General features: G+C 70.0%; 53 protein-coding genes and 1 riboswitch (2 of these 54 cut by a window edge). Of the genes, 20 read left to right on the top strand and 33 right to left on the bottom strand.

Annotation, left to right across the window (positions count from 1 at the left end):
• The 6 genes in view from ACEN9J_RS23940 to ACEN9J_RS23915 are tightly spaced (at most 55 nt apart) and all read right to left on the bottom strand, a layout consistent with a single transcriptional unit that may run on beyond the window.
• A protein-coding gene (locus ACEN9J_RS23940) for an acetyl/propionyl/methylcrotonyl-CoA carboxylase subunit alpha (RefSeq protein ID WP_413762238.1) crosses the window boundary here: on the bottom strand, positions 1–274 show its 5' end (the start). It extends 1,727 nt beyond the left edge of the window; the window shows 274 of its 2,001 coding nt (coding positions 1–274); it begins with the start codon at positions 272–274; the stop codon falls past the left edge of the window.
• On the bottom strand, positions 267–938 hold the full coding sequence (locus tag ACEN9J_RS23935) for a DUF4126 domain-containing protein (RefSeq protein ID WP_208510927.1): 672 nt from the start codon (positions 936–938) through the stop codon (positions 267–269). The genes ACEN9J_RS23940 and ACEN9J_RS23935 overlap by 8 nt, the downstream gene beginning before the upstream one ends.
• A 16-nt stretch (positions 939–954) precedes the next feature.
• Entirely contained in the window at positions 955–1,755 is an 801-nt protein-coding gene (locus ACEN9J_RS23930; RefSeq protein ID WP_413762237.1) for an enoyl-CoA hydratase/isomerase family protein, read from the bottom strand.
• A 13-nt stretch (positions 1,756–1,768) separates the two neighbouring features.
• Positions 1,769–3,376 carry a carboxyl transferase domain-containing protein gene (locus tag ACEN9J_RS23925; RefSeq protein WP_057590701.1) on the bottom strand — a complete coding sequence of 536 codons (1,608 nt, stop codon included), beginning with the start codon at positions 3,374–3,376 and terminating at the stop codon, positions 1,769–1,771.
• A 42-nt stretch (positions 3,377–3,418) separates the two neighbouring features.
• A complete protein-coding gene (locus ACEN9J_RS23920) occupies positions 3,419–5,092 on the bottom strand; it encodes an AMP-binding protein (RefSeq protein ID WP_413762236.1) in 1,674 nt (557 codons plus the stop codon).
• 55 nt (positions 5,093–5,147) lie between these two features.
• Positions 5,148–6,320: an isovaleryl-CoA dehydrogenase gene (locus ACEN9J_RS23915; protein WP_413762235.1), complete on the bottom strand. Its 1,173-nt coding sequence runs from the start codon at positions 6,318–6,320 to the stop codon at positions 5,148–5,150.
• Between the two features lie 141 nt (positions 6,321–6,461).
• Here ACEN9J_RS23915 and ACEN9J_RS23910 point away from each other — a divergent pair, with 141 nt between their 5' ends.
• On the top strand, positions 6,462–7,538 hold the full coding sequence (locus tag ACEN9J_RS23910; RefSeq protein ID WP_057590698.1) for an AraC family transcriptional regulator: 1,077 nt from the start codon (positions 6,462–6,464) through the stop codon (positions 7,536–7,538).
• Positions 7,539–7,559: 21 nt separating this feature from the next.
• Here ACEN9J_RS23910 and ACEN9J_RS23905 read toward each other — a convergent pair whose 3' ends face one another.
• From ACEN9J_RS23905 to ACEN9J_RS23885, 5 genes are all read right to left on the bottom strand, one after another.
• The gene (locus tag ACEN9J_RS23905) at positions 7,560–8,531 is read right to left on the bottom strand and encodes a tripartite tricarboxylate transporter substrate-binding protein (RefSeq protein WP_413762234.1); all 972 of its coding nucleotides are present in this window, start codon (positions 8,529–8,531) and stop codon (positions 7,560–7,562) included.
• Between the two features lie 44 nt (positions 8,532–8,575).
• Entirely contained in the window at positions 8,576–9,646 is a 1,071-nt protein-coding gene (locus ACEN9J_RS23900) for a Rieske 2Fe-2S domain-containing protein (protein ID WP_413762233.1), read from the bottom strand.
• A 97-nt stretch (positions 9,647–9,743) separates the two neighbouring features.
• On the bottom strand, positions 9,744–10,550 hold the full coding sequence (locus tag ACEN9J_RS23895; protein WP_413762232.1) for a helix-turn-helix transcriptional regulator: 807 nt from the start codon (positions 10,548–10,550) through the stop codon (positions 9,744–9,746).
• A 69-nt stretch (positions 10,551–10,619) separates the two neighbouring features.
• Positions 10,620–11,081: a hypothetical protein gene (locus ACEN9J_RS23890; protein WP_057590694.1), complete on the bottom strand. Its 462-nt coding sequence runs from the start codon at positions 11,079–11,081 to the stop codon at positions 10,620–10,622.
• Positions 11,078–12,076 (bottom strand): D-2-hydroxyacid dehydrogenase family protein, encoded by a 999-nt coding sequence (locus ACEN9J_RS23885; RefSeq protein ID WP_261211660.1) that lies wholly within the window; start codon positions 12,074–12,076, stop codon positions 11,078–11,080. Before ACEN9J_RS23885 ends, ACEN9J_RS23890 begins: the two co-directional genes overlap by 4 nt.
• A gap of 70 nt (positions 12,077–12,146) precedes the next feature.
• On the opposite strand from ACEN9J_RS23885, the gene ACEN9J_RS23880 reads away from it, so the two are divergent.
• Positions 12,147–13,064, top strand: coding sequence for a LysR family transcriptional regulator (locus ACEN9J_RS23880; protein WP_413762231.1), 918 nt, complete (start codon positions 12,147–12,149; stop codon positions 13,062–13,064).
• Here the strand turns inward: ACEN9J_RS23880 and ACEN9J_RS23875 are convergent.
• From ACEN9J_RS23875 to ACEN9J_RS23860, 4 genes are all read right to left on the bottom strand, one after another.
• Positions 13,052–13,378, bottom strand: coding sequence for a thioredoxin family protein (locus ACEN9J_RS23875; RefSeq protein ID WP_093348235.1), 327 nt, complete (start codon positions 13,376–13,378; stop codon positions 13,052–13,054). The genes ACEN9J_RS23880 and ACEN9J_RS23875 overlap by 13 nt on opposite strands.
• A gap of 109 nt (positions 13,379–13,487) precedes the next feature.
• The gene (locus ACEN9J_RS23870) at positions 13,488–14,177 is read right to left on the bottom strand and encodes an HAD family hydrolase (RefSeq protein ID WP_413762230.1); all 690 of its coding nucleotides are present in this window, start codon (positions 14,175–14,177) and stop codon (positions 13,488–13,490) included.
• Positions 14,178–14,495: 318 nt separating this feature from the next.
• A complete protein-coding gene (thiC, locus tag ACEN9J_RS23865) occupies positions 14,496–16,376 on the bottom strand; it encodes a phosphomethylpyrimidine synthase ThiC (protein ID WP_261217217.1) in 1,881 nt (626 codons plus the stop codon).
• A gap of 91 nt (positions 16,377–16,467) precedes the next feature.
• Positions 16,468–16,573, bottom strand: a riboswitch (TPP riboswitch).
• 52 nt (positions 16,574–16,625) lie between these two features.
• Positions 16,626–17,072, bottom strand: coding sequence for a YchJ family protein (locus ACEN9J_RS23860; protein ID WP_261217220.1), 447 nt, complete (start codon positions 17,070–17,072; stop codon positions 16,626–16,628).
• A 164-nt stretch (positions 17,073–17,236) separates the two neighbouring features.
• Here ACEN9J_RS23860 and ACEN9J_RS23855 point away from each other — a divergent pair, with 164 nt between their 5' ends.
• Both ACEN9J_RS23855 and ACEN9J_RS23850 read left to right on the top strand, forming a co-directional pair.
• Positions 17,237–17,629, top strand: a complete 393-nt coding sequence (locus ACEN9J_RS23855) for a hypothetical protein (RefSeq protein ID WP_413762229.1) — start codon at positions 17,237–17,239, stop codon at positions 17,627–17,629.
• Positions 17,630–17,646: 17 nt separating this feature from the next.
• Entirely contained in the window at positions 17,647–18,252 is a 606-nt protein-coding gene (locus ACEN9J_RS23850) for a response regulator transcription factor (RefSeq protein ID WP_413762228.1), read from the top strand.
• 1 nt (position 18,253) lies between these two features.
• On the opposite strand, the gene iaaH is transcribed toward ACEN9J_RS23850, so the two are convergent.
• From iaaH to ACEN9J_RS23810, 8 genes are all read right to left on the bottom strand, one after another.
• Entirely contained in the window at positions 18,254–19,708 is a 1,455-nt protein-coding gene (iaaH, locus tag ACEN9J_RS23845; RefSeq protein ID WP_413764610.1) for an indoleacetamide hydrolase, read from the bottom strand.
• A gap of 179 nt (positions 19,709–19,887) precedes the next feature.
• On the bottom strand, positions 19,888–20,721 hold the full coding sequence (locus ACEN9J_RS23840) for a metallophosphoesterase (protein WP_413762227.1): 834 nt from the start codon (positions 20,719–20,721) through the stop codon (positions 19,888–19,890).
• A 13-nt stretch (positions 20,722–20,734) separates the two neighbouring features.
• Complete coding sequence (locus tag ACEN9J_RS23835) at positions 20,735–21,862, bottom strand: acyl-CoA dehydrogenase family protein (RefSeq protein ID WP_057596576.1); 1,128 nt, start codon at positions 21,860–21,862, stop codon at positions 20,735–20,737.
• 31 nt (positions 21,863–21,893) lie between these two features.
• Positions 21,894–23,141 carry a glutamate carboxypeptidase gene (locus ACEN9J_RS23830; RefSeq protein WP_057596577.1) on the bottom strand — a complete coding sequence of 416 codons (1,248 nt, stop codon included), beginning with the start codon at positions 23,139–23,141 and terminating at the stop codon, positions 21,894–21,896.
• A gap of 86 nt (positions 23,142–23,227) precedes the next feature.
• Entirely contained in the window at positions 23,228–24,412 is a 1,185-nt protein-coding gene (locus ACEN9J_RS23825) for an acetyl-CoA C-acyltransferase (protein WP_057596578.1), read from the bottom strand.
• 148 nt (positions 24,413–24,560) lie between these two features.
• Complete coding sequence (aceK, locus tag ACEN9J_RS23820; protein ID WP_057596579.1) at positions 24,561–26,381, bottom strand: bifunctional isocitrate dehydrogenase kinase/phosphatase; 1,821 nt, start codon at positions 26,379–26,381, stop codon at positions 24,561–24,563.
• Positions 26,382–26,403: 22 nt separating this feature from the next.
• Positions 26,404–27,126 (bottom strand): carbonate dehydratase, encoded by a 723-nt coding sequence (gene can / locus ACEN9J_RS23815; protein WP_413762226.1) that lies wholly within the window; start codon positions 27,124–27,126, stop codon positions 26,404–26,406.
• Between the two features lie 65 nt (positions 27,127–27,191).
• Positions 27,192–27,632 (bottom strand): MerR family transcriptional regulator, encoded by a 441-nt coding sequence (locus ACEN9J_RS23810; protein ID WP_208510941.1) that lies wholly within the window; start codon positions 27,630–27,632, stop codon positions 27,192–27,194.
• 126 nt (positions 27,633–27,758) lie between these two features.
• Here ACEN9J_RS23810 and ACEN9J_RS23805 point away from each other — a divergent pair, with 126 nt between their 5' ends.
• The 5 genes from ACEN9J_RS23805 (at position 27,759) to ACEN9J_RS23785 (ending at position 33,761) form a co-directional block, all read left to right on the top strand.
• Positions 27,759–28,820 (top strand): MBL fold metallo-hydrolase, encoded by a 1,062-nt coding sequence (locus tag ACEN9J_RS23805; protein ID WP_057596582.1) that lies wholly within the window; start codon positions 27,759–27,761, stop codon positions 28,818–28,820.
• A 50-nt stretch (positions 28,821–28,870) separates the two neighbouring features.
• Positions 28,871–30,172 (top strand): leucine-rich repeat-containing protein kinase family protein, encoded by a 1,302-nt coding sequence (locus tag ACEN9J_RS23800; protein WP_413764608.1) that lies wholly within the window; start codon positions 28,871–28,873, stop codon positions 30,170–30,172.
• Positions 30,169–31,101, top strand: a complete 933-nt coding sequence (locus tag ACEN9J_RS23795; protein WP_413762225.1) for a pseudouridine synthase — start codon at positions 30,169–30,171, stop codon at positions 31,099–31,101. The genes ACEN9J_RS23800 and ACEN9J_RS23795 overlap by 4 nt, the downstream gene beginning before the upstream one ends.
• Positions 31,102–31,196: 95 nt before the next feature.
• Positions 31,197–31,973, top strand: coding sequence for an SDR family oxidoreductase (locus ACEN9J_RS23790; protein WP_057596584.1), 777 nt, complete (start codon positions 31,197–31,199; stop codon positions 31,971–31,973).
• A gap of 657 nt (positions 31,974–32,630) precedes the next feature.
• A complete protein-coding gene (locus ACEN9J_RS23785; protein ID WP_413762117.1) occupies positions 32,631–33,761 on the top strand; it encodes an IS481 family transposase in 1,131 nt (376 codons plus the stop codon).
• 129 nt (positions 33,762–33,890) lie between these two features.
• On the opposite strand, the gene ACEN9J_RS23780 is transcribed toward ACEN9J_RS23785, so the two are convergent.
• The 7 genes from ACEN9J_RS23780 to glyQ are packed head-to-tail and all read right to left on the bottom strand — an operon-like array spanning position 33,891 to position 40,267.
• A complete protein-coding gene (locus tag ACEN9J_RS23780; protein WP_413764606.1) occupies positions 33,891–34,895 on the bottom strand; it encodes a M48 family metallopeptidase in 1,005 nt (334 codons plus the stop codon).
• Positions 34,896–34,950: 55 nt separating this feature from the next.
• On the bottom strand, positions 34,951–35,742 hold the full coding sequence (locus tag ACEN9J_RS23775) for a lysophospholipid acyltransferase family protein (RefSeq protein ID WP_057596586.1): 792 nt from the start codon (positions 35,740–35,742) through the stop codon (positions 34,951–34,953).
• The gene (gene gmhB / locus ACEN9J_RS23770) at positions 35,742–36,323 is read right to left on the bottom strand and encodes a D-glycero-beta-D-manno-heptose 1,7-bisphosphate 7-phosphatase (RefSeq protein WP_172705816.1); all 582 of its coding nucleotides are present in this window, start codon (positions 36,321–36,323) and stop codon (positions 35,742–35,744) included. The genes ACEN9J_RS23775 and gmhB overlap by 1 nt, the downstream gene beginning before the upstream one ends.
• A complete protein-coding gene (locus tag ACEN9J_RS23765; RefSeq protein ID WP_093348278.1) occupies positions 36,320–36,856 on the bottom strand; it encodes a DUF6036 family nucleotidyltransferase in 537 nt (178 codons plus the stop codon). The genes gmhB and ACEN9J_RS23765 overlap by 4 nt, the downstream gene beginning before the upstream one ends.
• Positions 36,853–37,182, bottom strand: a complete 330-nt coding sequence (locus ACEN9J_RS23760; protein ID WP_261217264.1) for a hypothetical protein — start codon at positions 37,180–37,182, stop codon at positions 36,853–36,855. Before ACEN9J_RS23760 ends, ACEN9J_RS23765 begins: the two co-directional genes overlap by 4 nt.
• A 28-nt stretch (positions 37,183–37,210) precedes the next feature.
• Positions 37,211–39,343 carry a glycine--tRNA ligase subunit beta gene (glyS, locus tag ACEN9J_RS23755; protein ID WP_413762224.1) on the bottom strand — a complete coding sequence of 711 codons (2,133 nt, stop codon included), beginning with the start codon at positions 39,341–39,343 and terminating at the stop codon, positions 37,211–37,213.
• A 15-nt stretch (positions 39,344–39,358) separates the two neighbouring features.
• Complete coding sequence (gene glyQ / locus ACEN9J_RS23750) at positions 39,359–40,267, bottom strand: glycine--tRNA ligase subunit alpha (protein WP_057596589.1); 909 nt, start codon at positions 40,265–40,267, stop codon at positions 39,359–39,361.
• 271 nt (positions 40,268–40,538) lie between these two features.
• On the opposite strand from glyQ, the gene ACEN9J_RS23745 reads away from it, so the two are divergent.
• From ACEN9J_RS23745 to ACEN9J_RS23735, 3 genes are read left to right on the top strand one after another with little or no spacing between them, the layout of a single operon-like run.
• Positions 40,539–41,528 carry a diacylglycerol/lipid kinase family protein gene (locus ACEN9J_RS23745; RefSeq protein ID WP_057597928.1) on the top strand — a complete coding sequence of 330 codons (990 nt, stop codon included), beginning with the start codon at positions 40,539–40,541 and terminating at the stop codon, positions 41,526–41,528.
• A complete protein-coding gene (locus ACEN9J_RS23740) occupies positions 41,525–42,343 on the top strand; it encodes a metallophosphoesterase family protein (protein ID WP_413762223.1) in 819 nt (272 codons plus the stop codon). The genes ACEN9J_RS23745 and ACEN9J_RS23740 overlap by 4 nt, the downstream gene beginning before the upstream one ends.
• Before the next feature lie 10 nt (positions 42,344–42,353).
• Positions 42,354–43,214 carry a phosphatase PAP2 family protein gene (locus ACEN9J_RS23735; protein WP_261217271.1) on the top strand — a complete coding sequence of 287 codons (861 nt, stop codon included), beginning with the start codon at positions 42,354–42,356 and terminating at the stop codon, positions 43,212–43,214.
• 79 nt (positions 43,215–43,293) lie between these two features.
• Here ACEN9J_RS23735 and ACEN9J_RS23730 read toward each other — a convergent pair whose 3' ends face one another.
• On the bottom strand, positions 43,294–44,364 hold the full coding sequence (locus ACEN9J_RS23730) for an asparaginase (protein ID WP_057596982.1): 1,071 nt from the start codon (positions 44,362–44,364) through the stop codon (positions 43,294–43,296).
• Between the two features lie 161 nt (positions 44,365–44,525).
• Between ACEN9J_RS23730 and ACEN9J_RS23725 the strand changes: the two genes are divergently transcribed.
• From ACEN9J_RS23725 to ACEN9J_RS23690, 8 genes are all read left to right on the top strand, one after another.
• Positions 44,526–45,206, top strand: a complete 681-nt coding sequence (locus ACEN9J_RS23725; protein ID WP_172705738.1) for a TetR/AcrR family transcriptional regulator — start codon at positions 44,526–44,528, stop codon at positions 45,204–45,206.
• Between the two features lie 124 nt (positions 45,207–45,330).
• Positions 45,331–45,918, top strand: coding sequence for an NAD(P)H-dependent oxidoreductase (locus tag ACEN9J_RS23720; protein WP_057596983.1), 588 nt, complete (start codon positions 45,331–45,333; stop codon positions 45,916–45,918).
• The gene (locus ACEN9J_RS23715) at positions 45,915–47,186 is read left to right on the top strand and encodes an amidohydrolase family protein (RefSeq protein WP_413762222.1); all 1,272 of its coding nucleotides are present in this window, start codon (positions 45,915–45,917) and stop codon (positions 47,184–47,186) included. The genes ACEN9J_RS23720 and ACEN9J_RS23715 overlap by 4 nt, the downstream gene beginning before the upstream one ends.
• Before the next feature lie 40 nt (positions 47,187–47,226).
• Positions 47,227–48,090, top strand: a complete 864-nt coding sequence (locus ACEN9J_RS23710) for a creatininase family protein (RefSeq protein WP_209543882.1) — start codon at positions 47,227–47,229, stop codon at positions 48,088–48,090.
• A 64-nt stretch (positions 48,091–48,154) separates the two neighbouring features.
• Complete coding sequence (locus ACEN9J_RS23705) at positions 48,155–49,135, top strand: ABC transporter substrate-binding protein (RefSeq protein ID WP_203203049.1); 981 nt, start codon at positions 48,155–48,157, stop codon at positions 49,133–49,135.
• 13 nt (positions 49,136–49,148) lie between these two features.
• Positions 49,149–49,979: an ABC transporter ATP-binding protein gene (locus ACEN9J_RS23700; RefSeq protein ID WP_413762221.1), complete on the top strand. Its 831-nt coding sequence runs from the start codon at positions 49,149–49,151 to the stop codon at positions 49,977–49,979.
• Positions 49,976–50,779, top strand: coding sequence for an ABC transporter permease (locus tag ACEN9J_RS23695; RefSeq protein ID WP_413762220.1), 804 nt, complete (start codon positions 49,976–49,978; stop codon positions 50,777–50,779). Before ACEN9J_RS23700 ends, ACEN9J_RS23695 begins: the two co-directional genes overlap by 4 nt.
• Before the next feature lie 7 nt (positions 50,780–50,786).
• Positions 50,787–52,166 (top strand): FAD-binding oxidoreductase, encoded by a 1,380-nt coding sequence (locus tag ACEN9J_RS23690; RefSeq protein WP_413762219.1) that lies wholly within the window; start codon positions 50,787–50,789, stop codon positions 52,164–52,166.
• Between the two features lies 1 nt (position 52,167).
• Here the strand turns inward: ACEN9J_RS23690 and lnt are convergent, their stop codons facing one another.
• Together lnt and ACEN9J_RS23680 are read right to left on the bottom strand one after the other, a co-directional pair.
• Entirely contained in the window at positions 52,168–53,691 is a 1,524-nt protein-coding gene (gene lnt / locus ACEN9J_RS23685) for an apolipoprotein N-acyltransferase (RefSeq protein ID WP_413762218.1), read from the bottom strand.
• Positions 53,691–54,167, bottom strand: the 3' portion of a protein-coding gene (locus ACEN9J_RS23680; RefSeq protein ID WP_057596996.1) for an HlyC/CorC family transporter. It continues 402 nt past the right edge of the window; 477 of the gene's 879 nt are visible here — the last part of the coding sequence; the start codon falls outside the window, past its right edge — the gene reads right to left on this strand; its stop codon occupies positions 53,691–53,693. Before ACEN9J_RS23680 ends, lnt begins: the two co-directional genes overlap by 1 nt.

Here is a 54,167-nt window from a genome sequence, read left to right as displayed (position 1 = left end):
CGAACTCCTCGTTCTCGCTGAGGAAGCCGTAGCCCGGATGCACCGCCTCGGCGCCCGTGGCCTTGGCGGCCTCGAGGATCTTCTCCCAGCGCAGGTAGCTGTCCTTCGGCGCGCTGCCGCCCAGGTGCACCGACTCGTCGCAGGCGCGCACGTGGTTGGCATGCGCGTCGGCATCGGAGTACACGGCGACCGTGCGGATCGCCATGCGGCGCGCGGTGGCGGCGACGCGGCAGGCGATCTCGCCACGGTTCGCAATCAGGATCTTCTTAAACATTGGACGAGTCTCCCGGAGGATTCTTTTTCAGTTGAAACGCGGGCACGACGCCCGGATCGGGCCGGCCGCTGAAGATGCGGGCGACGCGGGAGAACAGCGCCCTGAGGAAGCGCCAGCTCTTGCGGATCAGCCACACGCTCGCGACCAGCACGAGCACGAACAGCACGAGGAAGACGAAGGGATGCGCCACGGCCAGCCACAGGCCCGCGGGCACCATGGTGTCCTCCACCAGCGAGGCGCCCACGTTCGAGAACGGCTCGGGCGAGGTGTTGATGGCCGCGCGCGTGGTGGCCTTGGCCGCATGCGCGGTGGCCGCGAAGCCGCCGCCGAGCAGCGCCGCCACCAGCGCCATCGCGCCATGGTCGACGCCGAACACGCTGGCCGCGAGCGCCGCGCCCGCGGGGATGCGGATCGCGGTGTGGACCACGTCCCAGAGCGAATCGAGCCCCGGGATCTTGTCGGCGAAGAACTCGACGAACACCATGAAGCCGCTGGCCGCGATCACCACCGGGTGCGCGAGCAGCTGCAGCCCGCCCGGCAGCGGCACCCAGCCGAGGTAGCCGACCAGGCCCGTGAGCAACACCACCAGGTACAGCCGCACGCCGCTGGCCCAGCCGATGGCGGCGGCCAGGGCGAGCAGCTGGGGCATGTCGAGCGCGGTCATGGGATGAAGGAGCCGGTCAGGACGACGCGCCCGCGAGCCAGGACGGCTTGCGCTTCTGCAGGAAGGCCTGCACGCCCTCGCGGCCCTCGTCGCTGGCGCGGATGTCGGCGATGCCCTCGACCGTCTTCGCGATCAGCGCGTCGTCGATCTCGCGGCCCGCCACGTCGGCCACCAGCTGCTTGCAGGCGCGCACGGCGGCCGGGCTCGCGCCGGTCAGCGCCTTCAGCAGCTCGTCGACCTTGGCATCGAGCGCATCGGCCGCCACCACCTCGTGCACGAAGCCGATGCGGTGCGCCTCGGCGGCGCCGAAGCGCTCGGCCGTGAGGAAGTAGCGCTGCGAGGCGCGCGTGCCCATGGCGCGCAGCACGTAGGGGCTGATGGTGGCGGGCACCAGGCCGATCTTGACCTCGCTCAGGCAGTACCAGGCGCTGTCCACGCTCACGGCCATGTCGCAGGCCGCGACCAGCCCCATGCCACCCGCGTAGACGTCGCCCTGCACGCGCGCGATGGTCGGCTTCGGGCACTCGGCGATGGTGCGCAGCATGGCGGCGAGCTTGCCGGCGTCGGCGATGTTCTCGTCGCGGCTGTAGTCGGCCATGCGGCGCATCCAGTTGAGGTTGGCGCCGGCGCAGAAGGCCGGGCCGTTGGCGCCCAGCACGATGGCCTTGACCTGCGCCGCCGCGCCGGCCTCGGTGAAGGCCCGCGTCAGCTCGGCGATGACCACGTCGTCGAAGGCGTTGCGTGCCTCGGGCTGGTCGAGCCAGATGCGCGCGACGGTGCCGTCGATCGTGAGTTGCAGCTTGGTGAAGTCGCTCATGCCGCGTTCCTCCTCACATGCGGAAGATGCCGAACTTCGGCTCGGGGATCGGCGCGTTGCGCGCGGCCGCCAGGCCCAGCGCGAGCACGCGGCGCGTGTCGGCCGGATCGATGATGCCGTCGTCCCACAGCCGCGCGGTGGCGTAGTAGGGATGGCCCTGGTCCTCGTACTGCTGGCGGATCGGCGCCTTGAAGGCCTCTTCCTCGTCGGCGCTCCACTGGCCGCCCTTGGCCTCGATGCCGTCGCGCCGCACGGTCGCGAGCACGCTCGCGGCCTGCTCGCCGCCCATCACGCTGATGCGCGCGTTGGGCCACATCCAGAGGAAGCGCGGGCTGTAGGCCCGGCCGCACATGCCGTAGTTGCCGGCACCGAAGCTGCCGCCGATGATGATGGTGAACTTCGGCACGTTGGCGGTGGCCACGGCCGTCACCATCTTGGCGCCGTGGCGCGCGATGCCTTCGTTCTCGTACTTGCGGCCCACCATGAAGCCCGTGATGTTCTGCAGGAACACCAGCGGCGTCTTGCGCTGGCAGCACAGCTCGATGAAGTGCGCGCCCTTCTGCGCCGATTCGGAGAACAGGATGCCGTTGTTGGCGACGATGCCCACCGGCATGCCCTCGATCTCGGCGAAGCCGCAGACCAGGGTGGCGCCGAAGCGGGCCTTGAACTCGTGGAACTCGCTGCCGTCGACCACGCGCGCGATGATCTCGCGCACGTCGAAGGGCTTGCGCGTGTCGGTGGGGATCACGCCGTAGAGCTCCTCGCGCGGGAACGCGGGCTCGCGCACCGCGGCCTTGGCCGGGCCCTCGGCCGCCTTCGCGTTGAGGTTGGCCACCGCCGAGCGCGCGAGCGCCAGCGCATGCAGGTCGTTCTGCGCCAGGTGGTCGGCCACGCCCGACAGCCGCGTGTGCACGTCGCCGCCGCCCAGGTCCTCGGCCGTCACCACCTCGCCGGTGGCCGCCTTCACCAGCGGCGGGCCGCCCAGGAAGATGGTGCCCTGGTTCTTCACGATGATCGATTCGTCGCTCATCGCCGGCACGTAGGCGCCGCCCGCGGTGCACGAGCCCATGACCACGGCGATCTGGCCGATGCCCTGGGCGCTCATGTTGGCCTGGTTGTAGAAGATGCGGCCGAAGTGCTCGCGATCGGGGAACACCTCGTCCTGGTTCGGCAGGTTGGCGCCGCCCGAGTCGACCAGGTAGATGCAGGGCAGGCGGTTCTGCTCGGCGATCTCCTGCGCGCGCAGGTGTTTCTTCACCGTCATCGGGTAGTAGGTGCCGCCCTTCACGGTGGCGTCGTTGCACACCACCATGCAGTCGACGCCGTTGACCCGGCCGATGCCCGCGATGATGCCGGCGCCGGGCGCGTCGCCCTTGTACATGCCGTGCGCGGCCAGCGGCGACAGCTCGAGGAAGGGCGTGCCCGGATCGAGCAGCTCGGCCACGCGTTCGCGCGGCAGCAGCTTGCCGCGCGCCGTGTGCTTGGCGCGCGCGGCCTCGCCGCCGCCTTGCGCAACCGCGGCGAACTGCGACTGCAGGTCGTCGACCAGCGCGCGCATGGCGGCGGCATTGGCCTGGAAGTCGGCCGAGCGGGCGTTGAGTTTGGTTTCGAGTTGGGTCATGGTGCAGTCAATGTCGGGAACGGGGCGCGCGGGGCCCCGTGTTCAGGCGGTGCGCGCTTCGTCGAGGCCGAGCTCGGCCTTCATCTCGTCGCGGATCTTGAACTTCTGGATCTTGCCGGTCACGGTCATCGGGAAGGCCGGCACGAAGCGGATGTACTTCGGCACCTTGTAGTGCGCGATCTGGCCCTTGCAGAAGTCGCGCACCTCTTCCTCGGTGACGCTCTGGCCGGGCTTGGCGATGATCCAGGCGCAGAGCTCCTCGCCGTACTTGCGGTCGGGCAGGCCCACCACCTGCACGTCCTGCACCTTGGGGTGGCGGTAGAGGAACTCCTCGATCTCGCGCGGATAGATGTTCTCGCCGCCGCGGATCACCATGTCCTTGATGCGGCCCACGATGTTGACGTAGCCCTCGGCGTCCATGGTCGCGAGGTCGCCGGTGTGCATCCAGTGCTCGGCATCGATGGCCTCGCGCGTCTTGGGCTCGTCGTCCCAGTAACCGTGCATCACCGAATAGCCGCGCGTGCAGAGCTCGCCCGACTGGCCCGGCGGCATGGTCCGGCCGGTCTCGGGGTCGACGATCTTCACCTCGAGGTGCGGCTGCACCGTGCCCACGGTCGACACGCGGCGGTCGAGCGGCGTGTCGGTGCTGCTCTGGCAGCTCACGGGGCTGGTCTCGGTCATGCCGTAGGCGATGGTGATCTGCTCGAGGTGCATCTCGCTGACCACGCGCTTCATCACCTCGATCGGGCACGGCGAGCCGGCCATGATGCCGGTGCGCAGGGTCGAGAGGTCGAACTCCTTGAAGCGCGGATGGTCGAGCTCGGCGATGAACATCGTGGGCACGCCATGCAGGCCGGTGCATTTCTCGGCCTGCACCGTCTCGAGCACGGTCAGCGGATCGAAGCCGTCGTTCGGATAGACGATGGCCGAGCCGTGCGTGAGGCAGGCCAGGTTGCCGAGCACCATGCCGAAGCAGTGGTAGAGCGGCACCGGGATGCACAGCCGGTCGTCCGGCCCGAGCTTCATGCACTCGCCGATGAAGAAGCCGTTGTTGAGGATGTTGCGGTGCGTCAGCGTCGCGCCCTTGGGAAAGCCCGTGGTGCCGCTGGTGAACTGGATGTTGATCGGGTCGGTGGCCTTCAGCGTCTTCTGCACCGCGGCCACCTTCGGGTCAGCCGCGTCGCCGCCGGCCAGCAGCGCCGAGAAGCGCCGCATGCCGGGCACCTCGGCGCCCTCGCCGGCCTTGTCGATCCAGAAGGTGTGGGCCAGCTGCGGCAGCCGCTTCGGGCCGAGCTCCTGCAGCATGCCGAGGTAGTCGCTGGTCTTGAACTGCGCCATCGTCACCAGCGCCTTGCAGCCGACCTTGTTGAGCGCGTACTCGAGCTCGGCGGTGCGGTAGGCGGGATTGATGTTGACGAGGATCAGGCCGACCTTGGCGGTGGCGATCTGCATCAGCACCCACGGCGCGTTGTTGTGCGACCAGATGCCCACGCGGTCGCCCGGCGCGAGCCCCAGCTTCAGCAGCGCGCTGGCGAGCCGGTCCGACTCGGCCTGCAGCTCGCGGTAGCTGAAGCGCAGGCCTTCGTGGCGGCTCACGAGCGCCTCGCGATCGGGTTGCCGCTCGACCATGTCGTCGAAGAAGTCGCCGATGGTCTGTTCGATGAGGGGGACGTCGGTGGCGCCCTTGCCGTAGCTCTCGGTCAGTGCTGCAGTCATGTTGATGTCCTTGTCTCCTGGTCTGCGCCCTCCCGCGGGGAGGGGGAACGACGGCTTATGCGGTCTCGGCGAACAGCTCGCGCCCGATCAGCATGCGCCGGATTTCGCTGGTGCCCGCGCCGATCTCGTAGAGCTTGGCGTCGCGCCACAGCCGTTCGACCGGGAATTCCTTGGTGTAGCCCACGCCACCGAGCGCCTGGATCGCCTCGCCGGCCATCCAGGTCGCCTTCTCGGCCGAGTAGAGGATCGCGCCGGCCGCGTCCTTGCGGAAGGTGCGCGCATGGTCGTTGCGGTCGCAGGCCTTGCCCACGGCGTAGACGTAGGCACGCGTGGCCTGCCAGGTCGAGTACATGTCGGCGATCTTGCCCTGCATGAGCTGGAACTCGCCGATGCTCTGGCCGAACTGCTTGCGCTCGTGGATGAAGGGCAGCACCGCATCCATGCAGGCGGCCATGATGCCCAGCGGGCCGCCCGAGAGCACGGCGCGCTCGTAATCGAGGCCGCTCATCAGCACCTTCGCGCCCTGGCCCTCGCCGCCGAGCACGTTCTCCTCGGGCACCTCGCAGTTGTCGAAGAACAGCGGGAAGGTGTTGGAGCCGCGCATGCCGAGCTTGTCGAGCTTGGTGCCGGCCGAGAAGCCCTTGAAGCCCTTCTCGACGATGAAGGCGGTCATGCCGCGCGCGCCCATCTCGGGCTCGGTCTTGCCGTAGATCACCAGCGTGTCGGCGTCGCCGCCGTTGGTGATCCACATCTTGCCGCCGTTGAGCACGTAGCAGCCGTCCTTCTTCTCGGCCTTGAGCTTCATGCTCACCACGTCGGAGCCGGCATTGGGCTCGCTCATGGCCAGCGCGCCCACGTGCTCGCCGCTCACCAGCTTGGGCAGGTACTTCTTCTTCTGCGCCTCGCTGCCGTTGCGGTGGATCTGGTTCACGCACAGGTTCGAGTGCGCGCCGTACGACAGGCCGACCGAGGCCGAGGCGCGCGACACCTCTTCCATCGCCACGATGTGCGCGAGGTAGCCGAGCTCGGTGCCGCCGTACTCCTCCTTCACGGTCATGCCGTGCAGGCCGAGGTCGCCGAGCTTCTTCCAGAGGTCGTGCGGGAACAGGTTCTCGCGGTCGATGTCGGCGGCGCGGGGCGCGATTTCATTCGCGGCGAAGTCCTGGATCGCGCTGCGCAGCGAGTCGATGGTCTCGCCCAGGTCGAAGTTCAGGCCGGGATCGTGCATGGGTGTTGTCTCCTCTGAAGGGGGCCGGCGCGTGGGGCTGCCCGCGCCACGACGCGCTGGAAAGGTCGCAGCTTACGCCTCGTCGCGCCGCAATTGGCGCCACAATGGTTGCAATTTGCGCCACGCCGGCACCGCCTCGCCATGTCCTCCCCCTCCTTCCTCCGACCTGCCCGCGCCGTCACGCCGATGGCCTTCGTGCGAGCCATCGTCAAGGGCTACGAGCGCTACGGCCAGGACCCGTCCGAGGCGCTGAAGGCGGCACAGATCACGCCGCGCGAGCTCGCGCGGCCCGGCGCGCGCGTGACGGCGGCGCAGTTCGAGGCGCTGTCGGGCCATGCGATGCAGGAGCTCGACGACGAGGCGCTGGGCTGGTTCTCGCGCCGCCTGCCCTGGGGCAGCTACGGCATGCTGTGCCGCGCCTCGCTGACCTCGCCCGACCTCGGCGTGGCGATCAAGCGCTGGTGCCGCCACCACCGGCTGCTGACCGAGGACATCGGCCTCGCGCTTGAGGTGGCGGGCGGCGTGGCCACGCTGCGCATCGCCGAGAACCGGCCGCTGGCCCCGGCCTTCCGCGAGTTCTGCCTCGTGACCAGCCTGCGCTTCATGCACGGCTACATGTGCTGGGCCATCGATTCGCGCATCTCGCTGCGGCAGGCCGGCTTTCCCTTTCCGGCGCCGGCGCACCGCGACGCCTACGCGGCGATGTTCACGCCCGAGGTGCGCTTCGACGCGGCGCGCGCGAGCATCGCCTTCGACGAGCGCTACCTCGCGCTGCCGCTGCAGCGCGACGAGCGCGCGCTGCGCACCATGCTCAAGCGCGCGCTGCCGCTCACGATCCTGCAGTACCGGCGCGACCGGCTGCTGGGCCAGCGCGTGCGCGAGCTGCTGCGCTCGCGCGCCGCCGAGACCACCACCGCCGAGGCGCTGGCCACGCTGCTCAACGTGTCGAGCCGCACCCTGCACCGCCAGTTGCAGGAGGAAGGCAGCTCGCTGCAGGCGCTCAAGAACGAGGTGCGGCACGAGCTCGCGGTCGACCTGCTGCGGCGCACCCACCGGCCGATCAAGCAGGTCGCGCTGGCGGCGGGCTTTCGCAACGAGAAGAGCTTCTCGCGCGCCTTCCTGCAATGGACGGGACTCGCGCCCAGGGACTTCCGGCAGCAGGCGGCCACGCCCGCGCCCGGACCCGGGCCGTCGCGAAGCCGGGATGCCTCCACGTGAACGCCGCGGCGGCCGCGGCGCTCACTGCGCCTCGATGCTCAGTTCGCGCATGCGCCGCGTGATGACGTCGAACTCGGCGCGGTAGGCGCTGGCGAACTGCTCGGGCGTGCTGTTCATGATCTCGAAGCCGCGGGCGACGAACTGCTGGCCGACCTCGGGCGCGCCCACCACCTCGCGCACCTCCTTCGCGAGCCGCTCCACGATGGCCTTCGGCGTGGCCGCGGGCGCCAGCAGGCCGATCCAGACGTTGCTGTCGTAGAGCGGGTCGTCGAAGCCCAGCTCGTGCATCGTCGGCACCTGCGGCAGCGTGCTCGAGCGCTGGCGCCCGAGCACGGCCAGCGGCACGATCTTGCCGCCCGGCACGTGCTGCATAGCGCTCGCCACCGACGACAGCCCGATGTCGACCGTGCCCGACAGCAGGTCGGTGACCACCAGCCCCTCGCCGCGCTGCGGCACGTGCACCATGCCGCCGCCCAGGCCGCGGTTGAGGCTCTCGCCGGCCAGGTGGCCCAGGCCGCCGATGCCCCAGGAGGCATAGCTGAGCTTGGCGCCGCCGGAGCCGGCCTTGGCCTTGAGGTCGGCGAGGCTGCGCAGGCCCGAGCCCGAATGGGTCGAGATCAGCGCCGGGCTGCGCACGATCTGCGTGATCGGCGCGAAGTCCTTGCGCGGGTCGTAGGCCAGCGTGCGGTAGAGCGCGGTGTTGTTGATCTGCGAGTCGGTGATCGTCATCAGCAGCGTGTAGCCGTCGGCCTTGGCACGCGCCACCTCGGCGGCACCGATGGCACCGGCCGCGCCCGCCTTGTTGTCGACCACCACCGGCTGGCCCAGCGCCTTCGACAGGCGTTCGCCGACGGTGCGCGCTACGTAGTCGGTGGCGCCGCCGGCCGGATAGGGGACGACGATGCGGATCGGCCGCGACGGGTAGGCCTCCTGGGCGGCGGCGGGAACGGCGAAGGCCAGCGCGGTGCAGGCGATCGAAAGCAGCTTGAACATGGTCTTGTCTCCTCGTGGGTTCTTGTGTTGTCTGGCGGCGCGTGTCAGCAGCTCGCGGCACGCTCGGGCTGCGCGCGCTGCGAGGGCGCATCGCTGCGCCGCTCGTCCTCGAGCGCCTGCGCCACCAGCCGGCGGAACTGCACCAGCGCCGAGTCCATGGCCAGCGGCAGCATCGGCAGCAAGGGCGCGTGCTCGATGTTGCGGGCCTGCGCGGTGATCATGTCGCGGTCCTCGTTGAAGGCCACGATCAGGCTGTCGTAGAGCGTGCGCGTGAGCTGCTCGCCGCCCAGCGAGGGCCGGTGCGCCTGCTGGAAGAAGTAGTGGGTGCTGGTCTCGGTCTCGGGCGTCAGGGTCTGGCAGCTGTGCAGCTCGACGGCATGGCGCATGTCGCCCTCGGCGTCCTCCACCGGCCGGCCACCCGACTGCATCAGCAGCGTGCCCGGCAGCACGAAGTCGTAGACGAACCAGCGGTCGAAGCGCGCACCGGGCGCGAAGGGCCGCGCGCCGGCCCAGTGCGCGGGCGGCGGCACGTTCTCCACCCGGCGCGTCACGCGCAGGCCGCGCTCGATCTTCTCGATCTCGGGCCGCGCCTGCGCGATCGCGGTCGAGCCGCCGAGCGTCTTCTCGTGCACGTAGCTCAGGTGCGAGAAGTCCAGCAGGTTGTCGCAGATCAGCAGGTAGGGCGTGTCGTAGTGCAGGTAGCCCGGGATGTGGCGCCACTCGGGGTGGTCGCACGAGAAGTTGTCGGGCAGCAGTGCCGTGTCGGCGCGCTCGGCCTCGCCCATCCACACGAACACCCAGCGGCTGCGCACCGCCACCGGGTAGCTGCGCACCCGTGCGCGCGGCGGCACCGTCGCCATGCCCGGCACCTCGACGCAGAGGCCGCGCGCATCGAACTTGAGCCCGTGGTAGCCGCAGCGCACGCAGTCGCCCTCGCGCCGGCCCTTGGACAGCGGCGCGTGGCGATGGCAGCAGCGGTCCTCGAGCGCCACCACCTCGCCCTGCGCGGTGCGGTACAGCAGCAGCGGCTCGCCGATGACGGTGCGGTTGAACAGGCCCTCGGCGGGAATCTCGTGGTCCCAGGCGACCACGTACCAGCAGTTGCGGATGAACATGCGCTTCTCGTCTCCATCGAATGATCTGTCTTCGATGGTGGTCGCATGCGCCGCGGCGCGCGTCCCCCGCGCAGGGGACGTTGGTGGGTATGCGGCCTCAGCCGGCCAGCCGCACCAGCGCTGCGCGGTCGTGGATGCCGAGCTTGCCGTAGGCGCGCTTGCGCAGCGTGTGCACGCTCGACAGCGCGATGTCGAGGTCGGCCGCGATGCCGTCGGCCGTGAGCCCGCAGGCGATGCGCGCGCAGACCTCGCGCTCGCGGCGGCTCAGCGGCGTGTCGGCGAGCCGGGCCTGCGCGAGCGCGATGCGGCTGTCCATGTCGAGCGCGCCCGCGCCGGTGCCCAGCGCATGCCGGTGCACCTGCCGCAGCAGCGGCGCGACCGCGAGCACGCGCTCGATCTCGCCGGGCGCGAAGCGGCCCATCGAGTCGCGCCGGTAGAGGTTGACCGAGAAGGCGCGGCCGCGGGCCACCGGCAGGTAGAGCAGCGCGAGCCGGTCGCTCAGGTGCTCGCGCTCGTAGATCTGGCGCCGCCAGCCGGGGTCGGGGATCTGCTCGGCATGCATGTGCAGCGCCGTCACCTCGTCGACCTCGCCGCCCGTGCCCGCCATGCGCTGCGCGATGCCCGTCGCATCGTCGAAACCGTAGAAATGGCGCCGGTACTGCGCGAAGCAGTCGCGCGTGACGTTACGCACCCCCGCGCCATGGGAGTGGCCCTCGATCTGCACCGGTGCATCGGGCGCATGCTGCACCAGCGAGATGTACTCCACCGGCAGCAGCGCATTGAGGAAGTGCAGCATCGCGCGCGCGGGCGCCAGGTCGCGCGGCACGTCGAGCAGCAGCGACACGGCCCGCAGGTCGAGCGACTGCTGGCTGGCGAGGGCCGGAACGCGCCACATGGCTTGCATGCGGAAATTGTCCCCCCGCGGGCGCGCCGCACGAAGCGGCGGCGGATCGGGATTAACCCGCGGCGGCCTTCAGGCGGCCGCCGCGTGGCCGCGGCTCAACGCGGCGAAGGTCCGGGCCTGCCACGCGAACTCCTCGGCGAAGGCCTCGGGGTCCGCGATCGCGTAGGCGCCATAGGCATAGACGGTGGCGTAGGCCGCGTACTCCGCGGCCTGCAGCGCGCGCCCGGCCACGGCCTGGAACACCGCGTAGGTCGCGGACACCGCCGCATGGGCCGACGCATCGATCGAGCCGGAGCCCGGATGGCTGGCGGCGATGCGCGCCATGCGCTGTGCCGCCTGCGCGAGTTCGACGCGGCTGCCGCGGCCTTCGAGGTACGCGCCGAGCACGTCGAGGCCCCGCAGCGCCTCGGGCGCCTCGAGCAGATGCCGCACGCGCTGCACGCAGGCGAAGCCGAAGCGCAGCCGCAGCGGCTCCTGCGCCGCATCCTCCAGCCGGGCCGCGGCGGCGAGCCGCTGCAGCGCCTCGTTCATGCCGGGGTGGACGCGGCGCGCAGGCGGCCGAGCACCTCGGGATTGACGACGTTGCTCGGCTGCCCGCCGGCAAAGGCCACGATCTGGTCGAACACGTCGGAGAACTGAAGCTCGTACTCCTCGCGCGTCACGTAGCCGATGTGCGGCGTGCAGACCAGGTTCGGCAACCGCAGCAGCGGATCGGCGGGATCGAGCAGCGGCTCGGTCTCGTAGACGTCGACCGCGCCCATGCCGGGCCGGCCGGCCCGCAGCGCCGCCACCAGCGCACCGGGCTCGATCAGGCCGGCGCGGCTGGTGTTCACGAGGATCGCATCGGGCTTCATGCGCGCGAGGTCCTCGCGCCGCACGATGCCGCGCGTGGCCGGCACCAGCCGCATGTGGAGCGAGACCGCGTCGCAGTCGCCGAAGAAGCTCTCGCGGTCGGGCGCGCATTCGCGGCCGTCCGCGCGCGCCCGGGCCATCGATTCGGGCCGCGCCCACACGCGCACCTTCATGCCGAAGGCCTCGGCATAACCCGCCACCGCCTGCCCGATGCGGCCGTAGCCGTAGATCCCGAGCGTCCTGCCGCGCAGCGTGCCGCCCACGCCGGTCTGCCAGCCGCCGCGCTGCAGCGACGCCATCTGCTGCGGAATCCGCCGTGCCGCACACAGCAGCAGCGCCCATGTGAGTTCGGCCGCCGCGTACGAAGGCGTGCCCGCGTGCTGGTCCGACGACAGCACGATGCCCAGCCGCGTGCAGGCCTCGACGTCGATGTGCGGATAGACGCTGCGCTGGCTGATCAGCCGCAGCCGCGGCAGCCGCTCGAGCACCGGCGCGCGCAGCGCGGTGCGTTCGCGGATCAGCACCACCGCGTCGGCCTGCGACAGCCGGCGCACCAGTTCGTCGGGCTCGTCCACGTGGTCGTTCCACACCGTCACCTCGTGCCCCTTGAGCTTGGCGAAGCAGGGCAGCGTGCGCAGCGTGTCGAAGTAGTCGTCCAGCACCGTGATGTTCATGCGGCGGATTCTGTGCCCGCAACCCGGCTGCGTAAAATGAATTTATCTGGACCATTGCTGCAATCGCCTCATGAAAGTGGACATGCTCGGCCTGCAGGCATTCCTCGCCGTGGCGGAGCACGGCAGCTTCCATGCCGGTGCCGATTCGCTGCACATCAGCTCCACGGCGCTGACGCGTCGGCTGCAGAACCTCGAGGCGGTGCTCGGCGTACGGCTGGTGGAACGCACCACGCGCTCGCTGGCACTCACCGCGATCGGCCAGAGCTTCCTGCCGCAGGCGCGGCGGCTGCTCGCCGACATCTCCTCGGCCATGCTCGGCATCCGCGAGGCCGGCCAGGCCTCGCGTGGCAACGTGACGCTGGCCTGCGTGCCGACGGTGGGCGTGCAGTTCCTGCCCGCGGTGATCCAGGCCTACAGCGCGCTGCACCCGGGCAACCACATCCGCATCCTCGACCACGCCTCGGCCGGCGTGGCGGGAGCGATCCTGCAGCGCGAGGCCGAGTTCGGCATCAGCATCGCCGAGTCCTACGACCCCGCTCTGGAGCGCGTGCCGCTGCTGGACGACCGCTTCGTGCTGGCCTGCCGCGACGACCATCCGCTGGCGCGCCGCCGCAGCATCGCCTGGTCGCAGCTCGAGGGCCACGCGCTGATCGTGCCGGGCCCGGGCAGCAGCAACCGCCCGTTGCTCGATGCGGCGCTGGCGCCGAGCGGACTGAACCTGCCCTTCGTCTACGAGGTGCAGCGCAGCTCGACCGCCGTCGGGCTGGTGGCGCAGGGCGTGGGCGCCGCCGTGGTGCCCCGGCTGGCCGTGCAGGCCGGCACCTACCCGCGCATCGTGCTGATCGCGCTCGCGCAGCCCACGGTGCGGCGCAGCTTCGCGCTGCTGTCGCGCAAGGGCGCGGTGCTGTCGCCCGCCGCGCAGGCGCTCTACCGACTGATCCTGTCGATGGCGAAGCCGGCGCGCGGCCGGCGCGCTCAGGCCGGCTGAGCGATCTTCGCGAGCGCCTCGGCGATCGAGGCGCTGTCGGTGGGCCGCACCAGCTTGGCCACTTCGCGGCCGTCGCGCATGAACACCAGCGTGGGCCACAGCTTCACGCCGAACGAGCGGCCCAGCGGACGCCCGCTGCCGTCCTCGACCTTGATGTGGCGCAGGCCCGGATGCTGCGCGAAGGCGGCGGCGATGTCCGGCTGCGCGGCCTTGCAGACGCCGCACCAGTTGGTGCCGAACTCGACCACCGCGGGGCCTTGCAGGGCGTCGATCTCGCTGCGTTCGGGCTGTTCGGTCTTGTACTCGGAGGTCATGCGCGGGGGCTCCTGGTGGGCATTGGATGGTGTGCAGCCGCCGCCGGCGGCCGGTCGTGATTCGATTCGAACAGAAAGCCGGCAGCCCTGCCGCCGGTGGGTGTTCGCTTCAGCCGACGGGCCGGTGCGCCGCCAGCAGTGCCGGCAGTTCGGCCATGTCGCTGAACACCTGCACCGCGCCGACGCTGCGCAGCGCCTCGGGCCCGCTGTGGCCCGACTCGCCCGTGCTGTAGCCGAACACCGTCGCGCCCGCCGCCACGCCCGCCATCGCGCCCGTGACCGTGTCCTCGACCACCGCGCAGCGCTTCGGGTCCACGCCCAGCGCCGCCGCCGCCGCGAGGTACACGTCGGGTGCCGGCTTCGAGCGCGGCATCTCGTGCCCGCTGAAGACCCGCCCCGCGAAGCAGTCGAGGATGCCGACCTTCTCGAGCTGCAGCTCGACCTTGAAGCGATCCGCGCCCGAGGCGCAGGCGATGCGCCCGTCGAGCTGCTCGAACAGCGCGCGCACCGCGGCGGGCGCATTCGGAATCGCCGTCAGGTCCCGCTCGAGCGCCTCGTTGCGGCGCTCGCGAAAGCCATGCAGCCATTCGGGCGTGATGAGAAAGCCGGTCTTCGACTCGATCAGGTCGGCTTCGTCCTTCACCGCCTTGCCGGTGAAGATGCGCATCGATTCGTCGGTGGTGAGAGGCCAGCCCAGTTCGCCGAGCATCTCGGCAAGCACGCGGTTGGTGATGGGTTCGGAGTCGACGAGGACACCGTCGCAGTCGAAGAGAACCGCGGCGAAAGGAAAAGAAGACATGGGGAGATGGTACCGGCCGAGCAAAGCGAAGGCCCGGCCACCATGCAATGGCCGAGCGAAGCGATGGCCCGACCCACTCCCCTCTGGCTGTGCCGAGGAGCGCAGGAGAAAGCGGGATCAGGGCCGCAGCTGTCTGAGCGGAACGAAGTGCAGCGAGTTCTGCGGCCCCCCGCTTTCTCCGAGCACCGCAGGTTGCCCGCAGCGAAGCGGAGGGACACAGACAGCGGGGTCGCCTTTTCTTTGGTTACTTTCTTTTGGCGAAGCAAAAGAAAGTGACTCGCCCGCCGGGGCGAGACCCGGCCGACAACCTCAAAGAAGTCAAACAGCCCGAATAGGGATGTACATCTCCCCCCCACCCGCCACGAACTCCTTCGACTTCTCCTCCATCCCCTTCTCCACAGCCAGTGCCTCCGCCACCCCCTTGGCCGCGGCGTACTCACGCACCTCCTGCGTGATCTTCATCGAGCAGAACTTCGGCCCGCACATCGAACAGAAGTGCGCCACCTTGCTCGAATCCTTCGGCAGCGTCTCGTCGTGGAATTCGCGCGCCGTATCCGGGTCGAGCCCCAGGTTGAACTGGTCCTGCCAGCGGAACTCGAAGCGCGCCTTGCTCAGCGCATCGTCGCGCGAGCGCGCTCCCGGGTGTCCCTTCGCCACGTCCGCCGCATGCGCCGCGATCTTGTAGGCAATGATCCCCTGCTTCACGTCGTCGCGGTCGGGCAGCCCCAGGTGCTCCTTCGGCGTCACGTAGCACAGCATCGCCGTGCCGGCCCAGCCGATCATCGCCGCGCCGATCGCGCTCGCGATGTGGTCGTAGCCCGGCGCGATGTCGATCGTCAGCGGGCCCAGCGTGTAGAACGGCGCCTCGTGGCAGTGCTTGAGCTGCTCGTCCATGTTCGACTGGATCATGTGCATCGGCACATGGCCCGGGCCTTCGATCATGGTCTGCACGTCGTGCTTCCAGGCGATCTGCGTGAGCTCGCCGAGGGTGCGCAGCTCGGCGAACTGCGCCTCGTCGTTGGCATCGGCGCCGCTGCCGGGGCGCAGGCCGTCGCCGAGCGAGAAGCTCACGTCGTAGGCCTTCATGATGTCGCAGATGTCCTCGAAGTGCGTGTAGAGGAAGCTCTCCTTGTGGTGCGCGATGCACCACTTCGCCATGATCGAGCCGCCGCGCGAGACGATGCCGGTCATGCGGTCGGCCGTCAGGTGGATGAACGGCAGCCGCAGCCCGGCGTGGATGGTGAAGTAGTCGACGCCCTGCTCGGCCTGCTCGATCAGCGTGTCGCGGTAGATCTCCCAGGTCAGGTCCTCGGCCACGCCGCCCACCTTCTCGAGCGCCTGGTAGATCGGCACGGTGCCGATGGGCACCGGGCTGTTGCGCACGATCCAGTCGCGCGTGGTGTGGATGTTCTTGCCGGTCGACAGGTCCATCACGTTGTCGGCGCCCCAGCGGATCGCCCACACCAGCTTCTCCACTTCCTCCTCGATGCTCGAGGTGACGGCCGAGTTGCCGATGTTGGCGTTGATCTTCACCTTGAAGTTGCGCCCGATCGCCATCGGCTCCACCTCGGGGTGGTTGATGTTGGCGGGAATGATCGCGCGGCCGCGCGCCACCTCGTCGCGCACGAACTCGGGCGTGATGATGCGCGGGATGCTCGCGCCCATCGGGTTGCCGGCCACGCGCCTGGCGCGCTCCTCGTTGGCGAGGTACTCGGCCATCCACTCGCGCTTGCCGTTCTCGCGCAGCGCCACGTACTCCATCTCGGGCGTGACGATGCCGCGGCGCGCGTAGTGCATCTGCGTGACGTTGGCGCCCGACTTCGCGCGGCGCGGCGTGCGCTGCAGCGCCGAGGCGCCGGCGCGCAGCTCGGCCAGGCGCTGCGCGTCGCGGTCCTCGTTCTTGGCGCCGTCGTCGAGCGCGTGGTGCACGCGCCCCTCGTAGCTCTCGGTGTCGCCGCGCTCGGCGATCCAGGCACCGCGCACGTCGGGCAGGCCGCGGCGCACGTCGATCTCGACCTTCGGGTCGGTGTAGGGACCCGAGGTGTCGTAGAGCGACACGGTCTCGCCGTTGGTGAGCTTCACGTCGCGCACCGGCACGAACAGGTCGGGCCGGCTGCCGGGGATGACGCACTTGTGCGACGCGGGGAAGGGCTCGCGCGTGAGCGAGAGCAGGGAGGTGAACTTGTCGGGGGCATTCATGCGGGGCACTCCTTGTGGATGGAAAGGGTGCTCCGCAATCGCTCGGTGGGCTGTGGGCGCCATCCCGGGTGGGGAGGGACGACGGACCGAAGCCAGGGAGTGCAGCTCTTCTTACGCCGGTATGACCCGGATCAAGTTCGCGGGTCGGCAGCTTTGCCATCTCAGCACGCCACATGCGTGCACCCCGGAGCGGGGCCGATTGTGCGAGCGCCGGCGTTCGCCGTCAACCGCCCGCGTCAATGCGGGGTATCAGGCCCGGGCTTGCAGGTCGCCGTCGACGTAATACCAGCGCGACAGGCCCGCGGCGTCGGACTCGCGCACGAAGCGGCTGCGCTCGTGCAGCCGCGAGGCCGTGCCCGAGGCGCCGCGCTGGCGCGCGACGAACTCGACCTCGGCATGGTCGGCATCGCTCATCGAGCGGCCGCGCACGTCGAGCCCGAGCCAGCGCACGCCGGGCTCGAAGTCGAGCGAGGCCGGCCGCGTGCTCGCGTGCCAGGTGCCGAGCAGGTACTCGGCACGCTCGCGCACGAAGGCCGTATAGCGCGAACGCATCAGCGATTCGGCATCGGGGGCGGGGGTGTGCTCGAAGTCGTCGAGGTAGCGGCCGCAGCACATCGCGTAGGCGATGGGCTTGTCGCGGCGGTCGGTGCGGCCGCAGGGGCAGGGTGCGGTGGAGGGATCGGGAACGCTGGGCATGGAGGCCCCTATTGGAACACCGTGCGGGCCGGGCCCTCCAGAGGGCAAGCCCTGGGGCCGCGGGCATCCACCCTTGGCGTGCCGCTTGCTACCCGCTAACGTGGCGCCCCGGAGACCGGGGTTGACCACGGGAAGACAACGCACACCATCGAGGAACAACGGCCATGTACCTGAGCGCTTCCGAACAGCAGGCCCTGCGCGGCGTGTTCACGCTGCTCGCGCGCGACGAATGCGGCGAGCGCGAGATCCGCGAGCGCCTCGGCCATGCGCTGCTCGGCCTGCTGCGGGCCGACCAGTTCGCGTCCTTCGCAGGGCCTGTTAACGCTATTCAAGGGGTCGCGCTGCTTCGCCAAGGGGCTGGATGCAAGGCGCCCGCGCGCAGCAAGGCGTCCGCCTTGCAAGCGCGGGCAACGCCGCAGACGGCCCCTTGGCGAAGCAGCCCGGAGGGAAGCTCGCCAGAGCCCGCCCCTCGGCGTTGCCCTCCTAGCGTGTGCGGACGCACACGCGGCGTCGCGCGCCTTGATGGGCAGGCTCTGGCGAGCTTCGCGACCCCTTGAATAGCGTTAACAGGCCCTTGGACGCCGAGCGCGGCGGCTTCGGCTCGCGCGTGGCGATCAACATGGCGCCGGCCAACCTCGACACCTATGCGCAGTGGCACCAGCACCACGACCCGATCACCTTCGTGCTGCAGTCGCGCCGCCGCGCCACGCGCGTGACCGAGGTGATGCCGCAGCGCGAACTGATGCGCACGCCCTTCTTCAACGACTTCCTCGCGCGCGACGGCCTGCACTGGGGCCTGAACCTTCACACCTTCGACGGCGAGCGCGCGCTCGGCGACCTGCGCATCTGGCGCCGCAAGGAGCGCGGCGATTTCGGCGCGCGCGAGACGCTGATGCTCGACCTGATCGAGCCCGCCTTCGCGGGCGCGCTGCTGCGGGCCCGGCAGCGCGCGCAGGCACCCCGCGCCGCGGCGCAGGACATCGCCGCCTCGCCCTGGGCCAGCCTCAGCGCGCGCGAGCAGCAGGTGGCGCGCGCCGTGCGCGAGGGCCTCACCGACAAGGACATCGCGCGCCGCATGGCGGTGGGCGTGCCCACGGTGCGCACCTACCTGCGGCGCATCTTCGACAAGCTCGGCATCGAGCGCCGCTCGGCGCTCGCGGGCGTGCTGCCGCGCGACTGAACTACTTCGCCGCCGGCAGCCGCCCCAGCAAGGGCTCGATCGCCAGGCCCAGCGCCAGCAGGCGGCGGTCGCTGCCCGCGGGGCCATCGAACTCGAGCCCGATCGGCAAACCGCTGGTCGCGCCCAGCGCCGAGGGCAGCTGCAGGCCCGGGATGCCGGCGTTGCTGCCGGGGTCGGTGTTCTGGATCAGCGCGCCGAAGTTCTCGGGGCTGCTGGCCTCGGGCGCGGCCAGCAGCGCCACCTGCGGCACGGTCGGGAACACCAGCGCGTCGAGCCGGTGCTTCGTGAAGGTGTCGCGGTAGAGCTTCTGCAGCGCCGGGCGCGCCACGCGCATCGCGTTGTCGTAGGCCGGCCTGGCGTCGACCGTGCCGTTCGCGGCCGGCAGCTTGCGCGGCAGCACCAGGCCGTCGAAGGTGCCCTTGACGTCGGGGCTCGCGATGCCCGCGGCGAGCTGCTTGAGGTCGATGCCCGTGTCGTACTTCGCGAGGTAGGCCGCCATGTCGTCGTTCGCCTCGTAGAGCGCGACCGGGAAGCCCACCGCGCCGTTGAGTTCGGCGAGCTTCGGCATCTCGAGCTCGACCAGCGTGACGCCGGCCGCGCGCAGCTTGGCCAGCGCGGCATCGGTGGCGGCACGGGTGTCGGCATCGAGGTTGGCGAAGAAGGCCGGCACCACGCCGAGCCGCACGCGCTTCAGGTCGGCGGGACGCACCGCCGCGCCGCCCGCGATCGCGCGGTCGAGCAGCACCAGGTCGGCCACCGACAGCGCCATCGGGCCGGCGGTGTCACGCGTGTGCGAGATCGGCGCGATGCCCTGCTGCGGATAGCGCCCCATCGAAGGCCGCAGCGACGCGCAGCCGTTGAAGGCGCAGGGAATGCGCACCGAGCCGCCCGTGTCGGTGCCCAGCGCGGCCGGCACCATGCGCGCGCCCAGCGCCGCGCCGTTGCCCGACGAGGAACCGCCCGCGATGCGGCGCGGATCGTAGGCATTGCGCACGCCGACCTCGGGGCCCGAGGGGAAGGCCGGGTTGTAGCCGGTGACGCCGAAGGCCAGCTCGTGCATGTGGGTCTTGCCCAGCACGATGGCGCCGGCCGCGCGCAGCTTCGCGACCACCGGTGCGTCGGCCGCCGGCACGAAGCCCTTGAGCGCGGGCGTGCCGGCGCTGGCGGGCAGGCCGCGCACCTGGATGTTGTCCTTGATCGCCACCGGCAGGCCGGCCAGCGACTTGCAGGCCGCGCCAGGCTTGCGCGCGGCATCGGCGGCGCGCGCGGCCGCGAGCGCGCCCTGTTCGTCGAGCGTGATGAAGGCGTTGAGGTTCGCCTTGGCCCTGGCTTGCGCGACATAGGCCGTGACCAGCTGCTCGCTGGTCAGCCGGCCGGCGCAGAGCTCGCGCACCGCCTCGCTGGCGGTCAGGGTGGCGATGTCGGGCGCGGCGGGCTGCTGGGCCTGGGCGCCCATGGCGAGCACGGCGAGCGCACACGCTGCAAGACGCGCCGGGCGGCGCAAGGGGGCGGAAGAAGAACGGGTCATGGCGGCGGCCTCGATGAACGAACGGAAGGCCGCCATCGTGCGCCGCCGCGCGGCGGCTGTCTGTCGTCGAAACCGATGACAAGGCGCGGGTGCGCGATCGGTGGTTCCTACTCGAACAGCACCCACTCGGGCCGCATGTTGAGGCGCACCGGCAGGATGCTCACGCCCAGGCCGCTGGTCACGTACATGCGCCGGCCGCGGTTCTCGATCCAGCCATAGGCCCAGGTGCGCGGCGCCGCGCCGGGCACGATCGGCGCGCCATAGCCCGGCACCCAGACCTGGCCGCCATGGGTGTGGCCGGCCACGGTGAGCACCGGCGCGGGCGCGGCGAGGCGCGGCATCCCGGCCAGGCTCGCGGGGTCGTGCATCAGCACCAGCGTGGGAGCGCCGGCCGGCACGCGCGACAAGGCGCGATCGGGCCGCGAATGACCGGTGGAGTGGTCGCCGATGCCCACCACCCAGAGCTCGCGCCCGGGCAGCGACACGGCATCGTTCTCGAGCACCACGATGCCCTGCGCCGACAGTGCGTGCGTGATGCGCGCGCCGTCGTGCCACCAGTCGTGGTTGCCGAGCACCGCGTACACGCCCAGCGGCGCCTTCAGCCGCCCGAGCACCTCGGCCATGGTCTCGATCGGCAGCGGCTCGTCGCCGCCGTGGCCGGCCAGGAAGTCGCCGGGCAGCAGCACCAGGTCGGGCTGCGCGGCATTGATGGCGTCGACGATGCGGCGCGCGCGCTCCACGTCGGTCACGCGCCAGAGGCTGCGTTCGGTCAGGTGCCAGTCGCTCGCGACCGCGACGCGCAGCCGCGGCTGCGCGCCCCAGGCGGCGCTGTCCAGCGTCTCGGTGCGCGCCGCGACCCAGCGCGGCTCGATCGCGACGCTCCAGAGGCCGAGCGCGGCCAGCGCGAGCGCCGCGAAGGCGCGCCATCCGGGGCGGCGCATCAGCGCGGCCGGCTCACAGTGCCCGCTGGATCAGCAGCTTCTGGATGTCCGAGGTGCCTTCGTAGATCTGGCACACGCGCACGTCGCGGTAGATGCGCTCGAGCGGGAAGTCGTTCACGTAGCCGTAGCCGCCCAGGGTCTGGATCGCGGCGCTGCACACGCGCTCGGCCATCTCGCTCGCGAACAGCTTGGCCATCGCGGCCTCTTTCAGGCAGGGCCGGCCCGCATCGCGCAGGCTCGCGGCATGCCAGATCAGTTGGCGCGCGGCCTCGAGCTGCGTCGCGCAGTCGGCGAGCCGGAAGCCCACGGCCTGCTGGTCGAAGATGGACCCGCCGAAGGCCTGGCGTTCCTTGGCATAGGCCACGGCCACGTCGAAGGCGCTGCGCGCCATGCCCACGCTCTGCGCCGCGATGCCGATGCGGCCGCCCTCGAGCGCGCCCAGCGCGATCTTGTAGCCCTCGCCCTCGGCGCCGATCAGGTTCTCCGCCGGGATGCGGCAGCCGTCGAAGTTGATCTGCGCGGTGTCGCTGCTGTGCTGGCCGAGCTTGTCCTCGAGCCGCGCCACCTGGTAGCCCGGCGCGTCGGTCGGCACGATGAAGGCGCTCATGCCGCGCTTGCCCGCGGCCTTGTCGGTGACCGCGATCACGATCGCCACCTGGCCGTTCTTGCCGCTGGTGATGAACTGCTTCACGCCGTCGATCACATAGCCGTCGGCGTCCTTGCGCGCGGTGGTGCGCAGGCTCGAGGCATCGCTGCCGGCCTGCGGCTCGGTCAGGCAGAAGGCGCCGAGCATCCGCCCCTGCGCGAGCGGCTCGAGCCACTGCTTCTTCTGCTGCGCATTGCCGTAGCGCATCAGGATCGCGTTGACGGGGCAGTTGGTCACGCTGATCGCGGTGCTGGTGCCGCCGTCGCCGGCCGCGATCTCCTCGAGCACCAGCGCGAGCGTGAGGTAGTCGAGGCCGGCGCCGCCGTGCTCCTCGGGCACGCAGATGCCGTAGGCACCGAGTGCCGCGAGGCCCTGGTGCACTTCCTTCGGGAAGCTGTGTTCGCGGTCCCACTTCGGCGCGTGGGGCCAGAGTTCGGCCTGCGCGAAGTCGCGCACGGCGTCGCGGATGGCTTCCTGGTCGGTGCTCAGCAGCATGGCGTGTCTCCTCGTGTCGTTCTCGTCGTCGTTACTTGCCGGAACCCAAGTCCATGATCAGGCGGGCGGCCATGTACAGCCGGCGCGGAATCGCGCTGATGTCCACGTACTCGGCCTTGTCGCTGTGGTAGCCGAAGCCCGGCAGGCCCAGGCTCTCGATCACGGGCTTGCCCGACAGCGCCGCGTAGGCCGCGTCGGTGCCGCCGCCGGTGCGTTCTTCCACGCCCAGCGTGCCGCCGGCTTCCTTGTAGTAGCCCACCGCCTTGTCGACCAGCTTCCTGCCGCCTTCGCCGGCATTGAAGGCCGGGCGACCGCGCGTGACGATCACCTTCACGTCGGCATCGGGCAGCTTCTTCTGCTGCGCGCGCTCCTCGAGCGTCTTCATCGCGGCATCGAAGTCCTCGTTGCGCGCATAGCGCACGTCGGCGTTGAGCGTGGCGCTGGCCGGGATGATGTTCGAGACGTTGCCGGCCTTGGCGATGGTCCAGTTGAAGCGCAGGTTCTTCGACTTGTCGTCGATGCTCATGGTGCGCAGCACCAGGTCCGAGGCCTCGACCAGCGCGTTCACGCCGAGGTCGGGCGCCGCGCCCGCGTGCGAGGCCTTGCCGGTGATGTTGACCTGCACGTAGGCGATGCCCGAGGTGCCGAGCGAGAGCTTCTCGTCGCCGGCGCCCGTGGGCTCGAACGAGAGCACGTAGTCGGCCAGCTTGGCCTCTTCCTGGATCAGGTCGCGCGAGCCGAAGGAGCCTTTCTCCTCGTCGGTGTTGAACAGCACGGTGATGGTGCCGTAGTCGCGCACGCCGTAGTCCTTGAGCAGCTTGAGCGTGTGCAGGATCACGGCATTGCCGCCCTTGTCGTCGGCGATGCCGGGGCCGTAGGCCTTGTCGCCCTCGATGCGGAACGGCGCCTTGGCGAGCGTGCCCTTGAGGTAGACGGTGTCCATGTGCGACATCAGCAGCAGGTTCTTGCCGCCGCGGCCCTTGAGCTTGCCGACGATGTTGTCGCCCACCACCAGGCCGGCCGACTTGCTGCGCGTGACGGTGAAGCCCAGGTTCTTCAGTTCGGCCTCGAGGAAGTTGCCCGCCGCGGCGATGCCCTCGGCGTCGCCGGTGCCGGTCTCGATGTTGACCAGCTTCTCGAGCGTCTTGATGACGGCGGGCTGCTCGTCGGTGGCGGCCTGGAACAGCACGTTGTCGCGCTTCTGCGCCCAGGCGGCCGGCGCGAGCAGGGCGCCCGCGAGCACGGCGGCGATGACGTTGCGTGAATGAAAGGGACGCATGGGACCTCCTGCTTTTCTGCGATTCGTTCTCTGAAACAATGAAAGTCCGCCGGCCATGCAGGCCGGCGGACGCGGCGCCGTGCTTTTTACAGCAGCTCGAGCGCCACGGCGGTGCCTTCGCCGCCGCCGATGCACAGCGTGGCCACGCCGCGCTTCCTGCCCTGCGCCTTGAGCGCGTGGATCAGCGTGACCATGATGCGCGCGCCGCTGGCGCCGATCGGATGGCCCAGCGCGCAGGCACCGCCGTGGATGTTGACGCGGTCGTGCGACACGTCGAGCTCGTGCATCAGCGCCATCGGCACCACCGCGAAGGCCTCGTTGACTTCCCACAGGTCCACGTCCTTGACGGCCCAGCCGGTCTTCTTGAACAGCTTGGCCACGGCGCCCACCGGCGCGGTCGAGAACCACTCGGGCTGCTGCGCGTGCGTGGCATGGCCGACGATGCGCGCGATCGGCTTCGCGCCGATCTTCTTCGCATGCGACTCGGTCATCATGACCAGCGCGGCGGCGCCGTCGTTGATCGACGAGCTCGAGGCGGCGGTGATGGTGCCGTTCTCCTTCTTGAACGCGGGCTTGAGCGTCGGAATCTTGTCGAGCTTGACCTTGCCCGGGCCTTCGTCGATGGCGATCAGCGTGTCGCCGCCACGGCCCTTGACGGTGACCGGCACGATCTCGTCCTTGAACAGGCCGGTGTCGGTGGCCTTCTTGGCGCGCTCGACGCTGGCGATGGCGAAGGCATCCTGCTGCTCGCGCGTGAACTTGTACTTGGCCGCGCAGTCCTCGCCGAAAGTGCCCATCGAGCGGCCCGGCTGGTAGGCATCCTCGAGGCCGTCGAGCATCATGTGGTCGAAGATGCGGTCGTGGCCCATGCGGTAGCCGCCGCGGCCCTTGAGCATCAGGTAGGGCGCGTTGGTCATGCTCTCCATGCCGCCGGCCACCATCACGTCGTGCGTGCCGGCCAGGAGCAGGTCGTGCGCGAGCATCGCGGCCTTCATGGCCGAGCCGCACATCTTGCTGAGCGTGACGGCGCCGGCGCTGTCGGGCAGGCCGCCCTTGTAGGCCGCCTGGCGCGCGGGCGCCTGGCCCTGGCCCGCCATCAGGCAGTTGCCGAACAGCACCTCGCCCACGCTGTCGGGCGCGATGCCGGCACGCTCGACGGCGGCCTTGATCGCGGCGCCGCCGAGGTCGTGCGCTGCGAGGGAGGAGAAGTCGCCCTGGAAGCTGCCCATGGGGGTGCGGGCGGCGCCGACGATGACGATGGATTCGGACATTTCAGTGCTCCTGGTTGGATGAAAGATTCGGACAGCCGAACGCAGAAAAAAATACAAAAGTGACGCAGAGGTCGCAGAAGAAGACATCGGGCTTCGGGAATTTCTTCTGCGACTTCTGCGCGACCTTCGCGACTTCTGCGTTCGGTCTTCAGGTGTTCGCCGCCTGCTCCTCGTCGTGGAAGCGTTGCGACTCTTCGTACGGGAACACGTCCAGCATCTGGCCGGCCTGGATGCGTTCCTTGTGGTGCTGCCAGAAGGCGGCGTCGAGCAGGTCGGCGTGGTGCGCCATGAAGGCTTCGCGCACGTCCTTGTTGCCCAGCAGGAAGGGCTCGAAGGTCTCGGGGAACACGTCCTTCGGGCCGACCGAATACCAGACCTCGCCGCTCATCTCCTCTTCCTCGTTGCGCGGCGCGGGCACCTTGCGGAACTGGCAGTCGGTGATGTATTCGATCTCGTCGTAGTCGTAGAACACGACCTTGCCGCCGCGCGTGACGCCGAAGTTCTTCCACAGCATGTCGCCCGGGAAGATGTTGGCGGCCACCATGTCCTTGATCGCATTGCCGTATTCGATCACCGCCTGCTCGAGCTGCTCCCTGGCGCGCCTGGCCTGCGCCGGGCTCTCGGGATGCGCGAGCATGTCAAAGGCCTCCTGCAGGTAGATGTTCAGCGGGATCATGCGGCGCTCGATGTAGACATGCTTGAGCACCAGTTCCATCTCCCCGTTGCCGTCGCGGTCGCCGATCTCGAGCTGGCTGGGCGCGAACTTGCGGATCTCCTCGATCAGCGCGGGCTCGAAGCGGTCGAGCGGAAAACCCACGTCGCTGTACTCGAGCGTATCGGCCATGCGGCCCACGCGGTCGTGCTGCTTCACGAGCATGTACTTGCCCTTGATCTGCTCGCGCGTGGTGTCCTTCGGCGGCGGATAGAAATCCTTGATGACCTTGAACACGAACGGGAACGAGGGCAGGTCGAACACCAGCATCACCATGCCCTTGATGCCGGGCGCGATGCGGAAGCGGTCGCTCGAGTAGTTGAGGTGCGAGAGGAAGTCGCGGTAGAACAGCGTCTTACCCTGCTTGGCCAGGCCCAGCGCGTTGTAGATCTCGGCGCGCGGCTTGCGCGGCATCAGCGAGCGCAGGAACTGCACGCAGGCCGAGGGCACCTCCATGTCGACCATGAAGTAGGCGCGCGCGAAGCTGAACAGCATCTGCAGGTCGTCCTCGCCGAACAGCACCGCGTCGACGTGGAAGCGCCCCTGGCCGTCGTGCAGGATCGGCAGCGCGAACGCCAGCTCGACGAAGCCGTTCATGATCTTGCCGACCACGTAGGCGCCCTTGTTGCGGTAGAACAGCCCCGAGAGCACCTGCAGCTGGAAGTTGGCGCGCAGCTTGACCTGGTGGAAGCGCGCCTGCATCGCGTCCGCCACGCGCTCGGCATCGCGCCGCTTGTGGGCCCAGCTGCCGAGCAGCGCGAAGTCGTCGAGCATCTGCTCGATGTGGTCGGCCAGCGTGGCGTGCGCCGGGTAGTAGGCGCGGTAGGTGGGCATGCCGCGCGGCTCGATGTACTCGGTGCTGATCGCCGGGCGCACGAAGATGAAGTCGTTCTGGAAGTACGCGCGGTGCAGGATCTTGGTGGTGACCGAGTTGAAGAAGCTCTCGGCCAGCTCGGGCTGGTGGTGGTCGACCAGCAGGCCGATGTAGTGCAGCTTGACCTGGTGCCAGACGTCCATCGGCTGCTCGCCGGCCTTGAACTCCTTCTCGAGCCGCGCCACCGCCTCGCTCACGCGCAGGTCGTAGAACTCGATGCGCTCGCGCTGCGCGCGCTGCTGGCCGTGCCAGTCGGCGGTCTCGAAGCGGTGCTTGGCGCGCGACGACTCGGCCCGGAACAGCCTGTAATGGCGGTTGAAGCCGTCCATCATCGCCTTCGCGATGTCGTAGGCCAGCGGGGAGTCGAGGCGCTGCGGGAACATGGACCGGGGAGAAGGCGCGCCTTCAGCCGGCGGCGGGCGTCGGCGCCGCGGCGGGCTTGCCGGTGAGCCGGGTCACCAGCTCGCCGGGGCGGCTGTACTTGTGGCGCACGCGCTGCACCGCGGCCCTGTAGAGCGATTCGAGCGACTTGTCGCCTTCCACGCTCATGCCCAGGTCCTGCAGCAGGCCGTCGTGCACGCCGAAGGTCCAGCCGTGGATCGTGACCTTCTGGCCGCGGCTCCAGGCGTCGACCATCACCGTGCTGACGGCCACGTTGACCACCTGCTCGGCGACGTTGAGTTCGCACAGCGCGTCGGCGCGCACTTCTTCCGAGAAGCCGTCGAGCATCACGTGGTGGCGGTCGCGCACGTCCTGGATGTGGCGGATCCAGTTGTCGGCCAGGCCGATGCGGGTGCCGTTGAGCGCGGCCTTCACGCCCGCGCAGCCGTAGTGGCCCACCACCATGATGTGCTCGACCTTCAGGTGCTCGACCGCGAACTGGATCGCCGACAGCGCGTTGAGGTCGGAGTGCACCACGATGTTGGCCACGTTGCGGTGCACGAACACCTCGCCGGGCTCGAGGCCGGTGATCTGGTTGGCCGGCACGCGGCTGTCGGAACAGCCGATCCACATGTAGCGCGGCGTCTGCTGCTTGACCAGGCTGGTGAAGAAACCAGGCCGGTCGCGTTCCATCTGCGCGGACCAGGCGCGGTTGTGGGCGAAGAGGTCGTCGAGGGATTCGGACATGCGGGGATTGTCGGTGAGGTGGAGGGGGATTCGGTGCGGCGGCGCCCGGCGCCGGGGGCTCTCTCTCAGGCGGTGGTTCGGGCCGGTCGCGGTGGCCTGGCCTTGGGCTTGCCGGCGGTTTCGGCCTTCTGCGCGCGCGCCAGCGCCGTCTGGCCCTTCTTTTCGTGAGCACGCACTTCCGCGATATTGGCCTGCAGCTCGGCGAGCTGGCCCTCGAGCTGCGCGCGGTGGGCGCCCAGGATGCTGAGGAAGCGCTCGAGCTGCGGCACCGTGTCGCGCGGGCTGTCGTACATGTCGAGGATGTCCTTGGCCTCGGTCAGGCTCAGGCCCAGGCGCTTGGCGCGCAGCGTGAGCGTGAGCCGGGCCCGGTCGCGCGCGCTGTAGATGCGCTGCAGGCCCGCGCGCTCGGGCGTGAGCAGCCCCATGTCCTCGTAGAAGCGGATCGCCCGCGTCGTCAGGTCGAATTCCTTCGCGAGCTGGCTGATGGTGAAGGTTTGCGCTGGCATGAGGGCTTGTTCAGGGAACACGGGAGGCGCCGGGAAGGGGGCGTTGCGGGGGCGACAGCACATTTGCGCCGCGCTCTCTACAATGGTGCCCTCAACCCATGACGTTTACGTAAACGTCAATCCTACATGAATCTGCTCGAACGCGAACTCCACTACCCCCTCGGCGACACCCTGCCCGCCCCCGGCGAGGCCCTCGAAGTGGCGCCCGGCGTGCGCTGGATCCGGATGCGGCTGCCGTTCGCGCTCGACCACATCAACCTCTGGCTGCTGCGCGACAACTACCGCGGCGTCGAGGGCTGGACCGTGGTCGACTGCTGCATCTCGCGCGACGAGGCGCGGGCCCAGTGGGAGCAGATCTTCGAGACCCAGCTGCAGGGCCTGCCGATCGTGCGCGTGATCGTCACCCACATGCATCCCGACCACATCGGCCTGGCCGACTGGCTGTGCAAGCGCTGGAACGTGCCGCTGTGGATCAGCTCCACCGACTACCACGTGGCGCGCGTGCTCTGCAGCAGCGGCGACACGCTCGCCGGCGGCGAGCATGCCGCGCGCTTCTTCAGTGCGCACGGCCTGGCCAACCCCGAGGCGCTCGACAAGATCCGTGGCCGCACCAACTACTACGCCAACATGGTGCCCTCGGTGCCCGAGAGCTTCGTGCGCATGCTCGACGGCGAGAGCATCGACATCGGCGGCCATGCCTGGCGCTGCATCAGCGGCTACGGCCATGCCCCCGAGCACATCGCGCTGTACTGCGACGATCTCAAGCTGCTGCTGGGCGGCGACATGATGCTGCCGCGCATCTCGACCAACGTGAGCGTGTACGCGGGCGAGCCCGAGGCGAATTCGCTGCGCCTGTTCCTCGACAGCATCGAGCGCTTCAAGTCGCTGCCCGCCGACACCCTCGGCCTGCCCGCGCACGGCAAGCCCTTCACCGGCATCCACCGCCGCGTCGAGCAGCTGCAGGAGCACCACCGCGACCGCCTGGCCGAGCTGCTCGAGGTCGCGCTGGCGCGGCCGATCACGGCCTTCGAGGGACTGCCGATCCTGTTCAAGCGCGAACTCGACCTGCACCAGATGACCTTCGCGATGGGCGAGACCGTGGCGCACCTGCACCTGCTCTGGTTCTCGGGGCAGGTGAAGCGCGAGCTGGGCGCGGACGGCATCTACCGCTTCGGCGCCCTGGCCTGAGTTCCGGCACAGCGCGGCGCACGGCCGCGCATAGACTCGCGGGCATGAACATGTCGCACACGCTGGCCGATCTGCGCGCGGGCCGGCTGACGGGCGCCACGCGGCTCGACCTGAGCTGCGGCCTCGAGGAATTTCCGCGCGAAGTTTTCGAGCTGGCCGACACGCTCGAGGTGCTGAACCTCACGGGCAATGCGCTCGACCGCCTGCCCGACGACCTGGGCCGGCTGCACCGGCTGCGCGTGCTGTTCTGCTCCGACAACCGCTTCACGCGCTTGCCCGAATCGATCGGCGACTGCGCGAACCTCGACATCGTCGGCTTCAAGGCCAACCGCATCGCCGAGGTGCCGGCCGCGTCGCTCGCGCCCTCGCTGCGCTGGCTGATCCTGACCGACAACGCGATCGAGCGCCTGCCCGACACGCTGGGCGACTGCACGCGCATGCAGAAGCTGATGCTCGCGGGCAACCGCCTGAGCAGCCTGCCCGAGACGCTGGCCGGCTGCACGCGGCTCGAGCTGCTGCGCATCTCCGCCAACCGCTTCGCCACGCCGCCCGGCTGGCTGTGGTCGATGCCGCGGCTGTCGTGGCTGGCCGCCGCGGGCAATGCCTTCGATGCGCGCGACGAGGAGGCCGCGGCGCTCGCGCTCGCGGTGCCGCGCATCGACTGGCACGCGCTGCAACTGGGCACACGGCTCGGCGAAGGCGCCTCGGGCGTGATCCACGAGGCGCTGCTGAACGAGCGGGAGCCGGTCGCGGTCAAGCTGTTCAAGGGGGCCGTCACCAGCGACGGCTGGCCGCGCAGCGAGCTCGCGGCCAGCATCGCAGCCGGCGCGCACGCCACCCTCATCGGCGCGCAGGGCCGCATCGATGGCCATCCCGAGGGCACGCAGGGCCTGGTGATGGCGCGCGTGCCGGCGTCGTTCCGCACGCTCGCGGGGCCGCCGAGCCTCGCCTCGTGCACGCGCGACGTCTATGCCGACGACGCCCGCTGGTCCGCAGGCACCGCGCTGCGCATCGCGCGCGACATCGCGGCGGCGATGCGGCACCTGCATGCGCGCGGCCTGGTGCATGGCGACCTCTATGCGCACAACATCCTCTGGCATCCCGAAGACGGTGCGCGCCTGGGCGACTTCGGCGCCGCCTGGTTCGCCGATGCGCTGCCCGCCGGCGACGCGGCGCGCGCGCGGCAACTGGAGGTGCGCGCCTTCGGCTGCCTGCTCGAGGAACTGGCCGCGCGCTGCGATGAACCGCCTCCTGCGATGATGGCGCTGCGCGATCGCTGCCTGCAGCCCGAGGTGGCCTCGCGCCCTTCGGCCGCGGAGATCGCCGCGCTGCTCGAAGAGACTCTCGCATGAGCCGCGGCCGCCTCGCCCATCCGCCGCTGCCGATGCGCGACGGCGTGAGCGCGAGCTGCGTCGGCCTGCCGACCGAGGACCACTGGCCGACCATCGCCGACTTCCTGATCGCGCGCTTCACCGCGATCGCGCCCGAGGCCTGGATGCAGCGCATCCGCGACGGCGAGGTGGTCGACGAGCACGGCGTGCCCGTCACGCCCGAGCGCCGCTACCAGGCGCCGCTGCGCGTCTTCTACTACCGCGCGCTCGACACCGAGCCGGCGATCCCGTTCGAGGAGCAGGTGCTGTACCGCGACGAGCACCTGCTGGTGGTCGACAAGCCGCACTTCGTGCCGGTCACGCCCACCGGCAAGTACCTGCACCACAGCCTGCTGGTGCGGCTCAAGCGCAAGCTCGGCATCGAGGCGCTGTCGCCGCTGCACCGCATCGACCGCAGCACCGCGGGCCTGGTGCTGTTCTCCGTGCGGCCCGAGACACGCGGCGCCTACCAGACCATGTTCGCGCAGCGCACGGTGCACAAGGACTACGAGGCGATCGTGCCGCTGCCCGGCGGCGAGGCCGCCGCGGCCGCGCTGCCGCCCGTCTACCGCAGCCGGCTGGTCGACGACGCGCACTTCATGCAGGTGAAGGAAGCGCCCGGCGAGCCCAACTCCGAGACCGGCATCGCGGTGCTGAAGGCGTTCGACGGGCTCGCGCACCTCGCGCTCTCGCCGGTCACGGGCCGGCGGCACCAGTTGCGCGTGCATTGCCTGGCGCTGGGCATGCCGATCGTGAACGACCCCTTCTATCCGGTACTGACGCCGGTCGACACCGACGACTTCGACCGGCCGCTGCAACTGCTGGCGCGCTCCATCGCCTTCACCGATCCCCTGACCGGCGAACCGCGCCGCTTCGACAGCCAGCTGCGCCTGCTGCTGGCGCCAAGGTGACGCCCGCGGCGCGACGCCGGCACTAAGCTGCGGCCTCCGGCTGCCCTTGCCTTTCCTCCATCGGGCGGCCCCACGCACACCAGGAGACGCCGCACATGGACACCACCCGACTCTTCTCGCTCCAGGGCCGCACCGCCCTCATCACCGGCGGCTCGCGCGGCATCGGCCGCATGATCGCCGAGGGCTACCTGGCGCAGGGCGCACGGGTCTACATCTCGGCGCGCAAGGCCGAGGCCTGCGACCAGACCGCCCAGGAACTGTCGGCCTTCGGGCATTGCGTGTCGCTGCCGGCCGACGTGTCGACGCTCGAAGGTGCGCAGGCGCTGGTCGCCGCGTTCGCGAAGCATGAGTCGTCGCTGGACATCCTCGTCAACAACGCCGGTGCCGCCTGGGGGGCGCCCTATGCGGAGTTTCCGGAGAGCGGCTGGGACAAGGTGGTGGACCTGAACCTCAAGACGCCGTTCTTCCTGACGCAGGCGTTGACGCCGTTGCTGAAGAAGGCGGCCGCGGGGGGCGATCACCTGGCGAAGGTGATCAACATCGCTTCGATCGACGGGATCTCGGTGAATCCGCAGGAGACCTACTCGTACGCGGCGAGCAAGGCGGGGCTGATCCAACTCACGCGGCGCATGGCGCTGCGGCTGGCACAGGACGGGATCGTGGTGAGTGCGATTGCGCCGGGGGCCTTTGCTTCGAGCATGAACAAGGATGCCCGGGACCATGGGGATGAGATCAAGGGGCGGATTCCGGCGGGGCGGATCGGGAAGCCCGAGGACATGGCGGGGGCGGCGATTTATCTGGCTTCTGATGCGGGGGACTATGTGATGGGGTCTACGTTGGTTGTCGATGGGGGTGTGACGCACGCGCGTTGATTTTCTTGCTGCGTTTTTGTTGAGGCTGTTGGCCGGGTCTCGCCCCGGCGGGCGAGTCACTTTCTCTTGTCTCGCCAAGAGAAAGTAACCAAAGAAAAGGCGACCCCGCTGTCTGTGTCCCTCCGCTTCGCTGCGGGCAACCTGCGGTGCTCGGAGAAAGCGGGGGTCCGCAGAACTCGCTGCACTTCGTTCCGCTCAGACAGCTGCGGCCCTTATCCCGCTTTCCCCTGCGCTCCTCGGCACAGCCAGAGGGGACTAGGGTCAACGCGCCGTGGCGCGTCCTTGTGTGGGGAGTGCGCATGCGTAGGCCCTGGATCTTCCACTAAGGCCGAGCGAAGCAAAGGCCCGAAGGGTCTGCTGGGCCGAGCATCGCGATGGCCCGACCCCCCCCCTCTGGCTGCGCCGAGGAGCGCAGCGTTTCGCGGATAAGGGCTCGCAGCTGTCTGAGCGCAGCGCAGCGGAGCGAGTTCTGCGAGACCCCGCGAAACGCGAGCACCGCAGGTTGCCCCGTAGCGCAGCGAAGGGGTCGCAGACAGTGGGTCGCCTTTTCTTTGGTTACTTTCTTTTGGCGAAGCTGTATGGACCGGGCACATGGTGGACAGGTGTGCGAGGACATGGTGGACACCATCGGGCGTATCGCCCGATCGGAAGACGACCATGCCCTGGAGCACCCGAGACACCATGAGCCTGAGAGAAGAGTTCGTTGCCCTGGCACGCCAGGAAGGTGCCAATCGGCGTGAGCTGTGCCGGCGCTTCGGCATCAGCCCGCAGACCGGCTACAAATGGCTCGCACGCAGCGCCACGCTGGGTGCCGCCGGCCTGGGCGATGCCAGTCGCCGCCCGCACCACAGCCCCGGCGAGACCTCGCCCGAACTTCAACAATCCATCGTCTCGCTGCGCCAGCAGCACCCTGCCTGGGGCGCACGCAAGCTCGCACGGCGCCTGAGTGACCTCGGACAGGGTTGCCTGGCTCCGAGCACCGTCAACTCCATCCTCAAGCGCCACGGCCTCATCAGCGTCCAGGCCAGCAGTGCGGCCACCGCCTGGCAGCGCTTCGAGCACGAGGCGCCCAACAGCCTCTGGCAGATCGACTTCAAGGGCTACGTGTCCACCGCAGCGGGGCCCTGCCATCCGCTGACGCTGCTGGACGACCACTCTCGCTACAACCTGGCCCTGCGCGCCTGTGCCCGCCAGCAAACGGCCAGCGTGAAGGAGCAGTTGCAGGACGTCTTCTCCCGCTACGGTCTGCCGGTGCGCATCAATGCGGACAACGGCGCACCCTGGGGCAGTCCGCGCGAGCCGGGCCAGCTCAGCGAACTCGCGCTGTGGCTCATCCGCCTGGGCGTGCGGGTGAGCTTCAGCAGCCCCTATCACCCGCAGACCAACGGCAAGGACGAGCGCTTCCATCGCAGCCTGAAGGCGGAGTTGCTGGCCGGGCGCAGCTTCCAGGATCTGGCGCAGGCACAGCAGCAGTTCGATCGCTGGAGGCGTATCTACAACCATGAGCGCCCGCACCAGGCGCTGGGCATGAACACCCCGGCGAGCCGGTATCGCGCCAGCGAGAGGGCCTATCCGAGGACGCTGCCACCGCTCGAGTACGGCCCGAACGACACGGTGGTGAAGGTCGGCTGGCTGGGGGAGGTGCGCTTCAAGAGCAAGCGCTTCAAGGTGTCCGCAGCACTTAAGGACCACGAGATCGCGCTGCGCGCGCAGCCCGGGCGAGAGGGCTGCTACGACGTCTACTTCGTGCACCACAAGCTGCGCGAGATCGACCTGCGCGAGGCCTGAGCCACCATGCAGAATGTGTCCACCATGTCCTCGCACATGTGTCACCCATGTCTCCGGTCCATACACGAAGCAAAAGAAAGTGACTCGCCCGCCGGGGCGAGACCCGGCCGACAGCCTAAAAAAGAAAACTCACCCCCACCGAGGCACAGCCTCATCCTTCAACTGCTGCCTCAACACATCGTAATCCGGCACCACGCTTTCAACGGTCTCCCAGAACCGATGCGAGTGATCCATCACCCGCAGATGCGCCAACTCATGCGCCACCACATAGTCGATCACCGACAACCGAAAGTGGATCAACCGCCAGTTCAGCCGAATCGACCCATCCGCACTCGCACTCCCCCACCGCGTCGCCGCATTCGACAACGACAGCTTCGCCCACCGCACCCCCAGCAGCGGCGCGAAGTGATCGAGCCGCTCGATGAACAGCTTGCGTGCCTGCCGCATCAGCCAGGCCTGCGCCGCATCGCGGATCTGCGACGGCTCGGCGTTCTGCGCCACGGCCAGCCGCAGCAGCCGCGGACCCGTGCCGTCGCCCGCATCGAGCGCCCCGCCCACGCCCTCGAAGCCATGCTTCGGATCGAGCCGCACCACCACCGGTTCGCCGAGGAAGGGAAAGCCCGCGCCGTCCTTCCAGTCGATGCGCGTGGCCTCGACGCGCGCGTGGCGCTGCTGCGTCTCGGCGAGCTTGCGCAGGATCCAGTCGCCCTTCTCGCGGATCGCGGCATCGACGTCGCGCAGCGCGACCCAGCGCGGCGCGCGCACCGACAGGCCTTCGGCGCCGACGACGAAGCCGATGGTGCGGCGCTTGCCGCGCTTGAATTCGTAGGCGACGCGCGCCGCGCCCAGCATCAGCTCGCGCGAAGCCTGCGGATGCACGAAGCTCGCGGGCGCCAGGGTGTCGGCCAGCGGCACGGCCGGACGCGGGTCCTCGACCAGCGGCACCGTGGTGGTGGGCACGGCCACCACCGGCGGCACCGCGAAGGGCAGCGCGTCGGGCACGAGGCTGCCGGGCTGGCGCGCGCGCGGCCGTGCCGGGCCCGGGCTCTTGCGGGCGCGCGGCGCGGCGGGCGGCGGCGCGGCCACGGCGCCATCGCCGAACAGGTCCAGCGCCAGCTGCATCAGCTCCCGCATGCTCGATGTCCGGTGATCGACAAGAAAGAAACGACGGTCGAAGGCGCGAACGCCTTCAACCCACCTTCTCGACCGCGGCACCGCCGGCCACGCCACCGGTGGCATCGGCATCGCGGTACGCCTCGGGATCGAGGCGGTGCATCTCGGCCTCGATCCAGGCCTCGACCTCGCGCATCAGTTCGTCGGGCTTGCGGCCCGCGCTCGAGATCGGCACGCCGATCGACACGTCGACCACGCCGGAGCGCTTGATGAAGGCCTTGCGCGGCCAGACCTTGGCCGAGGTCACGGCGATCGGGATCACGGGCACGCCGGTCTCGCAGGCCAGGCGCGTGCCGCCGCTCTTGTAGGTGCCCTTCTGGCCGCGCGGGATGCGCGTACCCTCGGGGAACATGATGATCCAGATGCCCTGCGCGAGCAGCTTGCGGCCCTGGCTCACCACCTTGTTGAAGGCCTGGGCGCGCTGGCTGCGGTCGATGTGGATCATGTCCAGCCGGCCCATGGCCCAGCCGAAGAAGGGCACGTAGAGCAGCTCCTTCTTGAACACGTAAGCCAGCGGATGCGGCATCAGCGTGGGCATCAGGAAGGTCTCGAGCGTGGACTGGTGCTTGACCAGCAGGATCGCGCCCGCGAGCTTGTCGGCCGGCAGGTTCTCCATGCCGCTCACGCGCAGCCGGATGCCCAGGAGCGCGCGCGCGCCGCTGCCGACGGCCCAGGAGAGCCAGCGCGCCGCCATCCAATAGAGCGGTATGCCGCGCATCCAGATCGAGCACACCAGCATGATGATCGCCCAGGGGACGACGGTGACGAACATCCACAGCGCGTGGAGAACGGAACGGAGCAACGCCATCAGAGAGCCACCTGCATGGATTCGGCCCGCGCCTCGCGCGCGAGCAGGAAGTCGACGAAAGCGGCGAGGTCTTCGTGCACCCTCGTGTCCGCCGGATATTCGGGAGGCAGCGGATCGAAGCCGCGGCAGGCCGCGCCCATGCCGGTCAGCAGCAGGTGCGGTTCGCAGCCGGCGGCCGCGCCGGCCTGCAGGTCGCGCAGGCTGTCGCCCGCGGTCGGCACGCCGGCCAGGTCGATGCCGAAGCGGTCGCCGATCTGCTGGAACAGGCCCGGCTTGGGCTTGCGGCATTCGCAGTCCTCGTCGGGGCTGTGCGGGCAATAGAACACCGCATCGACACGCCCGCCCACGGCCGCGAGCATCTTGTGCATCTTGGCGTGCATCGCATTGAGCGAGGCCATGTCGAACAGGCCGCGCCCCAGGCCCGACTGGTTCGACGCGATCACCACGTGCCAGCCCGCATGGTTGAGCCGCGCCACGGCCTCGAGCGCACCGGGCAGCGGCGTCCACTCGGTGTCGCTCTTCACGAAGTCTTCGCGGTGCACGTTGATCGTGCCGTTGCGGTCGAGGATCACGAGTTTCATGGAGGTGTTCCTTCAGACTCCAGCTTGCGTCGCTTCACCCAGGCGACCAGATGCGGCAGCGGGTACTTCGCCGCGTCCAGCATGCCGATGCGCTGCACCAGCGTATCGAGCGATACCAGGTCCTGCTTCAACAGCTCGCGCACGAAATCGGCGTCCTTCTCGCGACCGGCCACGCACTTGGAGACGACCAGGTCGTGCAGTTCCGGACAGATGGCCGTGATCTCGCCGACGTAGTGCAGGCTGGCACGACTCATCCAGTCGCCGGGCATGACGGCGGTCTCGGGCCCGACACCATCGGCGAAATAACCGAAGGTCTCGTGAAAGCTCGAGTGCATACCGATCGCACCGTCGATCAGATCGGCGCGCTCCGGATGCAGCGCGGGGTAGAGATCGATTTCGCGCGATACCAGCAGCGACTCGGGCGGTTGATCGAGCAGCAGCAACACGGCCTGACTGCCGACGACCACAAAAGAACTTTCTTTCGAGATCGCCGCGGAAGCGCGCAATACATGCTGCAGTTCTTCGAGCTTCATGGGGTCGCGGCCTGCTCGCGCGCCTGCTTGAGCAATGCCATTCGTTCGACCTGCGAGACGAGGCCGCCGAGTGGCGACACGCTGCGCATGAGCTGTCCATGCTCGGACTCGACGAGCGCGGCATCTTCGAGCACGCCGGCATCGCCGGCGAGAAGACGCTCCCACTCGTCCCACAGCACGTCGGAGCGCGTGGGGCCCGACTGCTGGCGCCACCGTTCGAGGGTGCGGCGGGCCTGCTCGCGCAATGCGGGCTCCTGGCGCAGCACCGCCACCGCCCGCTGGTGCAGGGCGAGGGAGAACTGATCCAGTTGCTGTTGGCGGTTCATGCGCGATCGGATTATCGAGCGACGGTCTTCAGACAGCCAGCCGCTCGAGCTGCGCCACGCGGTTCATCGCGGCATGCAGCGACATCAGCAGCCCCAGCCGGTTGAGCCGCAGGTCGGCCTGCTCGGCATTGACCATCACGCCGTCGAAGAAGGCATCGACCGGTTCGCGCAACGCGGCCAGGGTCTGCAGCGAGGCGGTGTAGTCGCCGGCATCGAACTGGGCGTTGGCGGCGGGCACCACCTGCGCCATGGCGGCATGCAGCGCCTTCTCGGCGGGCTCCTGCAGCAGCAGCTCGCTGACGTGGGCGTCGGCCTCGGGGGCCTTCTTGAGGATGTTGCCGATGCGCTTGTTGGCCGCGGCCAGCGCGGCGGCGGCGGGCAGCACGGCGAAGGCGCGCACGGCGGCGAGCAGCTGGGGCACCTGGCCCAGGCGCTGCGGGCGCGGGGCCAGCACGGCGTCGACTTCCTGCGCGCTGGCGCCCTGCTCGCGCAGGCTGCCGGCGAGGCGGTCGAGAATGAAGTCCTGCAGCTCGACCGTGGCCTTGGAGGCATCGAAGCCCGCGATGCCCTGGAACTGCGCGGCGGCCCCGGCCAGCAGCGCGTCGAGGTCCAGCGGCAGGTTCTTCTCGATCAGCATGCGGATCGTGCCGAGCGCATGGCGGCGCAGCGCGAACGGATCGCGGTCGCCGGTGGGCAGGTTGCCGATGCCGAACATGCCGACCAGGGTCTCGAGCTTGTCGGCCAGCGCGACCACCAGGCCCACGCTGTCGCGCGGCAGTTCGTCGCCCGCGAAGCGCGGCTTGTAGTGGTCCTCGATGGCATCGGCCACGGCCGCGTCGAGGCCGTCGTGCAGCGCGTAGTAGCGGCCCATGATGCCCTGCAGCTCGGGGAACTCGCCGACCATGTCGGTCACGAGGTCGGCCTTGGCCAGCTGGGCGGCCTGCACAGCCTGGCGCGCCACGTTGGCATCGCCGAGCTTCTCGGCGATGGCGCGCGCGATGCGCATCACGCGCTCCACGCGCTCGCCCTGGGTGCCTAGCTTGTTGTGATAGACCACCTTGCCCAGCGACGCGACGCGCGAGGCCAGCGTCTTCTTGCGGTCCTGGTCGAAGAAGAACTTGGCGTCGGCCAGGCGCGGGCGCACCACGCGCTCGTTGCCGCCGATGACGGCGCTGGCATCGTCGGGGCTGATGTTGCTGACGACCAGGAACCGGTTGGTGAGCTTGCTCGACGCATCGAGCAGCGGGAAGTACTTCTGGTTCGCCTTCATCGTGAGGATCAGGCATTCCTGCGGCACCTCGAGGAATTCGCGCTCGAAGCTGCAGACCAGCACGTTGGGGCGCTCGACCAGCGCCGTCACCTCGTCGAGCAGCGCGTCGTCGTGGATCGGCACCGAGCCGCCGCCGACCTGGACCGCGGCCGCGGCGAGCTGGCGCGCGATCTCGGCGCGGCGCGCCTCGAAGCTCGCGATCACCGCGCCTTCGTCGCGCAGCTGCAGCGCGTAGCTGTCGGCATTGCGCAGCACCACGGGATCGACCGCGGCCTCGAAGCGGTGGCCATGCGTTTCGCGGCCGGCCTTGAGGCCCAGCGCCTCGATCGCCACCACGGCATCGCCGTGCAGCGCGACCAGGCCGTGCGCGGGGCGCACGAAGCTCACGCTGCTCCAGCCCGGCAGCTCGCAGCCGCTCTCGAGCTGGTAGCTCATGACCTTCGGGATCGGCAGCTTGGCGATGGCTTCGGCCAGCGCCTTCTGCAGGCCCTCGGCCAGGGTGGCGCCCTTGGCGGTGCTCTCGTAGAACAGGGCTTCGGCCTTGCCGTCCATGGCGCGCTTGAGGCCGGGCACGGCCGAGGCGTCGGCGCCGAGCGCGCCCAGGCGCTTGAGCAGCGCGGGCGTGGGCTGGCCCGAGGCATCGAGCCCCACGGCCACGGGCATCAGCTTCTGCGAGACGGCCTTGTCGGCGGCGCGCTCGGCCACGTGCGTGAGGTGCGCGGCCAGGCGGCGCGGCGAGGCGAAGGGCGTGAGCACCGAGCCGGCCTCGGCCAGGCCCTGGGCCACGAGCTGTTCGCGCAGCACGCCCGCGAAGGCCTCGCCGAGCTTCTTCAGCGCCTTCGGCGGCAGTTCTTCGACAAACAGTTCAACCAGCAGGGAGGTCTTGTTCATGGGGGTCGTCATCGCTCAGGCGGCCTTCTTCGGTGCGATCTGCGCGACCCATTCGCGCGGTGCCATCGGGAAGCCCAGCCGTTCCCGGCTGTCGTAGTAGCTCTGCGCCACGCTGCGCGCGAGGTTGCGGATGCGGCCGATGTAGGCCGCGCGTTCGGTCACGCTGATCGCGCCGCGCGCGTCGAGCAGGTTGAAGCTGTGCGCGGCCTTGAGCACCTGCTCGTAGGCCGGCAGCGCGAGCTGCTCGGCCATCAGGTGCCTGGCCTGCTTCTCGTGCGCGGCGAAGGCGGTGAACAGGAACTCGGCATCGGAATGCTCGAAGTTGTAGGTCGACTGCTCGACCTCGTTCTGCTTGTAGACGTCGCCGTAGCTCAGGCCCTCGGTCCACACGAGGTTGTAGACGTTGTCCACGCCCTGCAGGTACATCGCGAGGCGCTCGAGGCCGTAGGTGATCTCGCCGGTGATCGGCTTGCAGTCGATGCCGCCGACCTGCTGGAAGTAGGTGAACTGCGTCACCTCCATGCCGTTGAGCCAGACCTCCCAGCCCAGGCCCCAGGCGCCGAGCGTGGGGTTCTCCCAGTCATCCTCGACGAAGCGGATGTCGTTCTTCTTGAGGTCGAAGCCCAGCGCCTCGAGGCTGCCGAGGTAGAGCTCGAGGATGTTCGCGGGCGCGGGCTTGAGCACGACCTGGTACTGGTAGTAGTGCTGCAGGCGGTTCGGGTTCTCGCCGTAGCGGCCGTCCTTGGGGCGGCGGCTGGGCTGCACGTAGGCGGCCTTCCAGGGCTCGGGGCCGAGCGCGCGCAGGAAGGTGGCGGTGTGCGAGGTGCCCGCGCCCACTTCCATGTCGTACGGTTGCAGCAGCGCGCAGCCCTTGTCGGCCCAGTACGACTGCAATTTGAGAATGATTTGCTGGAAGGTCAACATGAAGGGTGCCGGCCGGCGCGGCCGGGCGTTGGACGAAAGCGCGGCGGTGCGCCGCGAAAGCCCGCGATTTTACGGGCGGAGGGCAACTCTCCCACAGCGGGTCGGGAAGGCGCCTGCCACGGACCGGGCGCGGGCCGTGCGACAAACCGGGGTCCGCGCGGGCCCCTGTCTTCCACGGCCGCGCGGTCGACGCTTTTTCAGCCGGCCGGGAACGCCCGCCCGCCGCGCCGATCCGACTCCCTCCCACGAGCCCCCAGCCCCCAACGACCCCATGCCAGTGCCCGAGACCGGCCCGAACACCCCGCTCTTCATCGTGCTCAATGCCGCCTCCGGCAGCGAGGACGCCGTCCAGGCCCGCGAGGTCATCGAGGAAGGCTGCGCCGCGGCCGACCGCCGGCTGCGCATCTTCACGGTCGACCGCGGCAGCGCCGACGACGGCCCCGGCAGCCTGCGCGCGCTGGCGCGCGAGGCGGTGGAGCGCGCGCGGGCCGCCGGGGGCGTGGTGGTGGCCGCGGGCGGCGACGGCACGATCAATGCCGTGGCCCAGGCCACGCTGGGCAGCGGCTGCGCCTTCGGCGTGCTGCCGCAGGGCACCTTCAACTACTTCAGCCGCGCCCACGGCATCCCGCGCGACACCGCGCAGGCGCTCGAGGTGCTGCTGACCCAGCCGCCGCGGCCGGTGCAGGTCGGACTGCTCAACGACCGCGCCTTCCTGGTCAACGCCAGCCTGGGCCTGTATGCCCAACTGCTCGAGGAGCGCGAGCACTACAAGTCGCGCTACGGGCGCAACCGCCTGATCGCGCTCGGCGCGGGCCTGCTCACGGTGCTGCGCGGCCACCGCACGCTCGACCTGCGCATGGCCTGGCGCGGCCAGGAGCGCGCGATCCGCACGCCCACGCTGTTCGTGGGCAACAACCCGCTGCAGCTGCTGCAGATCGGCATCGAGCATGCCGACGCGCCCGAGCAGGGGCAGCTGGCGGCGGTGGCGCTCAAGCCCCATGGCCTGCTGTCGATGCCGGGGCTGCTGCTGCGCGGCGCGCTCGGGCGGCTCGGCGAGGCCGACGAGGTGCTGAGCTTTCCCTTCGAATCGATGACGGTGCGCATCGGCCGCGCGGGCAGCCGCGGCCCGCGGCGCGTGAAGGTGGCGACCGACGGCGAGATCGGCTGGGCCGAGATGCCGCTGCTGTTCCGCGTCTCGCCCGAGCCGCTGTGGCTGATACGGCCCGACGTGGCGCCCGAGCTCGAGGCGGCCAAGCAATGAGCGTGTTGCTGCAGGTGTCCGACCCGCACTTCGGCACCGAGCAGCCGCCGGTGCTGGCGGCGCTCGAGCGGCTGGCGCGCGAGCTCGCGCCCGAGCTGCTGGTGCTGTCGGGCGACATCACCCAGCGCGCCACGCGCGCGCAGTTCGCGGCAGCGCGTGCCTTCGTCGACCGGCTGGCGCCGCGGGCGCTGCTGGCGATCCCGGGCAACCACGACATCCCGCTGTTCCAGCTCGCGGCGCGCGCCTTCGCGCCCTACGGCCGCTACAGCGAGGCCTTCGGCGACGAGCTCGAGCCGGTGGTCGACCTGCCCGACTGGCTGGCGATCGGCGTCAAGACCACGCGCCGCTGGCGCCACGAGGACGGCGAGGTGTCGCGCGCGCAGGTCGAGCGCGTGGCGCGACGGCTCGCCGCGGCGACGCCTTCGCAGCTGCGCGTGGTGGTCACGCACCAGCCGGTGGCGGTGACGCGGCGCGAGGACATCGGCAACCGGCTGCATGGCGGCGAGGCCGCCGCGGCGCGCTGGGCCCAGGCCGGTGCCGACCTGGTGCTCGGCGGCCACATCCACCTGCCCTTCGTGCTGCCGCTGCACGAATGCCTCGTCGATGTCCCGCGGCCGATGTGGGCGGTGCAGGCGGGCACGGCGGTGTCGTGGCGCGTGCGCGCGGGGCATCCGAACTCGGTCAACGTGGTGCGGCGCGACGATGGCGCGCACGCTTGCATGGTCGAGCGCTGGGACTACGCAGCCGAGCGCCAGGCCTTCGTGCTCGCCGACGCCGTAAGGCTTTCGCTTGCCAGCGCGGCGGCGCCGCTTTAGGGTGCGCCGCATGTCATCGGCAGTCCCCGTCCCTTCCTCCCTTTCTTCCTCTCCCCTCCCCACCCCGCCCGCCCTGGTCGCGCATGCCGAACAGCTCGGCGCCCATGCGCTGGGCGGCTTCCTCTCGCTGCTGCTGGCCTCGGTGCTGGCCGCCGGCCTGGCCTGCTGGATGGCGCAGCGCCGCCGGCTCGCGCTGGCCGCGGAAGAAGAACCCGACGAGCCCCGGCTGGTGTTCGCGCTGGTGCTGGGCTTCGCGACGATCCTCGGTGCCTCCAGCCTGTTCGCCTGGATCGCCTCGAACCTCGGCGACGGCCGCACGCTGGGCCTGGCCGACCAGGCACTGACCGACGCGATCGCGCAGCACATGCCGCACGGCGTGATCCTCGCGTTCAGCTGGCTCACGCGGCTGGGCGACTTCGCCACGCTGGCGCCGGTGGCGGTGCTGGTGGCGCTGCTGCTGTGGCACCGCTCGCACCGCGGCCTGGCGCTCGGCTGGTCGATGGCGCTGGTGGGCATCGTGCTGCTGAACCCGGCGCTCAAGCAGATCTTCGCGCGCGCCCGGCCGCTGCACGACCACGGCCTGGCGCACGAGACCAGCTACAGCTTCCCGAGCGGCCACAGCGCGGGCGCGATCGTGAGCTACGGCATGCTGGTCTATCTCGCGCTGCGCCTGCTGCCGCCGCGCTGGCACGTGGCGGCGGCGATGGCCGGCGCCGCCGCGATCGTCACCATCGCCTGCAGCCGGATCTTCCTGCAGGTGCACTTCGCGAGCGACGTGGTGGCGGGCCTGCTGACCGGGCTGGCCTGGCTGCTGGTGTGCGTGGGCGGGCTGGAGTTCGCGCGGCACCGCCAGCGGCGGCGCGCGCGCTGAAACCCTTGCCCATGAAAAAAGGGCCGCGCCCTCCCCTGCGGAAGGAACGCGGCCCCGGCGACCGGCGCGGATCGAGCGATCAGTATTCCCAGAAGATGCGCTGCAGTTCCTTGGTGTCGCTGGTCTTGGTCAGCGCGACCATCGCGAGGATGCGCGCCTTCTGCGGGCGCAGGTCGTGCGCCACTACCCAGTCGTACTTGTCGTCGGGCTGCTCGGCATTGCGGATCACGAAGCCGTCGGGCACGCGCGAGCTGCGGATGACGACGATGCCGTCGGCGCGCACCTTCTGCAGGTTCGGCACGATGCGGTCGGCGACCGAACCGTTGCCGGTGCCGCCATGGATCAGCGCCTTGATGCCGCTCTTGGCGAGCGCGTCGATGGCGGTCGAGGACACGCCCTCGTAGCCCATCGCGATCTCGACCGGCGGCAGCGCGCTGATCTGGTCGATGTTGAACTCCGAGAACATGGTGTGACGCTTGACCGGCGCGCGGAACCAGTAGTTCTTGCCCTCGACCACCATGCCCAGCGGGCCCCACTGGCTCGAGAAGGCGCTGGTCTTGATGTTCACGCTCTTGCTCACGTCGCGCGCGGTGTCGATGTTGTCGTTCATCGTCACCAGCACGCCCTTGCCCGCGGCGTCCTTGCTGCCGGCCACCGTCACGGCGTCGTACAGGTTGAGCGCGCCGTCGGCCGACAGCGCGGTGCCCGGACGCATCGAGCCGACCACCACGATCGGCTTGGGCGTGTGCACGGTCAGGGTCAGGAAGTAGGCGGTTTCTTCCAGCGTGTCGGTGCCGTGCGTGATCACGATGCCGTCGACGTCGCTCTGCTTGGACAGCGCCGACACGCGCCTGGCGAGCGTGAGCAGGTTGTCGTTGGTGAGGCTCTCGGAGGCGACCTGGAACACCTGTTCGCCGCGCACGTTGGCGACCTTGGAGAGCTCGGGCAGGCCCGCGATCAGCTTGTCGACGCCGACCTTGGCGGCCGCGTAGGTGGCGCTGTTGACGGCCGAGGCGCCCGCGCCCGCGATGGTGCCGCCGGTGGCCAGGATCACCACGTTGGGAAGCGCCTGCTGCGCCTGAGCGAGCGCGCTGGCCGCCAGCATCGCGGCACCGGCCGCGAGGGCCCTGAAGCGGGGGGAAAGGTACATGGAGAACTCCTTGTGTTGAATGAATTTTTCGAGGCGGCGAGAAGATACATGAACCATGCCCGGCTGCCCGGCGCGGCCATGCCGGCATGGCATGCGGTCATGCGGCTGCGAGGAAGCAGGCATTACCATCCAACGCGCGCACGCCGCGCCACTCCCTCGCCATGAACGCCGATTCCGCCGCCCTTCCCGTCTCGACCGCCCAGGAAATGCCCGCGCCCGACGGGCCGCTGTCGCGCGCGCGCCCGGGCCGCGAGCGCATCATGGCGGCGATCCGCGCCGCGGCGATCGCGGAGTTCAGCCTGCACGGCCTGAAGGGCACCTCGACCCAGGCCATCGCGGCGCGCGCCGGCCTCACCAAGCCGCAGCTGCACTACTACATCGTCGGCAAGGAAGAGCTGTACGAAGAACTGCTGATGCAGGTGCTGCATGCGTGGAAGGTGGTGTTCTCGTTCGAGGACGCGAGCGACCCGGCGACGGTGCTCGGCGACTACATCCGCAAGAAGCTCGACCATGCGATCGACAGCCCCGAGATGTCGCGCATCTTCACGCGCGAGATCCTCGACGGCGGCCGCAATCTCGACCGCTACTGGCCCAATGCGCGCGCCTGGACGCAGAAGAAGGTCGACATCATCAACGGCTGGATCGCGCGCGGCCAGATGCGCCCGCTCGATGCGCGCATCCTGCTGATGCACGTCTGGGCCATGACCCAGAGCTACGCCGACTACGCGATCCAGACGCGCGTGATGCTGGGCCTGCCGAGCGACGCGCCGATCGACCGCGAGCCGATCGCGCGCGAGCTGGTGGCCTTCGTGCTGGCCGGCTGCGGCATCCGCGCAAGCTAGCACTCACGCGCCTTCCGGGCGCATTGCTCCCCTCCAAAACCGCACCGGCCCCAATCCGGTGCGCCCGCGCTGGCACGTCGCTTGCTAAACCTGACCACTTGCTCTGATTAAGCGGTCAAACACTATGCGCGTGCTCGTCGTCTACTGCCATCCGGTCGAAACCAGCTTCCATGCCGCCCTGCATCAGGAGGTGTTGAAGAACCTGCGCGCGGCCGGCCACGAGGTGGACGACTGCGACCTCTATGCCGAGGGCTTCGATCCGGTGCTCTCGCGCGAGGAGCGGCTGGGCTACCACGAGGTGCCGGCCAACCAGCTGCCGCTCAAGCCCTACGTCGAGCGGCTGCAGTGGGCCGAGGGCATCGTGTTCTGCTTCCCGACCTGGTGCTTCGGCCTGCCGGCCATGCTCAAGGGCTACTTCGACCGGCTCTTCATGCCCGGCGTGGCCTTCGACATCAGCGACCCCGCCAACGTGAAGCCGATGCTCACGCACATCAAGCGCATCAGCGCCGTGGTCACCTACGGCCGGCCGCGCTGGGTGGCGATGTACATGGGCGACCCCCCGCGCAAGATCGTCACGCGCTACATGAAACGGCTGACCGGCCACGGCGCCCGGGTCGACTACCACGCCCACTACCACATGAACGTGGCGACCGAGCCCCAGCTCAAGCGCTTCATGGCCAAGGTCGGCAACGCCATGGCGCGCTTCGCATGAGCGCGCCCGCGCTGCTCGACCGGCTGCGCCTGCCGCGCTGGCTGCTGCCGGCCGACTGGCCGCAGCGCGACGGCGTGCCGGTGCTCGCGCGGCTCGCGATCGAGGGCGGCCGCGTGCAGTCGCTGCAACCCGCGGACGATGCCCCGACGCCCGCCGCGGGCTGGGACCTCGGCGGCACGCTCGCGCTGCCGGGCTTCGTCGACGCCCACACGCACCTCGACAAGGTCTTCACGCTGCCGCGCATGAAGACGGTGCAGCCGGGCCTGCTCGGCGCCATCGACGCGATGCTGGCCGACCGCGTGAACTGGACGCCCGCCGACGTGCGCGAACGCGCGGCACGCGGGCTGCAATGGGCCTGGGAATGCGGCAGCACGCACCTGCGCACGCACGTCGACTGGTGGGAACCCGATGCCCTGCCGATGGCCTGGCCGGTGATGGCCGAGCTGGCGCAGGAATGGAAAGGCCGCGTGCGGCTCGAGCAGGTGAGCCTGATCAAGCTGCCGCTGTTCGAGGACGCGGCGCAGGCGCTGCGGCTCGCGAAGCAGGTGAAGGCCACCGGGCCGCATGCGCTGCTCGGCGGCTTCGTGCATTCCACCAACTGGAGCGAGAACGCGCTGCGCAACCTGCTGCGCTCGGCGCAGGCCTGCGAGCTCGACATCGACCTGCACGTGGACGAGGAGCTCAATGCCTCGGCCACGGGCCTGGCGGCCACCGCGCGCATCCTGGCCGAGATCGGCTACGAGGGCCGCGTGGTCTGCGGCCACGTCTGCGCGCTCGCGGAACAGCCCGAGGCGCAGGCCCTGGCCACGCTCGACGCGGTGGCGCGCGCGCCGATCACGGTGGTCTCGCTGCCCGCCACCAACCTGCTGCTGCAGGACGCCGTGACCGGCCGCACGCCGCGCCGGCGCGGCATCACGCTGGTGAAGGAGGCGCGCGAGCGCGGCATCCCGCTGCTGTTCGCGAGCGACAACGTGCAGGACCCGTTCTGCCGGCTCGGCAGCTTCGATCCGGTGGAAGCGCTGGGCACGGCCGCGCTGGTGGCGCAGCTCGACGAGCCGTTCGAGACCTGGTCGCAGGCGCTGTGCCGCGCCGACTGGCTGCGCCGCGACGCCACCGTGCAACGCCCGACGCTCGTCGGCGCACCCGCCGACCTCGTGCTCTTCGGCGCGGCCGACCGCTTCGGCTGGCCCTCGCGCAGCGCATCGCGCGTGGTGCTGCGCGCGGGCCGCGTCGCGCACGGCGAGGTGCCGGCGACCTGGCACGCCTGAACCCCCTTCGACGAACAGAACCACTCCAAGGACCGCCCCCATGCTCCACGGCTACATCCCTCCCCACCGCTTCCTGCCCTACCTGAGCTGGACCGAGATCGCCGCGCTGCCCGACCGCGAGAACACGGTCATCGTGCTGCCCTGCGGCGCGATCGAGCAGCACGGCCCGCACCTGCCGTGCTCGGTCGACAGCGTGATCAGCTCGGGCGTGATGGGCAAGGCGCTCGAGAAGCTGCCGGCCGAGGTGCGCGCCTTCGCGCTGCCGACCATCACCTACGGCAAGTCGGAAGAGCACCTGCACTTCCCCGGCACGATGACGCTGACCGGCACCACGCTGCTGTCGACCGTGACCGAGATCGGCGAGTCGGTCTACCGCTCGGGCTTTCGCAAGCTGCTGTTCGCCAACGGCCACGGCGGCCAGCCGCAGGTGCTCGAGATGGCGGCGCGCGAGCTGCGGCTGCGCCATGGCGACTTCGTGGTGGTGCCGCACGGCGTGTCGCGGCTGCCGAGCGCGGCCAGCAAGCAGGTCAGCGAGCAGGAGAAGAAGCTCGCGATGCATGCCGGCCATTCCGAGACCGCGCTGATGCTCGCGCTCGCGCCCGAGACGGTGCACATGGAGCGCGCGGTGGCCAACTTCCCGCCGCCGTTCCCGATCAAGTTGCTGTCGGCCGACGGCCGCCCGGCCTGCGCCTGGACCGCGCGCGACTTCGGCCCCAGCGGCGTGATCGGCGACCCGACCACCGCCACGCGCGAGCAGGGCGAGGCGATCCTCGACACGCTGTCCGACAGCTGGGTGCAGGCGCTGACCGAGCTGCATGCGCTGCGCTGGGTGGTGCGCGAGGAAGCCACCTGGGAGCGCGGCCACCAGCAGGGCTTCGTGCAGCAGTCCTTCGCGCCGGCCTGAGCCTGCTTCTTGCATCGGCCCGTCTTTCCCTTTTTCTTCACCCACGCCCTAGAGAGGTCCTCCCATGCGCTCCTTCGCACTGTCCCTGGCCGGCGCCGCCGCCATCGCCTTCCTCGCCGCGCCCGCGCAGGCCGAGGACAAGTTCACCTACATGACCAACTGGTACGCGCAGGCCGAGCACGGCGGCTTCTACCAGGCCGTGGCGCAGGGCATCTACAAGAAGTACGGGCTCGATGTGACCATCAAGATGGGCGGCCCGCAGGTCAACATCACGCAGATGATGGCGGCCGGCCAGGCCGACTGCATCATGGGCTCGAGCGACATCCAGATGATGCAGGTGCGCGAGGGCGGCGTGCCGGTGGTCAACGTGGCGGCCTTCTTCCAGAAGGACCCGCAGGTGCTGATCGCGCACGACGACGTGAAGGGCTTCGAGGACCTCAAGGGCAAGACGCTGCTGATCGGCGCGCAGGCCAACCGCGGCTACTGGCCCTGGCTCAAGGCGAAGTTCGGCCTCAAGGACGAGCAGACCCGGCCCTACACCTTCAACATCCAGCCCTTCGTGGCCGACAAGAACACGGCGCAGCAGGGCTACCTGACCTCCGAGCCCTACGCGATCCAGAAGGCCGGCGTGAAGAGCACCGTGCTGATGTTCAGCGACCACGGCTTCCCGGCCTATGCCACCACCGTCTCGTGCATGGAGAAGACGGTGAAGGAGCGCGGCAAGCAGGTGGCGGCCTTCGTCAAGGCCTCGGCCGAAGGCTGGAAGAGCTACCTCGCCGATCCCGCGCCCGCCAACGCGCTGATCAAGAAGGACAACCCCAACATGACCGACGACCAGCTCGCCTACAGCGTGGCCAAGCTCAAGGAGATGGGAATGATCACGGGCGGCGACGCCGGCAAGCTCGGCATCGGCGTGATGACCGATGCGCGCGCCAAGGCCAGCTACGACTTCCTCGTGAGCGCCAAGCTGCTCGACCCGGCCAAGGTCGAGCTCGCGAAGACCTACACGACCGAGTTCGTGAAGGACGCCAAGGTGCTGCCCTGACCGTCGCCACGCCATGAACCGCATCGACCCCCACACCCTCGCGCCGCCGACGGTGCCTGCCGTGCCCGCGGTGGAAGTGCTCTCGGCCGAGAAGACCTATCCCAACGGCACGCAGGCGCTCCTGCCGGTCGACCTGTCGATCGCCGAGGGCGAGTTCGTCACGCTGCTCGGTCCCTCGGGCTGCGGCAAGAGCACGCTGCTCAAGATGGTGGCGGGCATGCTCGAGCCCAGCGACGGCCGGCTGCTGGTGTGGCGCAAGCCGGTGGCGCAGTTGCATGACTGCCCGCACAAGCTGTCCTTCGTGTTCCAGTCGCCCACGCTGATGCCCTGGGCCAGCGTGCAGACCAACGTGCGGCTACCGCTCGATCTCGCGGGCGTGCCGCGCAAGGAGGCCGATGCGCGCGTGATGGAGTCGCTGGCGCTGGTGGGCCTCGAGAAGTTCGCGAGCGCACTGCCGCGCGCGCTCTCGGGCGGCATGCAGATGCGGGTGTCGATCGCGCGCGGGCTGGTCACGCAGCCCGAGCTGCTGCTGATGGACGAGCCCTTCGGCGCGCTCGACGAGATCACGCGCCACAAGCTCGACGCCGACCTGCTCGAGCTCTGGCGCAAGAAGAAGCTCACGGTGATCTTCGTGACGCACTCGATCCACGAGGCGGTGTTCCTATCGAGCCGCGTGGTGATGATGGCCGCGCGGCCGGGCCGCGTGGTCGAGCAGTTCCAGATCGACGAACCCTATCCGCGCAGCGCCGACTTCATGGTCACGCCCGAGTTCGCGCGCCATGCCAAGCGGCTGCAGGACAGCCTGCTGCGCGCCAGCCATGTCGACGAGGAGCACGCGCGATGAGCCGCACGCCGCTGCTGAGCCAGCCGCGCGTGCAGCGCGTGCTCTATCCGATGGCGATCGGCCTGCTGCTGATCGCGCTGTGGCAATGGATGGTGGTGGCGATGGAGCTGCCGCCCTACCTCGTGCCCTCGCCCTGGCTGATGCTGCAGACGCTGGTGACCGACTGGGCGCCGCTGGGCAGCGCGCTGCTGATCACGCTCAAGATCACGGTGCTGTCCTTCGTGCTCGCCACGGTGGCGGGCGTGCTGATCTCGTTCCTGTTCGTGCAGAGCAAGCGCATCGAGACCGCGCTCTTTCCGTACGCCGTGCTGCTGCAGGTCACGCCGATCGTGGCGGTGGCGCCGCTGATCATCATCTGGGTCAAGAACCCGACGGCCGCGATGACCGTGTGCGCGGCGCTGGTGGCGCTGTTCCCGATCATCAGCAACACCACGCTGGGCCTGCGCAGCATCGACCCCGACCTGCAGAGCTACTTCAAGCTCAACCGCGCCACGCGCTGGCAGCAACTGGTGCGGCTGCGCATCCCGAGCGCGCTGCCCTACTTCTTCGGCGGCCTGCGCATCTCCAGCGGCCTCGCGCTGATCGGCGCGGTGGTGGCGGAGTTCGTGGCCGGCACCGGCGGCTCGGGCGCGGGACTGGCCTACCAGATCCTGCAGGCGGGCTTCCAGCTGAACATCCCGCGGATGTTCGCCGCGCTGCTGCTGATTTCCCTCACCGGCGTCGCGCTCTTCGTGCTGATGGCCTGGCTCACCAAGGTGGCGCTGGGCTCGTGGCATGCGAGCGAACTTTCCCAGGACTGACTCCAACATGAACGCACAAGAATCCTCCATCGGGCCGCTGCTGCTCGAACTCCCCGACCTCGACTGGATCACCGACGAGGGCCGCGTCGTGCGGCTGTCGCAGGACTTCTCCTGGTTCAGCCCGGTGCTCAAGCGCCAGCTCGAGGGCAAGCATGCCGAGGTGGTGGTGCGCCCGCGCAGCGAGGACGAGATCCGCGCGGTGGTCGGCGCCTGCGCGCGCCACGGCGTGCCGATCACGGTGCGCGGCAGCGGCACCGGCAACTACGGCCAGACCACGCCGCTGGCCGGCGGCGTGGTGCTCGACATGACCGGCTACAACGCCTGCCTCTGGGTGCAGCCCGGCGTGGCGCGCGCTCAGGCCGGCATCCGCCTGGGCGAACTCGAGAAGCAGACCAGGGCCAGCGGCCAGGAGATGCGCTGCGTGCCCTCGACCTACCGCAGCGCCACGCTCGGCGGCCTGTTCGGCGGCGGCTTCGGCGGCGTGGGCTCGATCAACTACGGCCCGCTGGGCGCGCCGGGCAACGTGCTCGGCATCCGCGCGATGACCATCGAGCCCGAACCCCAGGTGGTCGAGCTGCGCGGCGCCGAGGCGATGCGCATGCACCACCTGTGGGGCACCAACGGGCTGGTGCTCGAGCTCGAGGTCGCGCTGGCGCCCGCGCATCCGTGGCTCGAGACGCTCGTGACCTTCTCCGATTTCGAGGGCGCGCTGAACTTCGCCGACCGGCTCGCGAACGCGCCGGGCATCGTGAAGCGCGAGGTGTCGTTCTATGCGGCGCCGATCTCCGACCACCTGGCGCAGCTCGCGGCGCACCTGCCCAAGGGCTGCCACACGGTGCTGTCGCTGGTGGCCGAGGCCAGCGAGCCGGCGCTGCTGCAGCTGGTCGAGAGCTTCGGCGGCACGGTGGGCTACCGCAAGACCGCGGCCGAGGTGCAGAAGAGCAACCGCACCCTGATGGAGTTCACCTGGAACCACACGACGCTGCACGCGCTCAAGGTCGATCCGACCCTGACCTACCTGCAGAGCGGCTTCGTGCCGGGGCGCCACGTGGCGCAGGTCATCGAGATGGAGAAGCTGCTGGGCGGCGAGGTGATGATGCACCTGGAGTTCATCCGCAACGTGGCGGGCCTGATGACCTGCAGCGGCCTGCAGCTGGTGCGCTTCAGCACCGAGGAACGGCTGCAGGAGATCATGCAGATCCACCGCGAGCACGAGGTGCACATCAACAACCCGCACGTGAACATCGTCGAGGACGGCAAGGCCGGCGGGCCGCTGCCGCCCGAGGTGATCGCCGTGAAGCGGCGCTTCGATCCGCTGGGCCTGCTGAACCCCGGCAAGCTGCGCGACTGGCCGGTGAAGCCGCGCGCGGCCGCGGTGGCGGCCTGAGTCAGGCCGCGCGGCGACGCCGCACGAAGGCGACCGCGACGATCGCGCAGGCCAGGCCCCACAGCGGCCACAGCCCGAGGTGCGCGACCCAGCGCGCATAGGGCGTGAGGCCGGTGCGGCCCTCGACCGGGGCCTCGAGCACGCCGCGCGTGAGCCGCGGCAGCGCATGGGTCACGTGGCCCTCGGCGTCGATGACCACGGTGGCGCCGGTGTTGGTGGCGCGCACCATCGGCCGCGCGAACTCGAGCGCGCGCATGCGCGAGATCGCGAGATGCTGGTCGATGGCGATCGAGTCGCCGAACCAGGCGATGTTGCTGACGTTGAGCAGGATGGTCGGTGCCGTCGCCGCGTCGCGGAAGTTTGCGCCGATCTCGTCGCCGAACAAGTCCTCGTAGCAGATGTTCGGCGCGATGCGCTGGCCCTGCCAGGCGAGCGCGGGCTGCGCGAGGCCGCCGCTGCGGAAGTCGCCGAGCGGGATGCTCATCATGTCGATGAACCAGCGGAAGCCGAAGGGAATGAACTCGCCGAAGGGCACGAGGTGGTGCTTGCTGTAGGCGTAGGCCGAGGTGGCGCCGGGCCGGAAGCCGAGCACGGTGTTGGTATAGCCCTGGCGGTCGCCCAGCGGCAGGCCGACCACGGCCGCCTGGCTGCCGCTCGCATAGCGCGCCTGGATCGCCTCGAGGTAGCCCGCGGGCAGTTGCTGCGGCAGCAGCGGGATCGCGGTCTCGGGCGTGACCACCAGCGAGGCCCTGGCATCGCGCAGCTGTTCGCCGTACCAGCGCAGCGCGTTCTCGATGCCGCCGTTGGGAACGAACTTCTCGTCCTGCGCGATGTTGCCCTGCAGCAGCGCGACCTGCAGCGTGCCCGCGGCTTCGCCGCGCGAGGGCTGGGCCACGAGCGGAAAGCCGAACGCGACCGCAACCAGCAACGCGGCGCCCGCGAGTTCGGCGCGGGCCGCGGGCCGAGCCAGCGCGACCAGCGCGGCGGCCAGGGCGGCCACGGCACCGATGCCGTAGACACCGATCCACGGCGCCCAGCCCGAGAGCGGGCCCTCGACATGGGCATAGCCGCCCGCGCCCCAGGGGAAGCCGGTGAACCAGCTGCCGCGCACCAGTTCGGCCAGCGTCCACAGCGCGGCAAAGACCAGCGCGCCGGTGACCGTGCCGCGCGGACCGCGCCGCACGAACCAGGCGCCGGCCAGGGCGTAGTACAGGCCGAGCGCGGCGGCGAGTGCGAGCACCGCGATCGCGGCCAGCGGCGCGGCGAGGCCGCCGTAGGTGTGCATCGAGATGAAGAGCCACCAGAAGGTGCCGCTGAGCCAGGCGGTGGAGAACAGCCAGGCATGCAATCCGGCGCGGCGCCAGCCCGCGTTCTCGTCGCGCAGTCGGCGCAGCCCGAAGGCAAGGACGCCGAGCGACACCAGTTGCAGCAGCCACAGCGGCCGGCCCGAGCCGGGCATGGCGATCGAGGCGGCCTGCGCCAGTCCGGCCAGCAGGAAGGCCAGGGCCAGCAGTGCGGCGCGCATCAGTCGGCCGCGTCGCCGCCGCGGGCCGGCGACACCTTGAACCAGCGCACCGCGCCGCCCTTGGTGTGCAGCACCACGAAGTCGAAGCCGCCGATCGCATGGTGCTCGCCGCGCTTGGGCACGTGGCCCATCTCGTGCGCGATCAGGCCGCCGATGGTGTCGAAGTCCTCGCTGAGCTGTTCCTCGTCGAACACGATGCCGAAGGCCTCGGCCACGCGCTCGATCGGCGTGTCGCCCGAGACGCGGTAGGTGTGGTCGGCCAGGCCGAAGATGTCGCCCTCGTCCTCGGCGATGTCGAACTCGTCCTCGATCTCGCCGACGATCTGCTCGAGCACGTCCTCGATGGTGATCAGGCCGGCCACGCGGCCGAACTCGTCGATGACGATCGCCAGGTGGTTGCGGTTGCCGCGGAACTCGCGCAGCAGGTCGTTCAGGCCCTTGCTCTCGGGCACGAAGGTGGCGGGCCGCAGCAGCGC

It is taken from the genome of Variovorax sp. Varisp41 (genome assembly GCF_047325085.1).
In the GTDB taxonomy this organism is placed as follows: domain Bacteria; phylum Pseudomonadota; class Gammaproteobacteria; order Burkholderiales; family Burkholderiaceae_C; genus Variovorax.
Note: the sequence above shows the minus strand (reverse complement) of the source record. Positions and strands in the feature narration are given on the sequence as shown.

What these genes read in the sequence shown, in the direction of transcription:
- ACEN9J_RS23935 (WP_208510927.1), bottom strand. Translation starts at nt 938, where the DNA reads ATGACCGCGCTCGACATGCCCCAGCTGCTCGCCCTGGCCGCCGCCATC.
- ACEN9J_RS23905 (WP_413762234.1), bottom strand. Translation starts at nt 8,531, where the DNA reads ATGTTCAAGCTGCTTTCGATCGCCTGCACCGCGCTGGCCTTCGCCGTT.
- ACEN9J_RS23695 (WP_413762220.1), top strand. Translation starts at nt 49,976, where the DNA reads ATGAGCCGCACGCCGCTGCTGAGCCAGCCGCGCGTGCAGCGCGTGCTC.
- ACEN9J_RS23860 (WP_261217220.1), bottom strand. Translation starts at nt 17,072, where the DNA reads ATGCCCAGCGTTCCCGATCCCTCCACCGCACCCTGCCCCTGCGGCCGC.
- ACEN9J_RS23720 (WP_057596983.1), top strand. Translation starts at nt 45,331, where the DNA reads ATGCGCGTGCTCGTCGTCTACTGCCATCCGGTCGAAACCAGCTTCCAT.
- ACEN9J_RS23855 (WP_413762229.1), top strand. Translation starts at nt 17,237, where the DNA reads ATGTACCTGAGCGCTTCCGAACAGCAGGCCCTGCGCGGCGTGTTCACG.
- glyQ (WP_057596589.1), bottom strand. Translation starts at nt 40,267, where the DNA reads ATGTTGACCTTCCAGCAAATCATTCTCAAATTGCAGTCGTACTGGGCC.
- ACEN9J_RS23790 (WP_057596584.1), top strand. Translation starts at nt 31,197, where the DNA reads ATGGACACCACCCGACTCTTCTCGCTCCAGGGCCGCACCGCCCTCATC.
- ACEN9J_RS23920 (WP_413762236.1), bottom strand. Translation starts at nt 5,092, where the DNA reads ATGACTGCAGCACTGACCGAGAGCTACGGCAAGGGCGCCACCGACGTC.
- ACEN9J_RS23785 (WP_413762117.1), top strand. Translation starts at nt 32,631, where the DNA reads ATGCCCTGGAGCACCCGAGACACCATGAGCCTGAGAGAAGAGTTCGTT.
- gmhB (WP_172705816.1), bottom strand. Translation starts at nt 36,323, where the DNA reads ATGAAACTCGTGATCCTCGACCGCAACGGCACGATCAACGTGCACCGC.
- can (WP_413762226.1), bottom strand. Translation starts at nt 27,126, where the DNA reads ATGTCCGAATCCCTCGACGACCTCTTCGCCCACAACCGCGCCTGGTCC.
- aceK (WP_057596579.1), bottom strand. Translation starts at nt 26,381, where the DNA reads ATGTTCCCGCAGCGCCTCGACTCCCCGCTGGCCTACGACATCGCGAAG.
- thiC (WP_261217217.1), bottom strand. Translation starts at nt 16,376, where the DNA reads ATGAATGCCCCCGACAAGTTCACCTCCCTGCTCTCGCTCACGCGCGAG.
- ACEN9J_RS23835 (WP_057596576.1), bottom strand. Translation starts at nt 21,862, where the DNA reads ATGCTGCTGAGCACCGACCAGGAAGCCATCCGCGACGCCGTGCGCGAC.
- ACEN9J_RS23875 (WP_093348235.1), bottom strand. Translation starts at nt 13,378, where the DNA reads ATGACCTCCGAGTACAAGACCGAACAGCCCGAACGCAGCGAGATCGAC.
- ACEN9J_RS23830 (WP_057596577.1), bottom strand. Translation starts at nt 23,141, where the DNA reads ATGCGTCCCTTTCATTCACGCAACGTCATCGCCGCCGTGCTCGCGGGC.
- ACEN9J_RS23900 (WP_413762233.1), bottom strand. Translation starts at nt 9,646, where the DNA reads ATGTTCATCCGCAACTGCTGGTACGTGGTCGCCTGGGACCACGAGATT.
- ACEN9J_RS23910 (WP_057590698.1), top strand. Translation starts at nt 6,462, where the DNA reads ATGTCCTCCCCCTCCTTCCTCCGACCTGCCCGCGCCGTCACGCCGATG.
- ACEN9J_RS23810 (WP_208510941.1), bottom strand. Translation starts at nt 27,632, where the DNA reads ATGCCAGCGCAAACCTTCACCATCAGCCAGCTCGCGAAGGAATTCGAC.
- ACEN9J_RS23745 (WP_057597928.1), top strand. Translation starts at nt 40,539, where the DNA reads ATGCCAGTGCCCGAGACCGGCCCGAACACCCCGCTCTTCATCGTGCTC.
- ACEN9J_RS23700 (WP_413762221.1), top strand. Translation starts at nt 49,149, where the DNA reads ATGAACCGCATCGACCCCCACACCCTCGCGCCGCCGACGGTGCCTGCC.
- ACEN9J_RS23800 (WP_413764608.1), top strand. Translation starts at nt 28,871, where the DNA reads ATGTCGCACACGCTGGCCGATCTGCGCGCGGGCCGGCTGACGGGCGCC.
- ACEN9J_RS23890 (WP_057590694.1), bottom strand. Translation starts at nt 11,081, where the DNA reads ATGAACGAGGCGCTGCAGCGGCTCGCCGCCGCGGCCCGGCTGGAGGAT.
- ACEN9J_RS23795 (WP_413762225.1), top strand. Translation starts at nt 30,169, where the DNA reads ATGAGCCGCGGCCGCCTCGCCCATCCGCCGCTGCCGATGCGCGACGGC.
- ACEN9J_RS23925 (WP_057590701.1), bottom strand. Translation starts at nt 3,376, where the DNA reads ATGACCCAACTCGAAACCAAACTCAACGCCCGCTCGGCCGACTTCCAG.
- ACEN9J_RS23805 (WP_057596582.1), top strand. Translation starts at nt 27,759, where the DNA reads ATGAATCTGCTCGAACGCGAACTCCACTACCCCCTCGGCGACACCCTG.
- ACEN9J_RS23825 (WP_057596578.1), bottom strand. Translation starts at nt 24,412, where the DNA reads ATGTCCGAATCCATCGTCATCGTCGGCGCCGCCCGCACCCCCATGGGC.
- ACEN9J_RS23930 (WP_413762237.1), bottom strand. Translation starts at nt 1,755, where the DNA reads ATGAGCGACTTCACCAAGCTGCAACTCACGATCGACGGCACCGTCGCG.
- ACEN9J_RS23895 (WP_413762232.1), bottom strand. Translation starts at nt 10,550, where the DNA reads ATGCAAGCCATGTGGCGCGTTCCGGCCCTCGCCAGCCAGCAGTCGCTC.
- ACEN9J_RS23710 (WP_209543882.1), top strand. Translation starts at nt 47,227, where the DNA reads ATGCTCCACGGCTACATCCCTCCCCACCGCTTCCTGCCCTACCTGAGC.
- ACEN9J_RS23705 (WP_203203049.1), top strand. Translation starts at nt 48,155, where the DNA reads ATGCGCTCCTTCGCACTGTCCCTGGCCGGCGCCGCCGCCATCGCCTTC.
- ACEN9J_RS23780 (WP_413764606.1), bottom strand. Translation starts at nt 34,895, where the DNA reads ATGCGGGAGCTGATGCAGCTGGCGCTGGACCTGTTCGGCGATGGCGCC.
- ACEN9J_RS23730 (WP_057596982.1), bottom strand. Translation starts at nt 44,364, where the DNA reads ATGTACCTTTCCCCCCGCTTCAGGGCCCTCGCGGCCGGTGCCGCGATG.
- ACEN9J_RS23725 (WP_172705738.1), top strand. Translation starts at nt 44,526, where the DNA reads ATGAACGCCGATTCCGCCGCCCTTCCCGTCTCGACCGCCCAGGAAATG.
- glyS (WP_413762224.1), bottom strand. Translation starts at nt 39,343, where the DNA reads ATGAACAAGACCTCCCTGCTGGTTGAACTGTTTGTCGAAGAACTGCCG.
- ACEN9J_RS23775 (WP_057596586.1), bottom strand. Translation starts at nt 35,742, where the DNA reads ATGGCGTTGCTCCGTTCCGTTCTCCACGCGCTGTGGATGTTCGTCACC.
- ACEN9J_RS23690 (WP_413762219.1), top strand. Translation starts at nt 50,787, where the DNA reads ATGAACGCACAAGAATCCTCCATCGGGCCGCTGCTGCTCGAACTCCCC.
- iaaH (WP_413764610.1), bottom strand. Translation starts at nt 19,708, where the DNA reads ATGGGCGCCCAGGCCCAGCAGCCCGCCGCGCCCGACATCGCCACCCTG.
- ACEN9J_RS23735 (WP_261217271.1), top strand. Translation starts at nt 42,354, where the DNA reads ATGTCATCGGCAGTCCCCGTCCCTTCCTCCCTTTCTTCCTCTCCCCTC.
- lnt (WP_413762218.1), bottom strand. Translation starts at nt 53,691, where the DNA reads ATGCGCGCCGCACTGCTGGCCCTGGCCTTCCTGCTGGCCGGACTGGCG.
- ACEN9J_RS23915 (WP_413762235.1), bottom strand. Translation starts at nt 6,320, where the DNA reads ATGCACGATCCCGGCCTGAACTTCGACCTGGGCGAGACCATCGACTCG.
- ACEN9J_RS23880 (WP_413762231.1), top strand. Translation starts at nt 12,147, where the DNA reads ATGAAAGTGGACATGCTCGGCCTGCAGGCATTCCTCGCCGTGGCGGAG.
- ACEN9J_RS23870 (WP_413762230.1), bottom strand. Translation starts at nt 14,177, where the DNA reads ATGTCTTCTTTTCCTTTCGCCGCGGTTCTCTTCGACTGCGACGGTGTC.
- ACEN9J_RS23715 (WP_413762222.1), top strand. Translation starts at nt 45,915, where the DNA reads ATGAGCGCGCCCGCGCTGCTCGACCGGCTGCGCCTGCCGCGCTGGCTG.
- ACEN9J_RS23885 (WP_261211660.1), bottom strand. Translation starts at nt 12,076, where the DNA reads ATGAACATCACGGTGCTGGACGACTACTTCGACACGCTGCGCACGCTG.
- ACEN9J_RS23740 (WP_413762223.1), top strand. Translation starts at nt 41,525, where the DNA reads ATGAGCGTGTTGCTGCAGGTGTCCGACCCGCACTTCGGCACCGAGCAG.
- ACEN9J_RS23760 (WP_261217264.1), bottom strand. Translation starts at nt 37,182, where the DNA reads ATGAACCGCCAACAGCAACTGGATCAGTTCTCCCTCGCCCTGCACCAG.
- ACEN9J_RS23840 (WP_413762227.1), bottom strand. Translation starts at nt 20,721, where the DNA reads ATGCGCCGCCCCGGATGGCGCGCCTTCGCGGCGCTCGCGCTGGCCGCG.
- ACEN9J_RS23765 (WP_093348278.1), bottom strand. Translation starts at nt 36,856, where the DNA reads ATGAAGCTCGAAGAACTGCAGCATGTATTGCGCGCTTCCGCGGCGATC.